43 protein-coding genes are annotated in these 47193 nt (G+C 64.8%); 20 read left to right on the top strand and 23 right to left on the bottom strand.

Annotated features, from left to right (window positions below; genetic code table 11):
* Positions 1-347: 347 nt before the first annotated feature.
* The gene (locus OZ411_RS35230; protein WP_130582590.1) at positions 348-596 is read left to right on the top strand and encodes an iron oxidase; all 249 of its coding nucleotides are present in this window, start codon (positions 348-350) and stop codon (positions 594-596) included.
* Between the two features lie 193 nt (positions 597-789).
* Here the strand turns inward: OZ411_RS35230 and OZ411_RS35235 are convergent, their stop codons facing one another.
* Complete coding sequence (locus OZ411_RS35235) at positions 790-2235, bottom strand: XRE family transcriptional regulator (RefSeq protein WP_282531614.1); 1446 nt, start codon at positions 2233-2235, stop codon at positions 790-792.
* A 224-nt stretch (positions 2236-2459) separates the two neighbouring features.
* Here OZ411_RS35235 and OZ411_RS35240 point away from each other — a divergent pair, with 224 nt between their 5' ends.
* The 3 genes from OZ411_RS35240 to OZ411_RS35250 all read left to right on the top strand — a co-directional run bounded on the left by OZ411_RS35240 (position 2460) and on the right by OZ411_RS35250 (position 5105).
* Positions 2460-4097: an isocitrate lyase gene (locus OZ411_RS35240; RefSeq protein WP_282531615.1), complete on the top strand. Its 1638-nt coding sequence runs from the start codon at positions 2460-2462 to the stop codon at positions 4095-4097.
* A gap of 25 nt (positions 4098-4122) precedes the next feature.
* Positions 4123-4332, top strand: coding sequence for a hypothetical protein (locus OZ411_RS35245; RefSeq protein ID WP_027581316.1), 210 nt, complete (start codon positions 4123-4125; stop codon positions 4330-4332).
* 212 nt (positions 4333-4544) lie between these two features.
* Positions 4545-5105, top strand: a complete 561-nt coding sequence (locus OZ411_RS35250) for a hypothetical protein (protein WP_282531616.1) — start codon at positions 4545-4547, stop codon at positions 5103-5105.
* Between the two features lie 5 nt (positions 5106-5110).
* On the opposite strand, the gene OZ411_RS35255 is transcribed toward OZ411_RS35250, so the two are convergent.
* Positions 5111-5998 carry a metallophosphoesterase gene (locus OZ411_RS35255; RefSeq protein ID WP_130582586.1) on the bottom strand — a complete coding sequence of 296 codons (888 nt, stop codon included), beginning with the start codon at positions 5996-5998 and terminating at the stop codon, positions 5111-5113.
* A 145-nt stretch (positions 5999-6143) separates the two neighbouring features.
* On the opposite strand from OZ411_RS35255, the gene OZ411_RS35260 reads away from it, so the two are divergent.
* Genes OZ411_RS35260 through OZ411_RS35275 form a run of 4 tightly spaced genes read left to right on the top strand, consistent with a single transcriptional unit; the run spans position 6144 to position 9360 of the window.
* Entirely contained in the window at positions 6144-6620 is a 477-nt protein-coding gene (locus tag OZ411_RS35260) for an NUDIX domain-containing protein (RefSeq protein WP_165421420.1), read from the top strand.
* Between the two features lie 56 nt (positions 6621-6676).
* Positions 6677-7822 carry a hypothetical protein gene (locus tag OZ411_RS35265; RefSeq protein ID WP_282531617.1) on the top strand — a complete coding sequence of 382 codons (1146 nt, stop codon included), beginning with the start codon at positions 6677-6679 and terminating at the stop codon, positions 7820-7822.
* Between the two features lie 41 nt (positions 7823-7863).
* Positions 7864-8799 (top strand): glycosyltransferase family 2 protein, encoded by a 936-nt coding sequence (locus OZ411_RS35270; protein ID WP_282531618.1) that lies wholly within the window; start codon positions 7864-7866, stop codon positions 8797-8799.
* Between the two features lie 48 nt (positions 8800-8847).
* Positions 8848-9360, top strand: a complete 513-nt coding sequence (locus tag OZ411_RS35275) for an N-acetyltransferase (protein WP_282531619.1) — start codon at positions 8848-8850, stop codon at positions 9358-9360.
* A 195-nt stretch (positions 9361-9555) separates the two neighbouring features.
* Here OZ411_RS35275 and OZ411_RS35280 read toward each other — a convergent pair whose 3' ends face one another.
* The 6 genes from OZ411_RS35280 to OZ411_RS35305 form a co-directional block, all read right to left on the bottom strand.
* Complete coding sequence (locus OZ411_RS35280) at positions 9556-11937, bottom strand: TonB-dependent receptor (RefSeq protein WP_282531620.1); 2382 nt, start codon at positions 11935-11937, stop codon at positions 9556-9558.
* A 102-nt stretch (positions 11938-12039) separates the two neighbouring features.
* Entirely contained in the window at positions 12040-12453 is a 414-nt protein-coding gene (locus tag OZ411_RS35285) for a DUF2946 family protein (RefSeq protein ID WP_130582710.1), read from the bottom strand.
* Between the two features lie 360 nt (positions 12454-12813).
* Positions 12814-14877 (bottom strand): hypothetical protein, encoded by a 2064-nt coding sequence (locus tag OZ411_RS35290; protein WP_282531621.1) that lies wholly within the window; start codon positions 14875-14877, stop codon positions 12814-12816.
* 181 nt (positions 14878-15058) lie between these two features.
* Positions 15059-17860, bottom strand: a complete 2802-nt coding sequence (locus OZ411_RS35295; protein WP_282531647.1) for a DUF4159 domain-containing protein — start codon at positions 17858-17860, stop codon at positions 15059-15061.
* The gene (locus tag OZ411_RS35300; RefSeq protein WP_282531622.1) at positions 17860-18801 is read right to left on the bottom strand and encodes a DUF58 domain-containing protein; all 942 of its coding nucleotides are present in this window, start codon (positions 18799-18801) and stop codon (positions 17860-17862) included. Before OZ411_RS35300 ends, OZ411_RS35295 begins: the two co-directional genes overlap by 1 nt.
* Entirely contained in the window at positions 18801-19796 is a 996-nt protein-coding gene (locus OZ411_RS35305) for a MoxR family ATPase (RefSeq protein ID WP_282531623.1), read from the bottom strand. Before OZ411_RS35305 ends, OZ411_RS35300 begins: the two co-directional genes overlap by 1 nt.
* 234 nt (positions 19797-20030) lie before the next feature.
* On the opposite strand from OZ411_RS35305, the gene OZ411_RS35310 reads away from it, so the two are divergent.
* Genes OZ411_RS35310 through OZ411_RS35325 form a run of 4 tightly spaced genes read left to right on the top strand, consistent with a single transcriptional unit; the run spans position 20031 to position 22826 of the window.
* Positions 20031-20645 (top strand): DUF1285 domain-containing protein, encoded by a 615-nt coding sequence (locus OZ411_RS35310; RefSeq protein WP_282531624.1) that lies wholly within the window; start codon positions 20031-20033, stop codon positions 20643-20645.
* Positions 20642-21313, top strand: coding sequence for a CoA pyrophosphatase (locus OZ411_RS35315; RefSeq protein WP_130582715.1), 672 nt, complete (start codon positions 20642-20644; stop codon positions 21311-21313). Before OZ411_RS35310 ends, OZ411_RS35315 begins: the two co-directional genes overlap by 4 nt.
* The gene (locus OZ411_RS35320) at positions 21310-21573 is read left to right on the top strand and encodes a DUF6111 family protein (protein ID WP_130582716.1); all 264 of its coding nucleotides are present in this window, start codon (positions 21310-21312) and stop codon (positions 21571-21573) included. The genes OZ411_RS35315 and OZ411_RS35320 overlap by 4 nt, the downstream gene beginning before the upstream one ends.
* Positions 21570-22826, top strand: a complete 1257-nt coding sequence (locus OZ411_RS35325; protein ID WP_282531625.1) for a CCA tRNA nucleotidyltransferase — start codon at positions 21570-21572, stop codon at positions 22824-22826. The genes OZ411_RS35320 and OZ411_RS35325 overlap by 4 nt, the downstream gene beginning before the upstream one ends.
* Before the next feature lie 181 nt (positions 22827-23007).
* Here OZ411_RS35325 and OZ411_RS35330 read toward each other — a convergent pair whose 3' ends face one another.
* From OZ411_RS35330 to OZ411_RS35355, 6 genes are all read right to left on the bottom strand, one after another.
* Positions 23008-23271: a DUF2158 domain-containing protein gene (locus OZ411_RS35330; RefSeq protein ID WP_282531626.1), complete on the bottom strand. Its 264-nt coding sequence runs from the start codon at positions 23269-23271 to the stop codon at positions 23008-23010.
* A gap of 118 nt (positions 23272-23389) precedes the next feature.
* The gene (locus OZ411_RS35335; protein ID WP_282531627.1) at positions 23390-24151 is read right to left on the bottom strand and encodes an HAD family hydrolase; all 762 of its coding nucleotides are present in this window, start codon (positions 24149-24151) and stop codon (positions 23390-23392) included.
* Positions 24135-25022 (bottom strand): oxygen-dependent coproporphyrinogen oxidase, encoded by an 888-nt coding sequence (gene hemF, locus OZ411_RS35340; RefSeq protein WP_282531628.1) that lies wholly within the window; start codon positions 25020-25022, stop codon positions 24135-24137. The genes OZ411_RS35335 and hemF overlap by 17 nt, the downstream gene beginning before the upstream one ends.
* 3 nt (positions 25023-25025) lie before the next feature.
* Positions 25026-25391, bottom strand: a complete 366-nt coding sequence (locus OZ411_RS35345) for a 6-carboxytetrahydropterin synthase (protein WP_282531629.1) — start codon at positions 25389-25391, stop codon at positions 25026-25028.
* 16 nt (positions 25392-25407) lie between these two features.
* Entirely contained in the window at positions 25408-26040 is a 633-nt protein-coding gene (gene queE, locus OZ411_RS35350) for a 7-carboxy-7-deazaguanine synthase (RefSeq protein WP_282531630.1), read from the bottom strand.
* A gap of 10 nt (positions 26041-26050) precedes the next feature.
* The gene (locus OZ411_RS35355) at positions 26051-26506 is read right to left on the bottom strand and encodes a tRNA (cytidine(34)-2'-O)-methyltransferase (protein ID WP_282531631.1); all 456 of its coding nucleotides are present in this window, start codon (positions 26504-26506) and stop codon (positions 26051-26053) included.
* A 275-nt stretch (positions 26507-26781) separates the two neighbouring features.
* Here OZ411_RS35355 and petA point away from each other — a divergent pair, with 275 nt between their 5' ends.
* The 3 genes from petA (at position 26782) to OZ411_RS35370 (ending at position 30245) form a co-directional block, all read left to right on the top strand.
* Complete coding sequence (gene petA / locus OZ411_RS35360) at positions 26782-27312, top strand: ubiquinol-cytochrome c reductase iron-sulfur subunit (RefSeq protein ID WP_130582639.1); 531 nt, start codon at positions 26782-26784, stop codon at positions 27310-27312.
* 61 nt (positions 27313-27373) lie between these two features.
* Entirely contained in the window at positions 27374-29446 is a 2073-nt protein-coding gene (locus OZ411_RS35365) for a cytochrome c1 (RefSeq protein ID WP_282531632.1), read from the top strand.
* Between the two features lie 124 nt (positions 29447-29570).
* Positions 29571-30245: a dienelactone hydrolase family protein gene (locus OZ411_RS35370; RefSeq protein WP_282531633.1), complete on the top strand. Its 675-nt coding sequence runs from the start codon at positions 29571-29573 to the stop codon at positions 30243-30245.
* Between the two features lie 162 nt (positions 30246-30407).
* On the opposite strand, the gene OZ411_RS35375 is transcribed toward OZ411_RS35370, so the two are convergent.
* Positions 30408-31409 (bottom strand): VOC family protein, encoded by a 1002-nt coding sequence (locus OZ411_RS35375; protein ID WP_282531634.1) that lies wholly within the window; start codon positions 31407-31409, stop codon positions 30408-30410.
* Between the two features lie 325 nt (positions 31410-31734).
* Between OZ411_RS35375 and OZ411_RS35380 the strand changes: the two genes are divergently transcribed.
* Complete coding sequence (locus OZ411_RS35380; RefSeq protein WP_282531635.1) at positions 31735-33900, top strand: anthranilate synthase component I; 2166 nt, start codon at positions 31735-31737, stop codon at positions 33898-33900.
* Positions 33901-34014: 114 nt separating this feature from the next.
* Complete coding sequence (locus tag OZ411_RS35385) at positions 34015-34554, top strand: adenine phosphoribosyltransferase (protein ID WP_282531636.1); 540 nt, start codon at positions 34015-34017, stop codon at positions 34552-34554.
* A gap of 145 nt (positions 34555-34699) precedes the next feature.
* Here OZ411_RS35385 and OZ411_RS35390 read toward each other — a convergent pair whose 3' ends face one another.
* From OZ411_RS35390 to OZ411_RS35425, 8 genes are all read right to left on the bottom strand, one after another.
* Positions 34700-35368 carry a hypothetical protein gene (locus OZ411_RS35390; protein ID WP_282531637.1) on the bottom strand — a complete coding sequence of 223 codons (669 nt, stop codon included), beginning with the start codon at positions 35366-35368 and terminating at the stop codon, positions 34700-34702.
* A gap of 60 nt (positions 35369-35428) precedes the next feature.
* Positions 35429-36178 carry a hypothetical protein gene (locus OZ411_RS35395; RefSeq protein WP_130583705.1) on the bottom strand — a complete coding sequence of 250 codons (750 nt, stop codon included), beginning with the start codon at positions 36176-36178 and terminating at the stop codon, positions 35429-35431.
* 168 nt (positions 36179-36346) lie between these two features.
* The gene (locus OZ411_RS35400) at positions 36347-37576 is read right to left on the bottom strand and encodes a M48 family metalloprotease (RefSeq protein WP_282531638.1); all 1230 of its coding nucleotides are present in this window, start codon (positions 37574-37576) and stop codon (positions 36347-36349) included.
* A 33-nt stretch (positions 37577-37609) separates the two neighbouring features.
* Positions 37610-38170 carry a LemA family protein gene (locus OZ411_RS35405; protein ID WP_282531639.1) on the bottom strand — a complete coding sequence of 187 codons (561 nt, stop codon included), beginning with the start codon at positions 38168-38170 and terminating at the stop codon, positions 37610-37612.
* A gap of 165 nt (positions 38171-38335) precedes the next feature.
* Positions 38336-39304: a small ribosomal subunit Rsm22 family protein gene (locus tag OZ411_RS35410; RefSeq protein WP_282531640.1), complete on the bottom strand. Its 969-nt coding sequence runs from the start codon at positions 39302-39304 to the stop codon at positions 38336-38338.
* Between the two features lie 154 nt (positions 39305-39458).
* Positions 39459-42920: a chromosome segregation protein SMC gene (gene smc, locus OZ411_RS35415; protein ID WP_282531641.1), complete on the bottom strand. Its 3462-nt coding sequence runs from the start codon at positions 42918-42920 to the stop codon at positions 39459-39461.
* Positions 42921-43125: 205 nt separating this feature from the next.
* On the bottom strand, positions 43126-43782 hold the full coding sequence (locus OZ411_RS35420; RefSeq protein WP_282531642.1) for a DsbA family protein: 657 nt from the start codon (positions 43780-43782) through the stop codon (positions 43126-43128).
* A 118-nt stretch (positions 43783-43900) separates the two neighbouring features.
* Entirely contained in the window at positions 43901-44380 is a 480-nt protein-coding gene (locus tag OZ411_RS35425) for a DciA family protein (protein ID WP_282531643.1), read from the bottom strand.
* Positions 44381-44488: 108 nt separating this feature from the next.
* Here OZ411_RS35425 and mutY point away from each other — a divergent pair, with 108 nt between their 5' ends.
* The 3 genes from mutY (at position 44489) to OZ411_RS35440 (ending at position 46822) form a co-directional block, all read left to right on the top strand.
* Positions 44489-45589 (top strand): A/G-specific adenine glycosylase, encoded by a 1101-nt coding sequence (mutY, locus tag OZ411_RS35430; protein WP_282531644.1) that lies wholly within the window; start codon positions 44489-44491, stop codon positions 45587-45589.
* A 118-nt stretch (positions 45590-45707) separates the two neighbouring features.
* The gene (locus OZ411_RS35435) at positions 45708-46127 is read left to right on the top strand and encodes a PaaI family thioesterase (RefSeq protein ID WP_282531645.1); all 420 of its coding nucleotides are present in this window, start codon (positions 45708-45710) and stop codon (positions 46125-46127) included.
* Positions 46128-46204: 77 nt separating this feature from the next.
* Positions 46205-46822 (top strand): glutathione S-transferase N-terminal domain-containing protein, encoded by a 618-nt coding sequence (locus tag OZ411_RS35440; RefSeq protein WP_282531646.1) that lies wholly within the window; start codon positions 46205-46207, stop codon positions 46820-46822.
* Positions 46823-47193: the final 371 nt, after the last annotated feature.

The following is a 47193-nucleotide window of genomic DNA, read 5'->3' on the forward strand; positions in this document are numbered from 1 at the left end:
TTTGTTGCACGGGACCCACGGGTGCAACCGGCACCCGGCTTTCCCTGCGCCCTCTGATATCGAGGAGGGTGAAACGAGACGCAAAGCTCGGGCAATGCATGCCGCGAGAACGCGAACTCACATCCTCTCCGCTGTTTGACAATTGAATCATAACTCGCGACAAGCCGTAGGCTGGGCAAAGCGAAGCGTGCCCACCATTACGAGTGGAGTGCTTGACGGTGGGCACGGCGCGATAGACGCGCCTTTGCCCACCCTACGCAGTCTCGCAACTGCTTGTTCGCCACGCAGGGGCCGTGATCTCTTCACTATGATCGTCGGTAATCACGGGACGATCGAAGGCGATCAGCATGGATCAGTTGCGGCGAAAACTCATCCGCACGCTCCTCGGCACCGCATCGGGCACGTTGCTGTTGCGCAGGTCGCGGGCGAACGCGGCGGAAAAGATGACGCTGCAGGAAGCCGGCTATCAGGACACGCCGAACGGGATCTATAGCTGCGGCATGTGCACATTCTTCGAAGCACCGAAATCGTGCAGGGTTGTCGCCGGCGACATCAGCCGCGACGGCTGGTGCAAGGTATTTGCCGCGGTGGATTGAGTGCGAGGAAATACAGGGTGGGCCCAGCGCACGCTTGCCTCTATCCCCTCACCCTGAGGGGCCTGCGAAGCAGGCGTCTCGAAGGGCGAGGCCACCGGCCGGGCCTCATCGTTCTCCCGGCGATGCGTAGCATCGTCCGGAGACGCGGCGAAGACGCCCGTCCTCAGGATGAGGAGCGAACACGGAGCACTCGTTACAACTCCCGCGCATTCGAAAACGCAAACGAACTCACCCGCCGCGTGTTCTCGTCCAGGATCAGCGTGCGCGTGATCGGCGGCTCGGCGCGCTGGGCGCAGTTCTCGCGTTCGCAGAGGCGGCAGTTGACGCCGATCGGCGTACCCTCGGCCTTCTCGAGGTCCATGCCCGCGGCGTAGATCAGGCGCGAGGCATGGCGGATCTCGCAGCCCAGGCTGATCGCAAAGCGCGGCTGCGGCAGCGGATGTGGCGCGATCGGTCGGCGCACCATCTGCGCGATCGAGAAATAACGCGTGCCGTCCGGCAGCTCGATCACCTGCTTGAGCAGGCGGTCCGGCGTGTCGAAGGTCGAATGCACATTCCACAGCGGGCAGGTGCCGCCGAATTTCGAGAACGGAAACGTCCCGGAGGAGAAGCGCTTGGACACGTTGCCGGCATTGTCGACCCGCAGCATGAAGAACGGCACGCCGCGCGCGTTCGGTCGCTGCAGCGTGGTCAGGCGGTGACAGATCTGCTCGAAGCCGGCGTTGAAGCGCTGCGCCAGCACATGCAGGTCGTAGCTCAGCGCCTCAGCGGCGCTGAGGAAGGGCTGGTAGGGCATCATCACGGCGGCGGCGAAATAGTTCGCGAGCGTGATGCGGTAGAGCCGCCGCGCCGCATCGTCGAGCGGGCCGCCGCGGCCGGCGATGGAATCGATGCTTCCGCCGCATTCGGCGAGCCCGATCTGCAGCGCGAGCTGGAAGGTCCGGCTCGGCGTATCGACCAGCTCGGAGATCAGGAGCTGGCGGCGATGGCGATCGAAGCGCCGCAGCGTCTCGCGCATCACGTCAACAGGCATGATCCGGGTCACGATCGAATGCTTTTCGCGGAGCCGCGCGGAGAGCGCCGCGAAAAGTCCATCGGCAGCCACGTTCAGCTCGTCGCGCAAATTCTCCGCTGCGGTCTCGAGTTCGGGGAAATAGTTGCGGTTGGCTTCGATCAGGTCGCGTACGCGCTCGATCGGATTGGCCTCGAAGCGGGCGCCTTCGTTGCGGTCCGCCATCTGGGCGGCGACCAGGGTCTCGCCGCGGCGCGCCTCGGCATAGGCGGCGTAGAGCCGTTGCAGCGCGTGCGTCACGCCGGGGCAGAGCTCGGCGAGGTCGCGCAGTTCCTGCTTGGGAACGTCGATCTGGCGGAACAAGGGATCGGAGAAGATCTCGTTGAGCTCTGCAAAGAAGCGATCCTCGTCGGCGGTCGCGAGGTCGCGCAGGTCGAGGTCGTAGGTCTCGGCCAGGCGGAGCAGGATCTGCGCCGTCACCGGGCGCTGGTTGCGCTCGATCAGGTTGATGTAGCTCGGGGAAATGCCGAGCCCCTCGGCGATCTGGGTCTGCGACAGCCCCAATTGCTGCCGGATCCGACGGAATCGGGGGCCGACAAACAGCTTCTTTCCGGACTCGGCAGGCATGGCAGCGTTCCTGACCTATTTATTTACAAAATTTACAAAATAACATTTCACACAGGAACGGATGTTACATGACATCACCATTCGAATGCAAGGCATCTGTACTAATTCTGGCGCTTGGCGTTTAGCTCCTGACACGCATTTCGCAATGCACTGTCACGAATGTCGATCGACGAGAGTAGCGGAGACAAACGCTGCGGTTGGTCGTCACCGAAAGGAGCACGCACATGAACTACCAGCCACGTGGGATCAGCGACCGGGCTATCCAGGGACCGGCTTCCTATCTGAGCGAGATTGAGGCCGCCGAAGCACTCCTCAAGACCAAGGACACGTGGAACGGTGTGACCGCCGAAGCCGTGGCGCGCATGCGGTTGCAGAACCGCTTCAAGACCGGCCTCGACGTCGCCCGCTACACTGCGGCGCTGATGCGCGCCGACATGGCCGCCTATGACGGCGACCCCACCAAGTACACCCAGTCGCTGGGTTGCTGGCACGGCTTCATCGCCCAGCAGAAGCTGATTTCGGTCAAGAAGCATTTCGGCACGACCGATCGCCGTTACCTGTACCTGTCCGGCTGGATGATCGCCGCGCTCCGCTCCGAGTTCGGACCGCTGCCGGACCAGTCGATGCACGAGAAGACCTCGGTGCCGGCCCTGATCGAGGAGCTCTACACCTTCCTGCGTCAGGCGGACTCCCGTGAACTGAACGACATCTTCCGCAGCCTCGACGCGGCGCGCAAGGAAGGCGACAAGGCGAAGGAAAAGGCGCTGATCGAGAAGATCGACAACTTCCAGACCCATGTCGTGCCCGTCATCGCTGACATCGATGCCGGCTTCGGCAACGCGGAAGCGACCTATCTGCTCGCCAAGAAGATGATCGAAGCGGGCGCCTGTGCTTTGCAGATCGAAAACCAGGTCTCGGACGAGAAGCAGTGCGGCCACCAGGACGGCAAGGTCACCGTGCCGCATGAGGTCTTCCTCGCGAAGATTCGTGCCTGCCGTCACGCGTTCCTTGAGTTGGGCGTCGAAGACGGCGTCGTCGTGACCCGCACCGACTCGCTCGGCGCCGGCCTCACGCAACAGATCGCCGTGAGCCACAAGCCCGGCGACCTCGGCGACCAGTACAACAGCTTCCTGGATTGCGAGGAAGTGACGGCCGCCAACGCTCGGAACGGCGACGTCATCATCAACCAGAACGGCAAGATGATGCGTCCGAAGCGGCTTCCCAGCAATCTCTATCAGTTCCGCCCCGGCACCGGCGAAGACCGCTGCGTGCTGGACTGCATCACCTCGTTGCAGAACGGCGCCGACTTGCTGTGGATCGAGACCGAGAAGCCGCATATCGAGCAGATCGCCAAGATGGTCGATCGGATCCGCAAGGTGGTTCCGAACGCGAAGCTGGCCTACAACAACTCGCCGTCCTTCAACTGGACGCTCAACTTCCGTTGGCAGGTCTACGACGCGATGAAGGAAGCCGGCAAGGACGTCAGCAAGTACAACCGCGCCGAGCTGATGAAGGCGGAATACGACAGCACGCCGCTGGCAATCGAAGCCGACGAGCGCATCCGCACCTTCCAGGCCGATTCAGCCAAGCGCGCCGGCATCTTCCATCATCTGATCACGTTGCCGACCTATCACACGGCAGCTCTGTCGACTGACAATCTCGCGAGGGAGTATTTCGGCGAGCAGGGCATGCTGGGCTATGTGAAGAATGTTCAGCGCCAGGAGATCCGCCAGGGTATCGCCTGCGTCAAGCATCAGAACATGGCCGGCTCCGATATCGGCGACGATCACAAGGAATATTTCGCCGGTGAAGCCGCGCTGAAGGCGGGCGGCGCCCACAACACGATGAACCAGTTCGGCTAACGGTGGAATCGATCAGGAGACTATCATGACCAAAGGCAGCAATTTCTGGGTGATCGGCGGTGAGTTCGGTTCGATGAACTTCCACAAGCTCGTCGAAGGCTCGGCCCAGGTCAAAGGTCCGTTCAAGACCCGCAAGGAGGCGGAGGACTGCTGGCGCGAAGTGTCGGAAGAGAACCGCCACAAGGCCGGCGTACGCTTCTCCATCGTGGAAGAGCCCTCCCGCGTCCCGGCCTGACAGGCTGCCGACGGTCAGCGTTGAAGAAGACGTCCAAGGACGGACGGCCCCATCCGGATTTCCGGGTGGGGCTGTCTGATTTCGGGACAGCCCTTGACGCCCCCTTGGGGATAAGTCGCCCGATAACCCCTTGGGAACCAACGGCCTTTGCGGACGTAACGGTTACTGATAGGTTAACAGGCGAAGAACCCGTCAGGACGAGGCCGCAAGGGATGTCGGACGCCCAGAATACCGGCAATGCCGCGAGCGAGATGCGGCCGACGCTGCGCGAAGCTTTGCGCAAGGCCCGGATCGAGGCCGCGGACCGCACCGGTGTCGTCGTCGAACTGCGCGATGCCGAGGTTGCCCGGCTGGAGATCCTGAACGAGGCGCTCGATCCCTTGTTCGCGCAGGTGCCGGAAAAGGTCGACCTGTTCGATCGCGGCATCAGCCAGGGCGAGACGCCGCGGCTGTGGATCGACGTCGTCGCCCATGTCGTGATGGGGCGCGACAAGCGGATCTACCGCTTCGTGCAGGACACCCGCTTCGGCCGCATCGTGCTCGCCGAATCGCACGACGTGCCGGTCATCGTGGATGCCGTCACCGACTATGTCGCCCGCCGCATGATCGAGCGCGAGCATGCGATGGTGGCGAGCCCGAAGGCGGCGGAGCCCGTGCCCGCCGAGAAGCCGCGGCGCCGTCGTGGCAGATTCGGGATGTTCCTGCTCGGCTTCATCCTCGGCGCACTCGCGCTGTTCGCGCTGGCGCTGTTTGCGAGCCTGGACAATCTCTAGCGGCCTCACGCCAGCCGCGTGTCGCTCAAACGCCCGACGCGCAAATCGTCGCCGATCCCGCGCACCACTTGCTCGCAGCGCCAGGCATTGCCGTCGCGCTCGATCGAAAACAGATTGTACGCCGCCGCCGGATAATGATGGCGGGGCAGCGCCGAAGCCGAGGGCACGCCGATCGCCGGGATCTTGCCGCTCGGCCCGTCGAACCACATCGTGGAATGGATGTGGTCGTGGCCGTGCAGGATCAATTCCACGCCGTATCGCTTGATGAGATCGAGCAGCTTGTGCGAGTCGGTGAGCCGCTTGACGCGCGCATCCGAATGCAGGGGATGATGGACCAGCAGCACGCGGAAGGCGCCCTCGGTCGACAATTCCGCCAGCATGCGCTCGAGGCTTGCGAGCTGCGCGTGGCCGAGCCATCCGGTCGCCATCAAGGGCGGCGTCGGCACCGCGGAGGATGTCCCGATCAGGGCCACCGGGCCGCGCCGGCGCAGGAACGGAAACAGCGCGGCGCCATCTGCGCCATCGCCGCGCAGATAGTCGGCGAAGGTCGTGGCGAAGCGATGCCGCGTCGCGCGCACATAGGCGTCGTGATTGCCGGGAACGACGGTCACGCGATCCGGCGGGCCGACGCTCTCGAGCCAGGCACGCGCCGGCTTGAACTCCGTCTCCAGCGCCAGGTTGACGAGATCGCCGGTAATCGCAATGTGATCCGGGTGTTGCCCCTGCAAATCCGCCACCAGCGCATCCAGCACCTCGCGCCGATGGTATTTGTGACGGTTGCGGGTCCAGTTCAGATAGCCGAAGGCGCGCTTGCCCGCGAGGTCGCGCAGCCGCGCCACCGGCAACGGCGGCAGATGCGGATCGGACAGATGCGCCAACCGAAACGCCGCCATCATTCCGTCCCTGTTGGCCTGTCCGTGATATACAGCCGCGGCATGGTCATTCCCTGATGGTCCGCATTCTATTGGCAAGCGGGCGCCTTCCGCGCAAGGATCAAACGTCGTTGTCGTTCCAGTCGAGGTTTTCGTGACGATCCTGATGGATTTGCGCAAGCGCTACGAGCCGCAGCTCAGGCGGGTGTTCCATCTCTATTTTCGGTTGGCCCGCGGCATGACGCTCGGCGTGCGCGCGGTCGTGCTCAATCACGAGAACAAGGTGTTCCTGGTCAAGCACAGCTATGTCAGCGGCTGGTACCTGCCGGGCGGGGGCGTCGAGGTCGGCGAGACGCTGATGGAAGCGCTGCGGCGCGAGCTCGAGGAGGAGGGGCGCATCGAGCTTGTGGGCACCCCGGTGCTGCACGGTGTCTTCCTCAACAGCCATGTCTCCCGCCGCGATCATGTCGCGGTCTATGTCATCAGGCAGTACCGCCAGGACCGCCTGCCGGAGCCGAACCATGAGATCGTGGACACCGGTTTCTTCGATCCGGCGGCATTGCCCGCCGACACCACGCCCGGCACCCGCCTGCGGATCGCCGAAGTGCTCGGCGGCGGGGCGCCGATCGCCACATGGCGCTAGCGACGGCTTGTGCTAGAAGACGCGTCCTAAAGATCGAACGCCGCGACAGGGGCTGGATGAAACAATTGAAAACCGCCTTCGGCGTCGTGTTGCTGCTGATCCTGATCAGCAACATCTGGACAATCTCGAAATGGAACGAAAGCCGCGGCGTCTATGATGACATCTGCTACCTCCGCCAGGCGCATCTGTTCCAGCGCTTCGGCATAAGCGGCCTGGACACGAACATCGCCAGGGATGATGACCGCTACATGCTGCGCAAGCTCCAGGAGATCAACTTCCCGGATCCCGGCGATCCCGCGCTTTTGCCGTGCCATACCTTCACGGCGGCGTTGAACAAGGTCGTGCTGCAATATCCGCCGGGCACCGGCTTCGTGCTCGCGTTGTTTCCGTCGGGCTTTCAGGTGATCCCGCTCTATGCCGCCGCCTCGATCGCGATTTTTGGATTGGCTCTGCTTGCCCTGGCCCGCGCTGCCACGCGTTCCGCCACAGTGCTTGCTGGCGTGTTCGGCATCGTGGCGCTTTACCTGATGATCAATCCGACCAAGGCAAGCTATTCCGTGGCACCGACCATGGTCGTCTGCGCGCTGACCGGCTTCCTGACCGCGCGGCTGTTCGCTAGCGCGGGCGCGCGTCGCATCCTGATTGCTGCGGCGGTCGGCTTGTTGATCGGCCTCTCCGTCAATTTCCGCCTGCCGAACCTGCTTCTCGCGGCAGGTTATGCGGTGTTCTTCCTCATCGCCTTCCTGCGTGCACGGAACATGAACACCTTCTGGCAGGGTCTCTCGTTCGGCATCGCGTTCCTGATTGGCATGGCGCCAACACTGATCGCGAATGCGATCAATGCGGGAAGCCCGTTCTCGACCACCTATGGCGGTGTCGACGCGGTGCCGCCGGAATTGAATGCGTCCGTCCTGCTGCAATATGTGCGCGATGCACAATTCCCGCTGCTGCTGATTGCGATCGCCTGGGTAGTGGCGCTATGGCGGTCCGGGGGGCGCGTGGCGACACGACAGATTGTCGCCGTGGTCGCGCTCAACCTCGTCATCAACCTGATCTTCTTCATGAGCCATCCCGTCTTCACGCCCTATTACGTGATCCCGATCGTCATGCTGTCATTGTGGACGCTGTTGTTCGCGACCCTGGATCGTTGGGCTCCGAAGCTCGCGGAGGATTTTGGCGCGCCGCAAAAAGCGAGTGTCTGATGGGGAGCGAGGATGTCACGGCCCGGCCAGCGAAAGTGGCGATGACGGCTTCCGCATTCCGCGTCGCGGTGCTGGTGCCGTGCTTCAACGAGGAAGCGGCGATCGGCACTGTGGTTGCCGATTTTCGCAAGGCGCTGCCGCAGGCGCGGATCTTCGTCTATGACAACAACTCGCGCGACCGTACCGCCGAGATCGCGCGTGCCGCCGGTGCAGAGGTCCGCAGCGAGCGGCGCCAGGGCAAGGGACATGTGGTGCGGCGGATGTTCGCCGACGTCGACGCGGACATCTATGTCCTGGTCGACGGCGACGCGACCTACGACGCGCCGAGTGCCCCGCGCATGATCGAAGCCCTGGTGAACGATAATCTCGACATGGTGGTCGGCGTTCGGATCGATCAATCCGCCGCTGCCTATAGAAGGGGCCACCGCACCGGCAACCGGATGCTGACCGGCTTCCTCTCCGCCGTGTTCGGCCACGCTTTTCGCGACATCCTGTCCGGTTATCGCGTGTTCTCGCGCCGCTTCGTCAAGTCCTTTCCAGTGCTGTCGGACGGTTTCGAGATCGAGACCGAACTCAGCGTCCACGCGCTGGAATTGGCGTTGCCGGTCGGCGAGATCGAGTCGCCCTACTATGCCCGGCCGGAGGGATCGGTCAGCAAGCTGAACACCTGGCGCGACGGGTTTCGGATTCTCGGAACCATCCTGAGGCTCTACCGCTCGGAAAAGCCGCTGCGGTTCTTCACCGGCATCGGGGTGGTCCTCGCGCTGATCTCGATCGTGCTGGCGATCCCGATCATCATCACCTTCATCGAGGAGGGTATCGTGCCGCGGCTGCCGACGGCGGTGCTGTCGACCGGCCTGATGATCGTGGCGATGCTGTCGGTCTCGTCAGGGCTGGTGCTTGACACGGTGACGCGCGGCCGCCGCGAGATGAAGCTGCTCGCCTACCTGTCCCAGCCGGCCATTGACAAGAAATGACGCAGGCGATGGACCGCGCCCGATCCAGGTGCTATCCCGCGCCTCACCATGAGTGATTTGTCGCTGACCATTCTGCCGGAAACGCCGAACGACGCCCAGGCGATCGAGCGCCTGCACGAACGTACGTTCGGGCCCGGCCGCTTCGTGCTTAGCGCCTATCGGCTGCGCGAGCATGTCGACCATCTGCTCGATCTATCCTTCACCGCGCGCATCGGCACGCTTTTGGTCGGTTCGGTCAGGCAACTGCCCGTCATGATTGGAGACACACCGGCTTTGATGCTGGGCCCATTGACGGTGGAGCCGCCGTTCCGCGACCGCGGCGTCGGCCGCGCGTTGCTCGACCGCGCGCTCTCCGATGCCAAGGCCAAAGGGCACCGCCTCGTGATTCTGGTCGGCGACGAGCCTTATTACAGCCGCGTCGGCTTCAAGGTGATCCCGAAGGGCAGGGCGACAATGCCCGGCCCGGTCGACTACAACCGCCTGCTGGTGGCCGAGCTGGTGGAGGGCGCTTTCACCGACGTCTCCGGACCGATCGGCCCCGATTGGAGCAAGGCGCGGTAGGTTAGAGCGTTTTCGAGCGAAGTGGGCACCGGTTCGCATAGCAATCAAGTTTACGCAGATTGCGTAGACTTATCTGCGTAGAAAACGCGTCAAAACAAGAATCTAGAGCTTCGGTTCTGATTCAATCAGAACCGAAAATGCTCTAGGTACGTTCCTCCCTCTCCCACGAGCCGTGGAAGAGGGAAGGGAGCCCGCTCAGAACTTCAGGTTCGCAAAGGCCCGGACGCCGATGCCGGGCAGCAGCACCTGGTCCTTGGTGTAGGAGACGGAGTTGCGGATGTTCTCGTTGAGCAGGTTGTTGCCGACGAGGCCGACCGTCATCTCGCGTGCGCCGAACCAGGACGGATCGAGCGTGGTCTTGTAGCTGACCTCTGCCTTCAGCAGGTTGTAGCCCGCCGTCGGCGTCTCCGCGATCGGAGCAACGTCGTTCTGTGCAAACGCGTGCAGCAGGTTGACGCGCATGAACCAGTTGTCGTCGCGCCAGTAGACGCCGCCGCCGACGCGCATCGGAGGAATGCGTGGCACGTTGGTGCCGTCGCTGAAGGTGGCGCGGACGATGTCGAACTGGTTCTCGATGCCCCAGATGCCGCTATAGAGCGGCCCGATATCGAGCTGGCTCTGGAATTCGCCGCCGCGGAAGGTGGCGTTGCGCTGAGAATAGACCGCCTGGTTCAATTCGCCGTCGGGCGCGCCGCAGGAATTGAAGTCCTCGTCACACATCACGCCGGTGAGCCGGCGAAAGATGAAGTTGTCGAAATGGGTGTAGTAGGCGGTCGCCTCGAAGCGGAACGGTCCGGTCGCCTTGCGCAGGCCGATCTCGACCGATTTCGCGGTCTCGATCGTCAGGTTGGGATTTCCGATATCGAAGGTGGCGGTGGCGTCATGCGGCCCGCGCGAAAACAGTTCGGCAGGTTTCGGCGCGCGCTCGACATATTGCGCGGTGATGCTGCCGACGAGATCGTAGGGCAGGTTCTGGATCAACCCGATGCTGCCGCTCTTCGGCGTAAAGGACGGATTGCGGGCGATGTTGAACTGCGGATTGCCGTCCGGCAGAAAATCGGCCGGAAAATTCGGCGTCGAGCCGTGCAGTTCGACATGCTCAATACGGCCGGCGATCTGCGCCTTGGTCGTCTCGGAGAATTTGAACTCGTTGAAGACGTAGCCGGCGATACGGTTGTTGTTGTTCGGATTCCACAGGCCGTTGAACAGCGAGCCGGGGTCGTCCGGGCTCGGAGCGGTCAATTCCTGGTGGCCGCCCTGCAGGCCGAACGCGGTGGTGACGTCGGCAAAGCGCGCGTTGAACGGCATCAACTGCACCTCGACCCGGGCTTCCTGCTCCTTGTTGGTGAAGGTCTGGCGTACACCGTCGCTGAATGGATCGGCTGGATCGGCGAGCCCAATCTCGTTGTGCCTGTAGTCGGTCGCGCCGGCCCACAGACGGATTGCATCGATGGCCGCTGCATCCGGCCGGTATTCGCCCTTCACGGTGATCTTGGTCTGATGTGCGTCGATCCGGGTCTGATGGTCGGCGCCGTCGATGCCAGGGATGTGATAAAGTGAATCGTTTTGGGTAATTGCAGCGCCGATAAAGCCGCCATTGAAGATATACGAGCCGCCGATCGAGGCACCGTCCGCCTGCATGGCCGAATTCGGCTGCCGCCCGTTGACCGGTCTGGTTTGGTCGAACAGGTAAGGATAACTGGGGATGTTGTAGTCGCCGGCCTTGCGACCAAAGGCGTCGGCGTGAAACGCGAAATTGCCTGCGCCGGTATCGAGCAGGATGCCGCCGTCGACGCCGCGATCGACGGAGCTCACTGCCGTTCGCGTCTCGACGTTCACGCAAGGTGACGAAGGTGCGCCAGCCAGCGGCGCTTTCGCCGGTAGGCCGTAGGTTTGGAACGGCGGGGCCGCGCATGAGGGAAGGGCGTCCGGAATGCGGTTGTTGGTCGCGCTGACGATGCCACCGATCGAAGTCGAACCGTAACGCATCGCCGCCGGACCACGAATGACCTCGACCTGGTTGGTGGCAAGCGGATCAACCGGCACGTAATGATCCTCACCGAGATCCGAGGCGCCGCCGGCGTTATTGCCGTTCTCGATGATTCCAACGCGATTGACGTCGAGGCCTCGGATAACCGGCCGGCTCGAAGCGCCCGGTGCAAAGGTTGAGCCGGTGATGCCCGGTTTGGAAAACAGGAGGTCACCGAGCTGGGCGGTGCCCTCACGGCGGATTTCCTCATTCGGCACCACGGTGACCGTTGCGAACTGATCGGTCACGACCTGCAGCACCCCTTGCTGTGGCGCTGGCGGCGCGGCCGGCGCGGGCTGCGGCTGTTGGGCCACGCGCTCGCGATTGCGGCCGGGCGTGGTGCGCGCGGCGCGAACGGGGGCGCGCGCCGGAGCAACGGCCCGGTGGCGCCGCACGATCGGACTTGGTGCCGTCACGTTGATCTCAGGCAGTTGCGTTGCCGGTGCCGATGCAGGTGCGTCTTGAGCGATCGCGCCGCTGCCGAACGCGCATAGTGCTAGCCAGCTTGCTCCACCGACGTGGAATGCTCGTTTTCTCTTGAATCCCATTTTTCCTGATCCTGATGCCGTCGGCCAAGCCGACGCACCGATTGCGATGGCCTTCGCATCCCGCTTGCGCGGCGGGCGCGCGAAGGCAGTTCGGTCAATCGATCAGGAGAGGGGTGGCGCGCGCGACTGGAACGCCCGATGGGGAGTGCCGAGATGTGTGAAGCCGGCTTCGGTGGTGAGCTGGAGAAGTTCGATCGCCTGCGGCAGCAACAGCACCGGCGGCGTGGCGAACAGCATGCCGTGCGCCATCGTGATGACGGCGCAGATGGCGCAGCCGTCGGCGGGCTGCTGATGGTTATCCTGGTGCGGAGATTGCTGCTGGGGCGCGGACAGGCTCGCCGCATCCGTGACCACGAGGTCCGCAGCACGAAGGACGTCGGTCTGCGATGTCGCGGTTTGGAGAGCGGGAGCGGCCTGCGCCGGATGGAAATGGCCGAACGACAGCGCAAACTGAACGGCGAGCGCGAATAGCGCCAGTCGCGCGCCAAGTTTGACGTGTCTTCGAATCCACTTCACGAGTTTACGCCCACCCCCGGGGGACGGTTATCCCAACCGTCCCGACGTTATATTATAACATCGGAAGGAGATGGCGGTGTCAACCGCGGCTCAGGCGAGCGCCGCGCGATCGGTTGAGGCTGTGTGATTGTTGCAACGGCGGCGAGGTGACAGACCCTCATGGTGAGGAGCGCGTCTTCGCGCGTCTCGAACCATGAGGCCCATCCCTCGAGACGCCGCTTCGCGGCTCCTCGGGATGAGCGAGGAGCCCCTAGCCCGGGTGAAGCGGAAGCGTAACCCGGGAATCTGCATCCACGGTGCGAGCGGCCCCGGGTTACGCTTCCGCTTCACCCGGGCTACGGGACTACGGATCGGGCGATCTCATCGTCCCTCGCGCAGCCACGTCGCGGCGAAGGCACCGAGCAGCAGCAACAGGCCGATCAGGCCTGCGAACATCGGCAGCACGCCGACGCCCTTGACGACGCTGGCGTCGCGCATCCTGACGCCCATCCAGCCCTCGCCGCGGAACACGCTCGACGCGCGGACTGGCACGATGCGGGGCATATCGAGGCTGGTGCCGTCGACCACGCGGCGGGCGTCGCCGCCGGTCGTCTGCGCCAGCGGCTTCAGCATCTCGGTCGTGGAGGTCACTTCCGAGAATTCCTTTGGGTTGGTCGGGCCGACATTGACCAGCGCCTTCAGCGTGCCGTCGGTTGCCTGCCACAGGCCGAGCTCGTTGGCGGGCAGCGTCGCCTTCCATTCGCCAGGCTCACCCTGAGTCAGGGTCAATTCGTGCGTAGCGCCGCTCGGCGAGGTCACGGTAACCGGCGGGACGCTGTCGCCCATGGTCTGGCGCACCACGGAAAGATCGTGGCCCTGGATCTGCAGCCGCAGCGCCTCCTCGTCCAGATCAGGCTGCTTCATCAGCCAGTGCGACATCCGCCTGAGCAGGTCGAGATGCGGACCGCCGCCCTCATAGCCGCGCGCCCACAGCCAGATGTGGTCGGAGAGCAGCAGCGCCACACGACCCTCGCCGAAGCGCGACAGCAGCAGCAACGGCTTGCCATCGGCGCCGGTCATCACGGGTTGGCCGATCGCGTTGCGGGTGTCGACGGTGCGGAAGAAGCGGCTCCAATGCGGTGGCTCGCTGCTGGAACCTTCCAGCCCGCGCGTCACCGGATGGCGCTTTCCGGCGTCGGAAAGATGCGCATAGAACGGTTTCTCGGTGACGCCGACGGGTTCGGCCGGGAGCACCGAGTCGAGCGGCGTACGCCAGATGCTGGTGGTGGACGCATAGTCCGGACCGGCGGAGACCAGCACCGCGCCTCCGGCACGGACATAGCGCGCGATATTGTCGAAATAGGCGATCGGCAGCACGCCCTGGCGGGCGTAGCGGTCGAAGATGATGAGCTGGAATTCGTTGATCTTCTGCTGGAACAGTTCGCGGGTCGGAAACGCGATCAGCGACAATTCATTGATCGGCGTGCCGTCCTGCTTCTCCGGCGGACGCAGGATGGTGAAATGCACGAGGTCGACGCTGGCGTCGGACTTGAGCAGGTTGCGCCAGGTGCGCTCGCCGGAATGCGGCTCGCCGGAGACGAGCAGCACGCGCAGCTTGTCGCGCACGCCGTCAATCGCGACGACCGCGCGGTTGTTGACCAGCGTCAGTTCATTGTCGAGCGGAGATGCCTCGATCTCGACGATATTGGGTCCGGCATGCTTGATATCGATGTCGACATTGGCGGTCTGGCCGCTCTGCAGCGTGCGCTCGTTGATCACCTCGCCGTCGCGACGCACGGTGATCCTCGCGCTCTGGCCGGTCACGCCCTGGTCGTCGAGCCGGTAGGTGATGGTCTGGGTCTGGCCGACGATGCCAAAGCGCGGCGCGGCCGAAATTGCAATCCGTCGGTCGCGCTCGTCCTTGCGTCCGGTAATCAGCGCGTGCACCGGCGCCTGGAAGCCGAGGGCGGCGGCGTTGGCCGGGATGTCATGCACACGGCCATCGGTGATCAGGAAGGCGCCGGCGACACGGTCGACCGGAACGTCCGACAAGGCGGAGGACAATGCGCCGAACAGCTTGGTGCCGTCGGTCTCGCCATCGGCCTGGCCGGCGTCGACGACGCGCACTTCTAGGCCCTTGATCTTCTTCAGGCTGTCGACCAGCGCCTCCTGGGCCTTCGCGGTCTCCTGGTTGCGCGTGCCGAAATTCTGGCTCGGGCTCTTGTCGATCACGACGGCGGCGACCGAGGACAGGGGCTCACGGTCCTCGCGGGTGAAGGAGGGGTTGGCAAGCGCGAGCAGAACCAGCGCCAGCGCCGCGACGCGTATCCATGCGCCGCGCGTGCGTGACAGCAGGAGTAGCGCCGCTATGACGACGATCGCCGCAAGCCCGATCCACAGCACGAGCGAGGGAACGAGGGGTGTAAATGCGATGCCGTAGTTCATAGCGAGAACCGATCCGCATCGTCATGCCCGGGCATAGCAGGCTGCCTTGCGCAGACTGCGTACACTTGTCTGCGCTCCCGGGCATCCACGTTCTTCCTGCAGCGTGGCAAGGCGTGGATGGCCGGGACAAGCCCGGGCATGACGGCGTGTGCGTGGTGAGTGTTCCGGCTTATCATGCGCATCACTGTCCCAGCCGCTCGATCAGGGCCGGCGCGTGCACCTGGTCGGCCTTGTAGTTGCCGGTCAGCGTGTACATCACGATGTTGACACCGGCGCGGAAGGCGAATTCGCGCTGGCGCGGCTCGCCGGGGGTGAGCGGCAGCATCGCCTGGCCGTCGGGCCGGATCGCCCAGGCGCCGGCAAGATCGTTGGAAGTGATGATGATCGGCGAGACGCCGTCGCCGCCGCGCGCGGGCCGCTGCGCGGCTTCGTCATCGTCCTCGCGCGGCAGCGTCTCGACCCAAGTCTGGCCCGAAGTGAAGCGGCCGGGGAAGTCGCGCAACAGGTAGAACGTCTTGGTCAGCACGTGCTCGCGCGGCACCGGCTCGAGTTCGGGCACGTCGAGCGAGGACAGGATTTCGCGTAGCGCCTGCATGCCCGGCGTCTGCGAGCCGCTGTTATCGCCGGGCGGCGCCTCGACGGCGTCGCGGGTGTCGAACAGCACGGTGCCGCCCTGCTTCATATAGGCGTCGATCTTGTTGATCGCGTCCTGCGGTGGCTTTGGCGCGCCGGGGACGATCGGCCAGTAGATCAGCGGGAAGAAGGCGAGTTCGTCGCGCGCGGGATCGACGCCGACGGGATCGCCGGCCTCCAGCGCGGTACGTTGCGCCAGGAACAGTGTCAGCCCGGACATGCCGGCTTTCACGATGGAGTCGACGTCAGCATTGCCCGTGACGACATAAGCGAGCCGTGTCTGCGAAACCGCCTTCATGGCGAAGTCGTCGCTGTTCTCGGCGCGCGTGGTGGACGGCGCCATCGATGCCAGCAGGAAGGCGAGCGCCAGCGCCGCAGGTGCCGCGCGCCGCCGCCACAGCGCGGCAAGGCCGGCGCCGAGCATGGCGACCACGATCGCATCGAGCAGGAACAGACCGAGCGCCGACGACAGCAGGATGCCGCGGAGATCACGTGGCTCGGCATTGGTGTAGTTCGCCCGCCGCGCACGCAGGGCAGACGTATCGAGCGGGGCGATGCGGTCGGCGGTCGCCAGCGTGTTGACGGCGATCGGGGCGTCGGCCGGACCGTAGAGGCCGGGCGGGTGATCCAGCGTCGCGCGGTCGCGGTAATCGGCAGGCATCGGCTTGGCGGTCGACGGCGGCGGGCCGAACGCGCCAAAGCCATCCAGCGTGCGGAGCGGCGCCACGGTCTCGGCCTTGGCTTCGCCGGCGACCCCAGCACCAGGCTTCGAAGTGTAGCCGGACATGTCGACCAGCCGGCGCAGCATCTCGACGAAGGTGCCGGACATCGGCAGATCCGACCAGCGCGAATCCGCGCCGACATGGAACAGGCTGACCACGCCCTTGCCGCGATGCTCGCCGGTGACGAGCGGCGTGCCGTCTTCCAGCGACGCCCAGCTCTTGGTGGCGAGCACGGCATCCGGCTCGGCCAGCACCTGCCGGCTCACGGTGATATCCTTTGGCACCGCGAGACCGGCGAACGGGCCGTCGGCGGTGAACGAGGCCAGATGCTGCGGCTTCTCCCAGGTCAGGCTGCCGCCGAGGACGCGCCCGCCGCGGCGCAGCTTCACCGGCACCAGATCGTCATCGGCTTGCGCCAGCCGCGGGCCGGCGAAACGCACCAGCACGCCGCCCTGGTCGATCCAGGCGTTGAGCCGCTCGCGGATTTCCGGCGACAGCGTGCCAACATCAGCCATCACGATCATCGGCAGCCGCTGGTCGAGGAACTGGGCGATCGCCTGCTGTGGCGCGCCGCGGTCGCCGAGACGCACATCGGCGAATGGCGACAGCGCACGGGAAAGGTAGAAGGTCGAGGCGAGCAGCGGCTGCGCGGTGTCGTTGGTCGCGCCGGAGACGACGCCGACCGCACGGCGCCGCCACCTCTTGTCGAGGAGCTGCACCGCGCCGGCGGAGCGCTCGCCGGCGATCTCCAACCGCGCGATATCGTTGCGCAGTTCGACCGGGAGATCGAACGATGCCTCGGTCTCGCGATCCTGCGGAGCGAAGCTGTAGCGCGCCTCGCCGATCGGAGAGCCCTTGGCATCCAGCGCCCGCACCGTGCCGGAGGTGATGCCGGTCTCGGTGCGCAGGACTTTTACCGTCATCTTGGCCGCGGCATTCTCGGCGGCAACGAGGGCCTGCGCGGACGGCGCTCCGCCCTCGTAGATCGTCAGCGTGCGGTTCTCGACCAGCTTGCCGAGGCCTTCGGTGAATTCCGCGCCGCGCCCGGTGTCGACGCCGTCGGACAGCCAGGCGATCTCGGCATCGCCGGTGGCTTTCAGGAACCGATCGATGGCGGGCAGCGTGTCGACGCGGTCGATCGAATAGGGTTTTGGCGCGAACTGCCGCAGCGCGACGCGCGCGGTACCGGCCGGCATCAGCGTGATGTCACGCGCGGACTCCGATAGCGGCACCAGTGCCACGCCGCGGCGGTCGTTCTCCGCATTGGCGATCAGTTCGTCGGCGGCCCTGATCCGCGCGTCCCAGCTCGAGGCCGAGCTCCAGCCGTCGTCGAGCAGGATCACGAGCGGCGCCTTGGAGGACGCAAGGCCGGTCTGCGGATTCCAGATCGGCCCGGCCGCGGCGAAGATGACGAGCGCGGCGGCGAGGAGGCGCAGCAGCGTCAGCCACCATGGCGTGCGCGATGGCGTCTCTTCCCTGGGCTGGATATCGAACAGCAATCTGGTCGGCGGAAATTCGATGCGCCTCGGCCGTGGCGGCATCACGCGGAGCAGCCACCACAGTGCCGGCAGGCTCAGAAGGCCCAACAGCAGCATCGGTTCGGCAAACGACAGCGGCAAGCCTGCGATCATGCGCCGAGCCCCACTTTGACGGTGGACCGTACGCTGGCCTTGCTGACCGTCATGCCGTTGTGCAGGAACAATAGCAGCTCCGCTGCGGAGCGGCTCGTGGTGTGGGTCGAGAACAACCAGTCGAGCCGGTTGGTCTCGGCGCGGATCTCGTCACGATGCAGCGCGACGCGCGCGACATAGTCGCTGGCCCAGCTCTCGGCGCGGCCCGCGGTGATCGCAGTGCCCGCTTCCGGTTCGACGAATTCAACGCGGCCGGAATAGGGGAAGGTTTCCTCGGCGGGATCGACGACCTGGATCACCGTGCCGTGCGCGCCCGAGGCCGACAGCCCGGCGAGCGTGGTTCGGATTTCCGAAATTGGCGACCAGAAGTCCGACAGCACCACGATCTCGGAAAGCGCCGACGGCACGAAGGACGGCGGCAGGCTGGCGCGGGTCGCATCGTCATGCAGTATCGCCTGCGCCATCTTGTCGATGACGGTGCGGCTCGCGGTCGGGTTCATCAAGCCGGGAATGCCGACGCGTTCGCCGCCGGCGACCAGCAATTCGGCCAGCGCAAAGGCGACGATCAGGCCGCGCTCGAGCTTTGAATCGCGCGCCTGCTTGGACGCGAACGCCATCGACGGCGAGCGGTCGGGCCAGATCCAGACGGTGTGCGCCGCCTCCCATTCCTGCTCGCGGACGTAGAGATGGTCGTCACGCGCCGAGCGCCGCCAGTCGACGTTCTGCGACGGCTCGCCGGAGACGAAGCGGCGATATTGCCAGAAGCTTTCGCCGGCGCCGGCGCGGCGGCGGCCGTGCAAGCCATGGATGACGTTGTTGGCGATGCGGCGGGCCTCGAGCACCAGGCGCGGCAGCGACGCGGCGAGCGATCGGCTTTCGCCATCGGCACGTCGGACCGCAACGATCTCCTCGTTCAGGTGCTTGTTCTCTGCGGCCATCAAGCGATCCGCGTCTTCAATTGCTTGATCACGTCAGGAATGGTGCGGCCTTCGGCGCGCGCAGTGAAAGTGAGCGCCATGCGGTGCTTGAGCACGGGTTCGGCGAGATCGAGCACGTCGTCGATCGAGGGCGCGAGCCGCCCGTCGAGTAGGGCGCGGGCGCGGACGGCGAGCATCAAGGCCTGGCTGGCGCGCGGGCCCGGTCCCCAGGCGATCAGCTTCTCGCCTTCCGGATTGGGCCGCGCGGCGCGCACCAGCGATAGGATGGCGTCGACGACGGAGTCGCCGACCGGCAGCCTTCGTACCAGCCGCTGCGCGCTGAGCAGCAGTTCCGCGTTCATCGCAGCCTTCGCCAGCGTCTCTTCCGCGCCGGTGGTCTCGAACAGGATGCGACGTTCGGCCTCACGGTCGGGATAGTCGACGTCGATCTCCATCAGGAAGCGGTCGAGCTGCGCTTCGGGCAGCGGATAGGTGCCTTCCTGTTCCAGCGGATTCTGCGTCGCCAGCACATGGAATGGCTTGGGAAGGTCATGGCGTGCACCCGCAACCGTGATGTGCTGCTCCTGCATGGCTTGCAGCAGTGCTGATTGGGTGCGCGGGCTGGCGCGGTTGATCTCGTCCGCCATCAGAAGCTGCGCGAATACCGGACCTGCGATAAAGCGGAACGAGCGCTTGCCGGTGCTGCTCTCATCCAGCACCTCGGCGCCGAGGATGTCCGACGGCATCAGGTCCGGGGTGAACTGGATGCGCTTGGTGTCGAGGCCGAGCGTGATGCCGAGCGTCTCCACGAGCTTGGTCTTGGCAAGGCCGGGAACCCCGATCAGCAGCGCATGTCCGCCGGAAAGGATCGTCACCAGTGTATTCTCGATCACCCGGTCCTGGCCGAAAATAACCGTGGAAATCGCCTCTTTCGCCGTACGGATCTGGCCGGCAATCTGCTCGGCCGAGCGGACGATCACGTCTTCCAGTTTTTCGACACTGTCTGCACCAGCCATTCCGTGCTCCTTATCGACGGCGCAACCTCGCGTCGTCACGCCATTGGCCCCATGCTAAGCATACGCGAAGGCCATGTATTCGTTGAATTAAACTATCCCCACCTTAACGGGTTTTCAGGGTATGAACGCCATCACGATGTGGCGAGAACACCATCCCCGCGCACATCTGAAGGATGTACGTAAGCGACGTGCACCAATCGTGCCAGATTGAAGCTCTCAACCTTAAGGCAAACCATGGCGAACGAAGGGCAAACAAGCCGTCAGGGCCTCGAAGGATTGACCGCCGCGGCCACTAATGCCGCGAAAACAAATCCTGCCGGCGGCAAGGGCCTTCCACCCGTGCATTTATGGAATCCGCCGTTCTGTGGCGATCTCGATATACGAATCGGCAGCGACGGCACATGGTACTATATGGGAACACCGATCGGCCGGCCGGCGCTGGTGCGGCTATTCTCCACCATCCTGAAACGCGAAGACGGCAAGCATTTCCTGGTGACGCCGGTGGAGAAGGTCGGCATCCGCGTCGACGATGCGCCGTTCCTTGCGGTCGAGATGCAAAAGGATGGGGACGGACGCGGACGGCTGCTCAGGTTCCGCACCAATGTCGACGACTGGGTCGATTGCGACGCCGCGCACGCCCTCCGTTTCGAGCCGGGCAATGACGGCGGGCTCACGCCCTATCTGCACGTCCGCGCCGATCTCTGGGCCAAGGTCACCCGTCCGCTCTACTACGATCTGGTTGACATGGGGGAAGAGCGGATGGTCGATGGTCATCCGATGTTCGGAATCGAGTCCGGCGGCGCATTCTTCGCGATGGCGGATGCGAAAGAGGTGAGGGACGCGCTTTGAACGAGCCGATGCTGAAGACGGAGCCGGCGGCGATCAGCTCGGCGGAATTTTTCGCGCGCAGCCACGCGCGGCTGAATTTCGACGTCCCGCCCGGCCTGGTCGATCCCAACATCATTCCGAGGACCGGCGACTCCGGCAATGACCGCATGCTCGAGATCATCGCGCACGAACAGCCGGTGCGGCCGGCCGCGGTGCTGATCCCGGTGGTCGACCGCGATGAGCCGACGGTGCTGCTGACGCAGCGCTCGGAGCATTTGAGCAGCCATGCCGGCCAGATCTCATTCCCCGGCGGCAAGATCGACGCGACGGATGCCTCTCCGCTCGACGCCGCGCTGCGCGAGGCCGACGAGGAAGTCGGGCTCGCGCGCGACTTCATCGAGCCGATCGGCTATCTCGATCTTTACGGCACCGCGTTTGGTTTTCGCATCCTGCCGACGGTGGCGCGCGTGAAGCCCGGCTTCAAGCTCAGGATCAACGAGGGCGAAGTCGTCGACGCATTCGAAGTGCCGCTTTCGTTCCTGATGAACCCCGCGAACCATCAGCGCCACAGCAAGGAATTTCGCGGCATCGAGCGCTCCTATTATGCGATGCCCTTTGCCGAGCGTTACATCTGGGGCGCGACCGCCGGGATCCTGCGCGTATTGTACGAACGGATCTACCTGCCATGATCCGTCCGGTATTGACCGAGATCGGAATTTTCCTGATCCCTTTCGCGGTCTATGCCTTGTTCCTCATTGCAACGCGCTCCGGCGTCTTCGCGAAATCTTCCTGGCCCATGCCTTTGATTGCGAAGCTGGTGCTGGGAGCGCTGCTTCTGGTCGTGGTCAGTTTCGTGCTGCTCGCGCATTTCTCCGGCGCGCCGCCGAATTCGACCTATATCCCCGCTCATATCGAGAATGGCAAGCTCGTGCCCGGAGTTGAGAAATGACGCACGCACGTGCGCTGGAGCAGGCGCCTTGGCTGAGATCGGGATCCACGGCACGCGTGCTCGCGCTGCTCAACGCCAACGGCGAGGAAGCGCGCGTGGTCGGCGGCGCGGTGCGTAACGCGCTGCTGCACCGGCCGATCGGCGACATCGATCTCGCGACCACGGCGGTTCCTGAGGAGGTGATGCGCCGCGCCAAGGCGGCAGGAATCAAGAGCGTGCCGACCGGCATCGAGCATGGCACGGTGACGCTGGTCGTCGACAAGCATCCGTTCGAGGTCACGACGCTGCGCGAGGATACCGAAACCTATGGCCGCAAGGCCAAGGTCGCATTCGGCCGCGACTGGGCGCGCGATGCCGAGCGGCGCGACTTCACCATCAACGGCCTTTCGGTCGATGCCAAAGGCGTGGTGCACGACCATGTCGGCGGGCTCGACGATATCGCCGCTCGCCGCGTGCGCTTCATCGGCGATCCCAGTCAGCGCATCGCCGAGGATTACTTGCGCATCCTGCGCTTCTTCCGCATGCATGCGGCTTACGGCGCCGGCGATCCCGATCGCGCCGGCTATATCGCCTGCATCGCCGGCCGTGCCGGCCTGGCGCAGCTTTCGGCGGAGCGCCTGCGCATGGAAATGCTCAAGCTCGTGGTGGCTGACGGAGCGGTGGCCGCGGTCACCGCGATGGCCGAGGGCGGCCTGCTGCAGATGATTCTGGGCGGCGTCGGCTATACCGGGCCGTTCGCAGTCATGATCGCAGCCGAGCGCGAGCTCGGGCTCGAGGCGAGCGCGGTGCGCCGGCTCGGTGCGCTCGCACTCGCCATCACCGAGGACGCAAAGCGCGTTGCGGTCAAGCTGCGGCTCACCAATGCAGAGGCGAAGGCGCTGGAAGCGATGGCGGATCGTTGGTGGCAACTCGCTGGTATCGACGAGGCGGCGGCGCGCCGCTGGCTCTATCGTCTCGGCGAGGCGGCCTATCTCGACCGGATGATGCTGGCCTGGGCGCGGATGAGCGATGGCCACGACATCGCTCATTGGCGCGAACTGGCGCGCCTGCCGCAGCGTTGGCAGGCGCCGAAATTTCCGCTGAAGGCGGCCGATTTCATCGCGCGCGGAATTGCCGAGGGACCGGCGCTCGGCCATGTGCTGGCCCAGGCCGAACAGGCGTGGCTCGCTGCGGAGTTTCCGCTCGACCAGGGCGCGCTCTCGACGATCGCCGATGAGATGGTCGCCCGCTTCGCCCACGACCACCGATTGTGAACTCCTCGCCAGCCTGTCCGGTAGCCCGGGTGAAGCGCAGCGTAACCCGGGGTGCTGGTCGACATGGAGCGGAGTTGTCCCGGGTTGCGCTGCGCTCCACCCGGGCTACGAGGTTGCTCATTGTCACTGAGCGCCAGGCGCCGCCGGGCTTTGTGAACCAGGCCGCATCGCAGGCAGGGACTTAAGCGACCTTGCCCTTGCGGCGATCGTCTTCATCCTCGTCTTCGTCGTCGTCTTCTTCGTCTTCTTCGTCTTCCTCGTCGTCGTCCTCTTCCTCGTCATCGGGAATGGCGGCTTCGAGGACGGCAACGGGAAGCGTTTCCCGAAACAGATCGCCGTCGATACCCATCCATACGCACTCGACGGAATCCTCGTTGACTTCCGCAACCGTAATCGGGTGCCCGCCCGATTTCAGCATCACCACATCGCCTGGTTTTAGTTCCATGGTCCACCCTTCGCCTTGATTGACGCGCGGGCACGTTACAGAGCTGTCATGACAGTCCGATCACGAGGGATCGCCGCTACAGGATTTTGATGGGGATTACGGCGAAGCGCAGGGTTCGCTACCGATTCGCGCCGGGAAGCAGTTCGGTCAGGGATCGTATGATGCGATTCGGCCTGACCGCCGATCCCGCGGGAAGACCATCCCCGTGCACGTCGATCCAGATCGAGTAGATGCCGAGCCGCTGCGGCGCGACGACTTCCCATTCCAGATTGTCGCCGACCATCCAGGTGTCCGCTGCGCTGACGCCGAGCGCATCCATGGCGTGCAGATAGGCGCGCTCTTCGGGCTTGCCGAAGCCATGCTCGCCTTCGATCTGGATGTGATCGAAGCGGTGCGTCAGTGCGAAGCGCTCGATCTTGGCGCGTTGCATCAGCGCGGCGCCGTTGGTGACAAGCGCGAGCTTGATGCCAAGCGACCGCAGCCCATCTATGGCGTCGTGCGCGCCCGGAAAGACGAAGATGCTTTCCTCGCGAAACGTCGTGAACCGATCGGCGATCCGGACTGCGAGGTCGTCTGAAACGGACGGGTGGCCGCTCGCACGAAGCGCGGCAAAGCCGCCCCTGACCGTTTCTCGGCGCGCTTCCTCGAGCTTCAACCGCCAGATCGGCTCCGCCGTGGACCAGAATTTCCGGGCGAAAGCCAGGATCGCGGCGGCAGCCACCGGCGGATCCATCGGCGTCAATTCATCGGCGAATTCGGCCGCGATCGTGTTCCAGGCGATCTCGGGCCGGGCATAGGCCGACAGGATGGTATCGTCCATGTCGATCAGCATGGCGCGGGGGAGTTTGGTCACGACGGCGATCTCACGGCCATTTCGCATGCGGCGGCATCGACGACAGGATCGAATCGACATTGCCGCCGGTCTTCAGGCCGAAAATCGTGCCGCGGTCGTAGAGCAGATTGAACTCGACATAGCGCCCGCGCCGGACCAGTTGCTCCTCGCGGTCCTCAGCGGTCCATGCCGTCGCAAAATTGCGCCTGACCAGCTCGGGATAGATCTTCACGAACGCGCGGCCGACATCCTGGGTGAAGGCGAGGTCGGCGTCCCAGTCGCCGCTGTCGTGCCAATCGTAGAAGACGCCGCCGATGCCGCGCGCTTCCTTGCGGTGCGGCAGGTAGAAATAGTCGTCGCACCATTTCTTGTATTTCTCATACGGCGCGATCCGCGCATGGGCATCGCAGGCCGATTGCATCGCGGCATGGAAGGCGAGCGTATCAGGATCGTCCTGCGTGCGCCGCCGGTCCAGGACCGGCGTGAGGTCGGCACCGCCGCCGAACCACGCCTTGGTGGTGACGACGAAGCGGGTGTTCATATGCACCGCCGGCACGTTCGGATTGTGCAGATGCGCGATCAGCGAGATGCCCGAGGCCCAGAAGCGCGGATCGTCCGCCGCGCCCGGGATCTGGGCGCGGAATTCGGGGGCGAACTCGCCATGCACGGTCGAGCAGTGCACGCCGACCTTTTCGAACAGGCGCCCGCGCATCAGCGACATCACGCCACCGCCGCCGGGCTTGCCGGTATGGTCGGTGCGGTCCCACGGCGTGCGCACGAAGCGCCCGGCTTCGCCTGGATAGAGCCAAGCAGGCGCGTCATCCTCCAGCCGCTCAAAAGCCGCGCAGATATCGTCGCGCAGCGTTTCGAACCAGGTTTTTGCGCGCGCCTTGCGCTGTTCGATCGCGGATTTTTCCATGACTTAGGCTTCCGGTCCGAAGTAGGTGCAGCTCTCGTTGCAACTGTCGCGATGCACGCTGACGCGGCTGACCTTGCCCGCATGCTGCACCCGTTCGAAGATGAATCGCGACAGGTTTTCAAGGGTAGGCAGTCCAAGCGCCCCGATCTTGTTGAGGAACTTGTGGTCTAGCGTCTTCTGCACCTCGGCGATGCGGCGTTCGAGCAGGCCTAGGTCAAGCACCATGCCGGTCGCTGGGTCCGGCGTTCCGCGCACCGTCACTTCCGCACGAAACGAATGGCCATGGATCTCCTGGCTGCTCGCGCCAAGGGTCGTTCCGGAGAGCGCATGCGCCGCCTCGAAGCGGAACGATTTCGTCAATTCCCACATCCTGAAAGTCCAACTCCTATCTGATGCCCAGCGTCTTGTGCGTCTGCACGCTCAGCCGCCATTGGGGGTGTTGCAAGCAATACTCGACCGCGCGCGCGGTGTTTTGAATTGCATCAGGCCCATCCATCGGCTGCAGCGAGAAGCGCTCGAAATCGAGATCGACGAAGCGCTCCGGCGCGGCGTCCTGTTGCGGATAGACCAGCTTCAACTCGTTCCCCTTCTTCACCACGAGTTCCGCGCCGGCCTTCGGGCTGACGCAGACCCAGTCCAGCCCGTCTGGAGGTGTGATCGTGCCATTGGTCTCGACGCCGATGGCAAAGCCGCGCGCATGCAGCGCGTCGATCAGCTCGGTGTCGACCTGCAGCAGCGGCTCACCACCGGTCAGCACGACATAGCGGCCGACACTATCGCCCGTCCATTGTGCGCCGATGATGTCGGCAAGTGCTGCGGCACTCGCATAGCGCCCGCCGAGCGTGCCGTCGGTGCCGACGAAATCGGTGTCGCAGAATTGGCAGGTTGCGCTGGCGCGGTCCTGCTCGCGGCCGCTCCAGAGGTTGCAGCCGGCAAAGCGGCAGAACACCGAGGCACGGCCGGCCTGCGCGCCTTCGCCCTGCAGGGTGAGAAAAATCTCCTTGACCGCGTAGCTCACGGAATCTCCTTCAGCTCAGGCTGCGGGTCTGCCGCAAGGCCTCGCCGATCGCCAGCGCCGCCGACATCGCGATATTGAGCGAGCGCATGGGCGGCTTGATCGGGATCACCAGCCGCGCATCGGCGGCCGCCACCACCGCATCGGTGACCCCAGCGGATTCGCGCCCGAAGAGCAGTATATCGGAAGCGGCATAGCGAAAATCGAGGTAGGAACCGGCGACCTTGGTTGTGAACAGTATCAGCCGATAGCCCGCCTCGCGGCGCCATTCCTCGAATTTCGTCCAGGAGTCATGGCGCATCAAATGGACGTGGTCGAGATAGTCCATTCCCGCCCGGCGGAAATGCCGGTCGGAGGTCGGGAAGCCTGCCGGCTCGATGATATGAGCGGCCACATCCAGGCAGGCGCACAGCCGCAGGATGGTGCCGGTGTTCTGTGGGATATCGGGCTGGAAGAGCGCGATCTGCATGGCCGTGGCGCTGGGTTAAGTACCGACGAAATGTCTCAAGAAAACAACGTTCGTCGCTCATTTCGTGCATTGCACGCCTGCGAGCCGATAGCGGGCTTGCGCTCGTCCGGCAAGGGTGCCAATAGAACGATTCTGGACTGCTGTTCCGCCAGTAGGGAGGAGGGACAGTGGTTTTCTGCCGCCGCGGGGGCCGCGGGCGCCGGCAGGCCTCCCGGTTGCAATGGGCGCCGCCGGGGCGGTTCCACCGGCTGCAGACAAGGAAAGGGCTTGGAATCGTGACGACAGCGTCTTCGGCGGACCATCCGACACGCCGTGATTTCCTTTTTGTTGCAACGGGTGCTGCTGCTGCGGTGGGTGCAGCTGCGACGGTCTGGCCATTCATCGACCAGATGAACCCGGACGCGGCGACCATCGCCGCCGGTGCGCCTATCGAGGTCGATCTGGCGCCGGTCGCTGAGGGGCAGGACATCAAGGTGTTCTGGCGCGGCAAGCCGATCTATATCAGCCACCGCACCAAGAAGCAGATCGACGAGGCGCGCAGCGTTCCGCTCTCGAGCCTGCCCGACCCGCAGACCGACGAGGCCCGGGTCAAGTCCGGCCATGAGCAATGGCTGGTCGTCATCGGCATCTGCACCCATCTCGGATGTATCCCGATCGCCCATGAGGGCAATTACGACGGATTTTTCTGCCCCTGCCATGGCTCGCAATACGACTCCTCCGGTCGTATCCGCCAGGGGCCCGCGCCCGCCAATTTGGCCGTGCCGCCTTATCAGTTCGTTTCCGACACCAAAATCCAGATCGGCTAAGTTTCGGCCCAGCCCGAGGCTTCGACCGATCGCGTCGTCTTTACTTCTCAGGATCGCATCAATGAGCGGACCATCCGATTTTCAGCCGACCAATCCCGTCTTGAGGTGGATCGAGCGGCGACTGCCGATCTTCGGCCTCATGCACTCCTCCTTCGTGGCCTATCCCACGCCGCGCAACCTGAACTACTGGTGGACCTTCGGCGCCATCCTCTCGATGATGCTGGCGGTGCAGATCCTGACCGGCGTGATCCTGGCGATGCACTATACCCCGCATGCTGATCTCGCCTTCAGGTCGGTTGAACTCATCATGCGCGACGTCAATTACGGCTGGATGTTGCGCTATATGCACGCCAGCGGCGCCTCGATGTTCTTCATCGCCGTCTACATCCACATGTTCCGCGGCCTGTATTACGGGTCGTACAAGGAGCCGCGTGAGGTACTCTGGATTCTCGGGGTCATCATCTACCTGCTCATGATGGCAACTGGTTTCCTGGGCTATGCGTTGCCTTGGGGTCAGATGAGTTTCTGGGGCGCCACCGTCATCACCAACCTGTTCTCCGCCGTGCCCTATTTCGGCGAGAGCATCGTGACGCTGTTGTGGGGCGGTTACGCCGTCGGCAACCCGACGCTGAACCGCTTCTTCTCGCTACACTATCTGTTACCCTTCGTGATCGCCGGCGTGGTCGTGCTGCATGTCTGGGCGCTGCATGTGGCGGGCCAGAACAATCCGGCCGGCGTCGAGGCCAAGACCGAGAAGGACACGGTCGCCTTCACGCCCTACGCGACGATCAAGGATCTGTTCGGCGTCTCCTGCTTCCTGATCTTCTTCGCTTGGTTCCTCTTTTACATGCCGAACTATCTGATGGAGGCGGACAACTATATTCCCGCCAATCCGGGCGTGACGCCGGCGCATATCGTGCCGGAATGGTACTACTTGCCGTTCTACGCGATCCTGCGCTCGATCCCGAACAAGCTTGCGGGCGTGGTCGCGATGTTCTCGGCGATCCTAGTGCTGGCGTTCCTGCCGTGGCTCGACAGCGCCAAGACCAGGTCGTCGAAGTATCGCCCGCTGGCCAAGCAGTTCTTCTGGATGTTCGTCGTCGTCTGCGTCCTGCTCGGCTATCTCGGGGCGCAGCCGCCGGAGGGCATCTATGTGATCGCCGGCCGTATCCTGACGGTCTGCTACTTCGCGTACTTCCTGATCGTGCTGCCGCTGCTCTCCCGGATCGAGACGCCGAGGCCGGTGCCGAACTCGATCGCCGACGATGTGCTGGCGAAGACGGGCCGCAAGGCCGCGCCGATGGTCTCGGCCGTGATCGCGATCATGGTTGCGGGCGGGCTCTTGGTCGGCGGCGCGCAAAGCGCCAAGGCCGAGGGGGGCGAGGTGGCACCGCCGGCGCAGAAGTGGTCGTTCTCCGGCCCTTTTGGCAAGTTTGACCGCGGCGCGGTGCAGCGCGGGTTGCAGGTCTACAAGGAGGTCTGCGCGACCTGCCACAGCCTGTCCTTTGTCGCGTTCCGCAACCTCGCGGATCCCGGCGGGCCCGGCTATTCGACGGCCCAGGCCGCCGCATTCGCCTCCGACTACAAGATCAAGGATGGCCCGAACGACCAGGGCGAGATGTTCGAGCGTCCGGGCCGGCCCGCTGACTACTTCCCGTCGCCGTTCCCCAACGAGCAGGCGGCCCGTGCGGCCAATGGTGGCGCGGCTCCGCCGGATCTGTCGCTGATCACCAAGGCCCGTTCCTACAAGCGCGGCTTCCCCTGGTTCGTGATCGACTTCTTTACCCAGTACCAGGAGCAGGGCCCGGATTACGTCACCGCGATCCTGGAAGGCTTCGAGGAGAACCCGCCGGCCGGCGTGACCATTCCCGAGGGCTCCTACTACAACAAGTACTTCCCGGGCCACGCCATCAAGATGCCGAAGCCGCTGAGCGACGGTCAGGTCGCCTATAGCGATGGTTCGCCGACCACGGTCGCGCAATATGCCCACGACGTCACGACCTTCCTGATGTGGACCGCGGAACCGCATATGGAAGCGCGCAAGCGGCTCGGGCTTCAGGTGTTCGTGTTCCTGATCCTGTTCTCGGTCCTGATGTACTTCACCAAGAAGAAGGTCTGGGCCAACGCGCACTGATCGCGCTTTCGGCAACGTGATTTGAAAAAGCCCCCGCGGGGGCTTTTTTGCTGGCGCGATTGCGTCTCGCGCGCTGAGTAGTCAAGATACTCGCAACCCCCTCAGAAACATTCCGGAGGAATTCATGGGCACCACCATCACCTTCAAGCGTCCGGACGGAAAGGACGCAGGCGGTTATCTCGCCAACGCGGCGCGCGGCGATGCACCGGGCGTGGTCGTGATCCAGGAGTGGTGGGGCCTGCAGGACCAGATCAAGGGTATGTGCGACCGCTTCGCGCAGGCTGGCTTCGACGCGCTGGCGCCCGATCTCTACAAGGGTACGGTGGTGCCGTATCACGACACCGATGCCGCGGGTCGCGAGATGAACTCGCTCGACTTCATGGACGCCACCACGCAGACCGTACGTGGCGCCGCGCAATATCTGGCGCGGAACGGCGCCAAGGTCGGCCTCACCGGCTTCTGCCTTGGCGGCGCGGTGACCGTCATCGGCGCTACCAAGATTCCGGAACTGACCGCCGGTGTCGTGTTCTACGGCATCCCGCCGGAGCAGGCGGCAAAGCCGGCCGACGTCAAGATCCCGCTGCAGGCGCATTTCGCCAACAAGGATGATTGGTGCACACCGCAACTGGTCGACACCTTCGAGAAGGCCATGAAGGCCGCCGGCAAGTCGCTCGAGCTCTTCCGCTATGACGCCGAGCACGCCTTCGTCAACGAGCAGCGCATGTCGGTGCACGACCGCCAGGCCGCCGAGCTCGCCTGGGACAGGGCGACGGAGTTCTTCAAGAAGCATCTGGGCTGATGGGTGCATCCCCTCATCCTGAGGAGCGGCGTCTTCGCCGCGTCTCGAAGGATGAGGCCGACGGCGGGCCTCATGGTTCTCCGAGCGATGCGCAGCATCGTCTCGAGACGGCGCAAGCGCCTCCTCACCATGAGGGATTTGCGCTGACGGCTCGTGGCAGCCTTAGGGTTTTCCGGTCACCCCGTCCCACCATGGACAGGTGCCTGACATCAGCTTGAAATTGCCTTGCATCACCTGCACCGGCGCGCGGCGGCCTTGGGCGGCGGCGTGCATTCGCATCTCGCGAGCGAGTTCGCGGTCCTTGGCCGGCAGCCAGACGCGCTCGTGACCCCACAGGCTCGGGCCGTCCTGCATCTCGTATGGCTGCCACGTCGCCGGATCGATCTCGCGGCCGCCCCAGCCGCATTCGATCATGAAGGATGACGGCGTCCTGGCGTAGAACGAGGTCATGAAGTCATTGGTGTGGCGGCCGAGCGAGGTGCCGATGCGGTCGGGCTGGCTGAGCGCGACATCGTAAGCCTGCCCGACATCGTCGAGCGAGAACATCTCGACCATCAGATGATGCATGCCGCTCTTCCCGGTCTCGATCAGCGCGAGGCTATGATGGCGCGGATTGACGTGGAAGAAATAGGCGCGAAACGGCTGCAGGATGTAGTCCGAAAGCCCGAAGCCGAGCACGTCGACATAGAACGCCATCATCGGATCGATGCGTTCCACCGTCAGCACGGCATGCCCGAGCCCGAGCGGGCCGGTGCGGAAGCCAGAGATCGCGCGGCCCGGCTTGAACGGCGTGGCATCGATCTCCGCGCCGCAAAACGCTTCCAGCCGGTTGCCTTCGGGATCGTGGAAGGAGATCAGCCCGCGCACATGCCTGGCATCGGCGAGCGCTTGCGGCTCCGCGGTCACCGCGACGCCGGCTTGCTCGAGCTGGGCGGCGAGCTCATCCAGTGCCGCCGCATCCGCCACCTCCCAGCCGAAGAAGCGCGATCCTTCCGGAGCGGCGCGATCGATCACGATGCGTTGTTTGCGGTCGTCCATCCGGAAGGTGAGCAGGGAATTGCCGCGCTCGACCGCCTGCAGGCCGACGAGGGTGGTGCCGAATTCCCGCCAGTCATCGAGTTCGGCCGCGCCAAACCCGGCATATCCGAGACCTGATAGCCCCATATGCGCCTCCACCGTTGTCCATTGGGGCGGTTGGTCCGCCACTCCTTGGGATCAAACTTACGCGAATTCGCCGGCCTTCAAACCCCAAAGATGGATTTTTGGGCAGGCCAGCGGCCGTGCCCGTCCCTTGACATCGCCCCCGCCGGGTGGTGATTAGCGCGGTATGAGCACCGTTGCCCGCCCATCCTGTCTTTGGTGGCCCACCTTCTCATAGGTGGCCGGTGCGATTTCATTTAAAATATCGTCGAAGGTCGCCATCGCAGTGCGACGGTCCCTTCGGTTGTCCTGTGTGGCGCTCCCTCGTTAAGTCTCGTAAGAGGAACACATGAACAGGACAGTCTTCTCCCTGCCGGCGAAAAGCGAGTACCGCACCAGTGGCGGGCTTGCGGTCGCCCGTGTGGTCGAACAGTTCACCGGCAATGCCGGCCGGCTCGACGACCTGATCGATCTGCTCGACCGCCGCCGCGGCGTCGTGCTGTCCTCGGGCACGAGCGTGCCCGGGCGCTACGAGAGCTTCGATCTCGGCTTCTCCGATCCGCCGCTGGCGTTGGAGACATCAGGCACGAACTTCTCGCTATCAGCGCTGAACAAGCGCGGCGAAGTGCTGATCGCTTTCCTCGGCGATGTCCTGCGCGAGCCCTGCGTCGTCATCACCGAGAAGAGTGCGGCGCGGCTGGCGGGCCATATCATCCGAGGCGAAGCACCGGTCGAGGAAGACCAGCGCACCCGGCGCGCCAGCGTGATGTCGCTGGTGCGCGATCTCGTGGCGGCCTTGTCGTCCGGCGCCGATCCGCTGCTCGGCCTGTTCGGCGCCTTCGCCTACGACCTCGTGTTCCAGATCGAGGACCTCGTGCAGAAGCGGCAGCGCGAGGCCGACCAGCGCGACATCGTGCTTTATGTGCCCGACCGGCTGCTCGCCTATGACCGCGCCACCGGCCGCGGCGTGGTGCTGACTTACGACTTCGCCTGGAACGGCAAGTCGACTGAAGGCCTGCCGCGCGAGACCGCCGAAAGCCGCTATCTCAAGGCGGGTCGGCAGGGTTTCGCCGATCACGCGCCCGGCGAATACCAGGCGACCGTGGAAGTCGCGCGTGCGGCGTTCGCCCGCGGCGATCTGTTCGAGGCGGTGCCCGGCCAGCTCTTCGCCGAGCCCTGCGAGCGTTCCCCGGCCGAAGTGTTTCAGCGGCTGTGCCGCATCAACCCGTCGCCCTATGGCGCGCTGATGAATCTAGGCGAAGGCGAATTCCTGGTGTCGGCTTCGCCGGAAATGTTCGTCCGCTCCGATGGCCGGCGCGTGGAGACCTGTCCGATCTCGGGCACGATCGCGCGCGGCAGCGATGCGATCGGCGATGCCGAGCAGATCCGCCAGCTCCTGAACTCGGAGAAGGACGAGTTCGAGCTCAACATGTGCACCGATGTCGACCGCAACGACAAGGCGCGCATCTGCGTGCCCGGCACCATCAAGGTGCTGGCGCGGCGCCAGATCGAAACCTACTCAAAACTGTTCCATACCGTCGATCACGTCGAGGGCATGTTGCGTCCGGGCTTCGATGCGCTCGATGCCTTCCTCACCCATGCCTGGGCGGTGACCGTGACGGGCGCGCCGAAATTGTGGGCGATGCAGTTCGTGGAAGACCACGAGCGTTCGCCGCGGCGCTGGTATGCCGGCGCCATCGGCTGCGTGAATTTCGACGGCAGCATCAATACCGGGCTCACCATCCGCACCATCCGCATGAAGGATGGGCTCGCCGAGGTTCGCGTCGGCGCCACCTGTCTCTTCGACTCGGATCCGGCGGCCGAGGACCGCGAGTGCCAGGTGAAGGCCGCAGCCCTGTTCCAGGCGTTGCGCGGCGACCCGCCGAAGCGGCTCTCCACCATTGCCCCCGATGCGACCGGCTCCGGCAAGAAGGTGCTCCTGATCGACCACGACGACAGCTTCGTGCATATGCTGGCGGATTACTTCCGCCAGGTCGGCGCTGCCGTCACCGTGGTCCGGCACATCCACGCCCAGGAGATGCTGAAGCAGAAAAGCTGGGATCTCCTGGTGCTGTCACCCGGTCCGGGGCGGCCGGAGGATTTCGGGATCTCGAAGACCATCGGCACCGCGATCGAGAAGAAGCTGCCGATCTTCGGCGTGTGCCTGGGCGTGCAGGCGATCGGCGAATATTTCGGCGGCCAGCTCGGCCAGCTCGGCCAGCCCGCCCATGGCCGTCCCTCGCGCATCCAGGTGCGCGGCGGCCGGTTAATGCAAAATTTGCCGAATGAGATCGTGATCGGCCGCTACCATTCGCTTTATGTCGAGCGCCAGAGCGTGCCTGATGTATTGTCGGTGACGGCGACCACGGAGGACGGCATCGCGATGGCGATCGAGCACAAGACCTTGCCGGTCGGCGGCGTGCAGTTCCACCCGGAATCGCTGATGTCGCTCGGCGGCGAAGTCGGCCTGCGTATCGTGGAAAACGCATTCCGGCTGGATGCGGAGGCGAATTGAGGGCCGTCATTGCGAGCGAAGCGAAGCAATCCATATCGCCACTTGCGGAGACATGGATTGCTTCGTCGCTTTCGCTCCTCGCAATGACGGTGGAGACACGAAAGCGAGACAGCAATGACATTTGACCTCGACCTGAAGGCCGCCATTCGCACCATTCCGGACTACCCGAAGCCCGGCGTCCTGTTCCGCGACATCACCACGCTGCTCGCGGACGCCCGCGCCTTCCGCCGCGCGGTGGATGAATTGGTGCATCCCTGGGCCGGCTCGAAGATCGACAAGGTTGCCGGCATCGAGGCCCGCGGCTTCATCCTCGGCGGCGCGGTCGCGCACCAGGTCTCCGCTGGTTTCGTGCCGATCCGCAAGAAGGGCAAGCTGCCGCATACCACGGTGCGGATCGCCTATTCGCTGGAATACGGCCTCGACGAGATGGAGATGCATGCCGATGCCGTGCATCCCGGCGAGCGCGTGATCCTGGTCGATGATCTGATCGCCACCGGCGGCACCGCGGAGGGCGCGGTCAAGCTCTTGCGACAGATCGGTGCCAACGTCGTCGCCGCCTGCTTCATCGTCGACCTGCCCGAACTCGGCGGCGCCGCCAAGCTGCGCGCAATGGACGTCCCTGTGCGGACGCTGATGGCCTTCGAGGGACACTAAAAGTCACCTCGCCCCGCTCTTGCGGGGAGAGGTCGGCGCGCAGCGCCGGGTGAGGGGACTAGCCGCATACTCTCGTCCATCGAATTCGTGGAAGCAGCCCCTCACCCCAACCCTCTCCCCGCAAGAGCGGGGCGAGGGAGCACACCTAGGACCGCTGCAGCATCACGCTCAATTCGAGGTCGCGGAAGATCGTATAGTTGCGCCGGATCCACTGATGCAACTCGGTGGACGAGTCCTTCTCGTGCCGGAGATAGCCGGTGAAGGAGAAGTTCAGCCGGTCGATATAGGTCTTCAGGAACACCGGCAGCGCGCTGAGGCGGAGCACCCGGCCTTGGCCCATGGCCGCGGGCAGTTCGCCGCGCACCACGAATTCGTTGTCGATGGTCATCAGCGCCCGCGGCGGAACCTGCCGGCGCAGCATCTCGTAGCTGCGCGCGGAGACGCGGTCGATATCGGCAACGAACAGGATGACCGGCGCGACGTGGCGGCGCAGCGCTTCCTTCATGAAGCCGATTTCGTCGATCATCTTGAAGAATTCGTCGAAGGCGTGGAAGCCGAGGTCGATCACCTTCGCCACGCCGTCATTGACGATCAGCCGGTCCATCAACTGCATCTTGCCGTAGGTGTCGATGACATCTGCCGTCTCGGTGGTTTTGGGCAGGTAGTCGAGCAGCGACGGCTCCTTCAGGTTGATGTCGAAGGAAATCACGTCGCCGTTCTTCAGCAGCAGAAATTCGCTCAGCAGCCGCGCGGCCAGGGTCTTGCCGACCTGGGGGCGGGGCGAGCAAATGATGTAGATGGGCGTAGCTGACATCGCCTGCTATATCAGGCGATTTTCCTGCCTAATCCAGCCCCGCATCCTCCGGGGGGGCGACTATTTTTCGCTGCCGCGCGTCACCGACTTGGCGCCGACCAGGTCGGTCAGCTTGATGCGGTCGAACTCGCTCCAGACGTTGGCGAGCCAGTGCCGGACATAGCCGCGGAGCACGAAAGAATAGTTCGCCGCCTCGTCGTGCGGGCCCTTGTTGGCGACGAATTTGAGGAACGGGACGGAAGCGACCTCGACCTGCTCATAGGCCATCTCGTTCAGCTTCGGGATGGTCAGGTCGGTGGCATCCTTGATGCGATGGAAATAGGAATTGTAGGTCGACTGGTCCCACTGGAAGAACTGCGTGTCGTTGATGAAGTTCTTCACCAGGAAGTATTTCGCGCCGCTCATGAAATTGGCGGTCTCCGCGATCTCGTCCAGCGAGGCGATCGAGGGGCCGAGGATATGGAACACCGCGAAGGTAATCTGGCCGGACCGGGCCGCATCCAGGAAGCCGATGTCGCGGAGCGAGGCGAGCGCGGGCGACAACAGGCCGGCGCGGACGTCGATCACGGTAACCATGGAGCCGGCGTTCAGGGTGTCGAAGATCTTCATCTGGTCCGCGGTCGTCGTCATATCGACGATCTCGGTGATCTCAGGATGGAAGCGCTTCAGCGTTCCCCGCGGCGATTCGGTGTCGAAGGCCCGCGTCCCGACGTTGTTCGCGTTGAAATAGTCCAGAAGCGTCCGCGACACGGTCGTCTTGCCGACCCCGCCCTTGTCCGCGCCCACTACAATCACGACTGGCTTTGCCATGGAAATCCCTTACGACCGCGCCCCCGACCGCGAGGGCGCGATCGGAAAGTCCCCATTCCTGCTTTGGGCGCGAACATGGCAGAAACAAGGGAGAATTCAATTCCTTGAATGCCAAGCAGCGCGTTTAGTAGGGATTTTCTTAATGAGTTGAAGGGCGTGAGGCCACAATCAAAAATGTCGGCCCCAGGGACCCTGAATCGGACCCTGAAGCGGCGGTTGCTGCGACGGGCCGGCCGGCTCGGCTGCGTCGCCCCAAGGGCCGGGCAATGGGCCGCGTGAAGGGCCGCGCGGAGCGGGAGGCGGAAGTTCGCCTTGTGCCGACGGTTCCTGTGCACCTTCTTCGGGACTAGCCGCGGGATCGTCCGGCAGGGCGATCGGTCCAGGATCATGGCCGCCGGCGAACTTCACCAAGGCATCCACCCTCGATTGCACCGACGGATGGGTCGCAAACAGGTCGGCGAAGCCCTCGCGTGGGTTGTCGACGCATAGTTCCATCACCGCCGAAGTCGCGCCCGGCAGTTCGCCGCGATTTTCGATCTTGCGGAGGGCCGAGATCATCGCATCGGGATTCTTGGTCAGCTCGACCGACCCGGCGTCGGCCAGATATTCGCGCGATCGCGACAGCGCCAGCTTGACGACCTGCGACAACAGCCACGCCGCCACGATCAGGACGATGGCGATGATGATCACGATGATCGCGCCGCCACCGGAGCCCTTGCGATCGGACGAAGACGAGGAGGAGGATGACGATGACGACGAAGAGGAGGACGGCCAGCCGCCGGTTGAATTCCAGGACAGGTTGGTGAACATCCGGAAGAACAGTTCGCCGAAGAAGCCGACCGCGCCGGCGATGATGACCGCGATCACCATCAACTGCACGTCGCCGTTGCGGATATGGGTGAGCTCGTGGCCGAGCACGGCCTCGATCTCCTGGTCGTTCAGCGCCCGCAACAGGCCCGTGGTGACCGTGACCGCATATTGGCGCTGGTTCAGTCCGCTCGCGAAGGCGTTCAGCGCGGGGCTGTCCATGATCTTCAGCTTCGGCATCGGGATGCCGCGCGAGATGCAGAGGTTTTCCAGGAGATTATAGAGCCGCGGCTCTTGCTGCCGCGTCACGCTTTCGCCGCCGGTGACGGCGTCGATCATGTTCTGGTGGAAGAAATAGGCGATCACGATCCAGAGCGCCGCGCCGATCGTCGCATAAGGGGAAGCCGAGATCAGGTCGTGCAGCGCCCGCATCAGGTAATCGTCGACCGAGCGGCCGCTGTCGATCATGACTTCAGCGACCAGCGCGCCGGCATAGACCAGCACGTAGATCAGGACGAACAGCCCTCCGAGCAGGAGCATCGAACGGAACCTGTTCGAAGCGATATGGGTGTAGAGACCGTAGGCGGCCATGATGCGCTGCTGCTCGCCGGAGGCGTGAGGCCTTTAGAACTTCACGCTCGGCGCGGTCTCGACTTCGGCGCGGCTGGCGCCGAGGTCGAAGAAGTCCTTGCGGGTGAAGCCGAACATGCCGGCGAACAAAGCGGCCGGCATCTGCTGGATGCCGGTGTTGTATTCCTGGACCACGTTGTTGAAGAAGCGGCGGCTGGCGGCGATCTTGTTCTCGAGATCGGAGAGCTCGCTGGCGAGCTGCTGGAAATTGGCGTTGGCCTTCAGGTCCGGATAGGCTTCCGACAGCGCGATCAACCGGCCGAGGGCGCCGCTTAGCTGGTTCTCGGCGGCGGAGACCTGCGCCGGTCCCTGCGCTGATATCGCGGAGTTGCGTGCCTTGATCACGTCGTCGAGCGTGCCGCGCTCATGGGCGGCGTAGCCCTTCACGGTCTCGACCAGGTTCGGGACCAGATCGTGGCGCTGCTTGAGCTGGACGTCGATGTCGGCAAAGGCCTGGTTGACGCGCTGGCTCAGCGCCACCAGCCGGTTGTAGGCGGCAAACGCAAACAGCACGAGGACGACGATGACGCCGAGAACGATCCAGCCGGTCGACATGGAAAAACTCCTGATGGGATTGCGCGCGAAGCCTAGAGCATGATCCGGAAAAGTGGAAACCGGTTTTCCGAAAAGATCATGCTCAAACAAAGAGATAAACGGCTGCGCGCGTCAGCCCGCCCCCAGCGGCAGGCATGCGTTGGTCGGACCGGGCAGGGAATTAGTTCAAGCGTTCGGCACGGCATCGCCCCATCGCCAGCGCCGGGCGCGAGCATAGTCGGCCTTGGCGCGGCGGGGGATTTTTGCGATCGAAAGGCCATCCGGAGTGCAGAGCTTTGCTGTCACCTCCGCCTTGCCGACCACCGGCTGCGCCAGCACGCGGGAGGGGCGGATTGTGACCGGCGTTCGCGTCAGCGCGACATAGGCGAACCGCTCGTCCTCGAACGGCACCTCCGCGCCCTTCACCTGCATGTGCGCGCGCGAGCGGGAGAGCCGCTGGCTGAAATGGCACCAGTCCGGCGCTTCGAGCGGACATCCTTTATCATGCGGGCAGGGGGCCGCGACATGTGCGCCGGTCGCGATCAGTTGCGCCCGTAGCGCGATGATCCGCGCATAGCCCGCGGGCGTGCCGGGTTCGACGATCACAAGCACCTCGCCCGCCTTCTCCCACATCAGGCGTGCGAGCGCGGCTCGCTCGGCCTCATCGATTTCGCCGATCATGTAGCTCGCGACGACGAGGTCCGCCCGCTCGGCATCGGCGAGCAGCTTCCGGGCCGGTCCAAGCTCATAGTGCGCCTCGCGCAGCCGCGTGCCGGCGAGCTCAAGCGCCAGCGCGCGCAAGCTGGCGTTGGCATCGAGCAAGACGAATCGTTGCAGCGACGAGAAGGCTTGCGCCACCGCCCAGCTCGCCGTGCCCGGTCCGGCGCCGATATCGAGCAGCGAAGTCGGCGCGAAATCCGGCCTGATCTCGACGAGCACATTGAGGCTGGCGGCGACGGCGGCATAGGTCGCCGGCATTCGGGCCAGCGCGTAGGCGAGGGCATCGGTTTCGGATTTGATCGTGCCCGAGCCGCCGCCGTCGCGGTAGGTCCGCGAGATCGCGGCAGCGCGGCTTGCCGCCTCATTGCGCGAGAACCCCTGCAGCCGTGCGTCGAGTGCCGCTTTCAATTCGGCGGGAAGGTCGGGCGAGATCATTTCTGGCGCACCATCCCCCCGTCATTGCGAACCAACGGGTCGCGCGAACGCGCGCCCGATGACAGGCTCCGCGAAGCAATCCATGGCGCCGCTTGCGGAGAGATGGATTGCTTCGTCGCTGTCGCTCCTCGCAATGACGAAGCTGACGCTCCGCTCACGCCACGTGCTGATCCAGGATACCAACCGCGCCTTCGAGGTCGACCGAGACCAGTTGCGACACGCCGCGCTCGGCCATGGTCACGCCGAACAGCCGGTTCATCCGCGCCATGGTGATCGGGTTGTGGGTGATGGTGATGAAGCGCGTTTCGGTCGAAGACGTCATCTCGTCCAACAGGTTGCAGAAGCGCTCCACGTTGTGGTCGTCCAGGGGCGCGTCGACCTCGTCCAGCACGCAGATCGGCGAGGGGTTGGTCAGGAACACCGCGAAGATCAGCGCGAGCGCCGTCAGCGCCTGCTCGCCGCCCGAAAGCAGCGACAGCGTCTGCGGCTTCTTGCCCGGCGGCTTTGCAATGATCTCGAGGCCGGCCTCGAGCGGATCATCGCTTTCGATCAGGTGCAGCGCGGCTTCTCCGCCGCCGAACAGCTCGACGAACAACCGCTTGAAGTGGTTGTTGACGGTCTCGAACGAGGTGAGAAGGCGCTCGCGCGCCTCGCGGTTGAGGCTCTGGATGCCCTGGCGCAGGCGCTTGATCGCCTCCACCAGATCGTCGCGCTCGGTGGTGAGCCCGGTGTGCTGGGTCTCCACCTCGCGCAGCTCTTCCTCGGCGCGCAGATTGACGGCGCCGAGGCGCTCACGATCGCGGCGCATCTTTTCCAGCTCTTCCTCGATCTGGCCGACCGGCGGCAGGTCGGCGCCCGGCTCGATCTCGGCGAGGCCGGCCAACGCCTGTGGCTCGACCTCGAGCATGTCATGAACCTCGCGCTCGATATCGGCGAGCCGACGCCGGGTTCCTTCCATCCGCTCCTCGGCGCGGGCGGTCGCTTCGCGCGCGCTGGAGAGCGCTTCCAGCGAGGCCTTGGCGGTGCGGTCGGTTTCCGCCATCGCGGACTCGGCAGCGGCAAGCGCGTCCGCGGCGCCGCGGCGATCATTCTCGGCGTACTCGATCTCGCTGATCAGCGCGCTGCGCTTCTCCGCAAACGCCTCCGGCGCATTGACGAGCTCCTCGCGCTCTGCCGTCAGCTCGGTGATACGGGCCTCGATCGTTCCGATCTGCGAGGCGCCGCTTGCTTTGCGGTTCTGCCACTCGCTGCGCTCAGCGAGGATCGCCTGCACGCGGCGGTCGGCGAGCTCGGCTTCACGAGCCAGCGCCTGCGCTTCGGCGCGCACCTGGGCGGCCACGCGACGCCGGTTCTCGATCTCGCTGCGGACCGCGCCGAGTTGGGTTTCAGCCTCGACGCTCGGCGGCAATTCGGCGAGCCCCGCATTGGCGTTCTCGTGCGCTGCCTCGGCTTCGGCACGGTCGGCGGCGAGGCGGTTGTGCGCTTCCGTCAGCGCAGATTTGCGCGCGGCGTGGCGGTTGATCTCGCGCTCGGCTGCGGCATGGCGCTCGCGCGCGGCATCGGCCTCGCGACGCGCGGCACGCACCGCCTCGCGCGAGGCGGTCTCGGCGGCGGAGGCGGCGCGCAATTCGGCTTCCGCATTCTCCAGCGCCTGCCGCTTGGCGATCACCTCGGCGCGGGCTTGTTCGAGTTCATGCTCGATGTCGACCAGGCGGGCACCCTCGGCCAGGCGCCGCGCCGCGCCGGTCGGCGCGTGGGCGGCGGTGACAAAACCGTCCCAGCGCCAGACGTCGCCCTCGAGCGACACCAGCCGCTGGCCGGTCTTCAGTTGCGATACCAGCTCCGCGCCGCGCTCCTTTGCCACGACGCCGATCTGGGCGAGGCGGCGCGCCAATTCCGGCGGCGCCTGCACATGGTTGGCGAGGCAATCGACGCCTTCGGGCAGCGCCGGATCTTCGCCGGCGGGGACGTTGGTCCAGCGCATCGGCGCCGAGGGATCGACGGGAGCATCGAGATCGTCGCCGAGGGCGGCGCCGATCGCCTTCTCATAGCCCTTGGCGACTGTGATGCCGTCGATGATCGGCGGCCACAGATTCTTGGTCTCGCCATTGAGGATCTTGGAGATGGTGCGCGCCTCGGTCTCGAGCCGCTGCACGCGCTTTTCTGCTTCGGTCAGCGGACTGCGGGACGCTTCCAGCGTCTGCCGCGCGACCAGGTGACCGGTTTCGCTCGCCTGCACGGTGGCTTCGGCCTCGGCCAGCGTCTGCTGCGCGGTCTCGACCGCGGCCGCGAGCAAATCGATGTCGCCCAGCGAACCGGTGTCCTGCGCGAGCCGCTCCTCCTCGGCCTGGACGCTCGCGATCTCATGGTCGAGTCGGGCGAGCCGGTCGCGATGGGTGCGCACGCCGGCTTCGAGCTGATTGCGCTTGGCGGTGAGGTCGGCGAGCTCTGTGGTCAGCTCGGCAAACCGGCGCTCGGTTTCGGCAAGCATGGCTTCCGCTTCCGCGACGCGCTCGTCGACGCCGGAGCGCTGCTCGACCCGAGACTTGATCTCTTCCTTCAGCTCGGCGTCCTCAGTGTCGAGCCGCTGCAGCGCGACGTCGGCGTCCGCCGTCTGCTGCTGCTCGCGCGCGATGTCGGCGACGAACTGCGCCAGGCGCCGGTCGAGTTCGGAAACGCGTTCCTTGGCACGCTCCTCTTCGCGGTCGAGCAGCTCGCGCGCATTGTTGAGCCGCTGCAGGCCCGCTGCGGCGCGGGCTTCCGCCTCGCGCAGCGCCGGCAGTTCGGCCGCGCGGATTGCCTGGATGCGCGCGGATTCCGCCTGCTCGCGGGTGCGCTCGGCCGCCTCGCGAACGGCGAGATCATGCGTCTGCGCGGCATCGTTGACGTCAGCGTGAGCCTCGATCCAGCGCAGGTGGAACAGCATCGCCTCGGACTTGCGGACCTTCGCGGCGACCTCGCGGTAGCGGATCGCCTGCCGCGCCTGCTTCTTCAGCCCGTCCATCTGGCCGGTGAGCTGGCCGATCACGTCCTCGACGCGGGTGAGGTTGGTCTCGGCTGCCTTCAACCGCAGTTCCGCTTCATGGCGGCGGGCATGCAGGCCGGCGACGCCGGCGGCATCTTCGAGGATGCGGCGGCGCTGTTCCGGCTTGGCCTGGATGATCTCGCCGACCTTGCCTTGGTGCACCAGTGCCGGCGACCGCGCGCCAGTCGCGGCATCGGCGAACAGGAGCTGCACGTCGCGCGCGCGCACGTCACGTCCGTTGATGCGATAGGCGGAACCCGCATCGCGCTCGATGCGGCGGGAGATTTCCAGGAGCTGGCTGTCATTGACCGCGGCCGGCGCCGTGCGATCGGAATTGTCGATCGTCATCACGACTTCGGCGTGGTTGCGCGCCGGGCGATTGCCGGAACCGGCGAAGATCACCGCGTCCATGTCGGCGGCGCGCAGCGACTTGTGCGAGGTTTCGCCCATCGCCCAGCGCAGCGCTTCCACCAGGTTGGACTTGCCGCAGCCGTTCGGCCCGACCACGCCGGTGAGGCCCGGCTCGATCATGAAGTCGGTGGGTTCAACGAACGACTTGAAACCGTGGAGGCGTAGGCGCGTGAGCTTCATGAACACAAATCTCTGTTGGCCGGGCGCGAATCTCCCTGCCGTGACAATACCATGGAAGGCAATGTCGGTATGTAGGTGGTCCGCTCGCTGCGGCCCTCATGGCCGCGACAATGGCGAGGCCGGGGCGTACCGGCAACCGCCGCCTCGGGCTTTTCCCAAGGCTTTTGCTTGGTTTATCGCGCGCTAACGAATAGCTGTGGACGAATCAGCTTTTCAACAATGAATTGATGCGCTTGCTGAATTCGTCGAACGAGGTTTCGCCCTTCAGCATCTCGCCATTGATGAAGAAAGTCGGCGTCGAATTCACCTTCAATACGTCATTGGCGTATTTCTGGTCGGCTGCGATCTTGTCGAGCAGCGCCTGGTCCTTCAGGCAGTCCTCGACCTGCTGCTGGCTGAGGCCCGCCTGCTTGCCGATTCGCGTCAGCGTCTCCGTGGTGTTCTTCATCACCCAGTCGTTCTGCTGGCGGAACAACAGGTCGATCACCGCGAAATATTTCGGCGCATCGTCCTTGGCAATGCAGCGCGCCAGCATCGAGCCGGCGGCGGCCTTGATGTCGAGCGGGAATTCGCGGAACACGTAGCGGATCTTGCCGGTGTCGATGTATTCCGACTTGATCTTCGGGAACACCGTTTCGTTGAAGTTCGCGCAGTGCGGGCATGTCATCGAGGCGTATTCGGTGATGGTCACCGGGGCATTCTGCGGGCCGAGCGCCATGTCCGGCAGCGATTGCGGCTTGGCGACATCGGCGGCGGTCTGCGCCATCGCCTCCGAAATCAGGCGCAGTGGCGAGAGACCGATCAGGGCGGCAAGACCAGTCAGTGACAGAGCGGCGGTAAAGGCGCGGCGCGTGATGATCAAGGTCGGCTCCCGAATTGGCGCGTTCACGCCCAAAGAGGTCTAAAAAAGCGAGCTTTCGCTAGCTTGAAATGGTGATTGTGGCAATGCTGCGCTCCAAGGCCGGCCACGCAAAAAAGTCTCAATTTCGCTTGATCGAGGCCCCCAATCGCGCGAGCGCGGCGCGTAGCGCCTCGTCCTCCACGGCGGACAGGGTCTTTTCGACCGCCGCCACCGCCTTGGCGTCCGGCGGCCGCGGCCGCACCACGCGCTCCCGCCGCGACAGGGGGGCCTGCCGCAGCGCCAGCCGGCCGACCGCGTGCCAGCCGAAGAAGCGGTTGACCCGCTCCAGGATGCGGTCGGAGGAATGCTGGATCTCCAGCGCCATCGGCCCCTCGACCCGGAGCACCAGCGTTGCCGGCTCCTGCGGCTGCCCCTCCACCGGCCGCGGCCATTGCATCTTCATCGGCTCCGAATACCGCGCGATCTCGACCCCCGCGATCTCCGCCCACCGCGTTACCAGTTCGCGCGCGGCGAACCCCTGCTTGGCGTAGGCGTCCGAGAAGACGTCGTTGAGCAGGATGGAGAGCGGCTTTGCGCTGATCGGGCCGGGCTTTGACATAGTTTGTCATATCACCTCGCAACGATCCCAGGAATAAAGACGTGGATGCCCCGGCACAGGCACGGGCATGACGTGGAGAGATTCGTGCTCCGACATTAAGATAGGCTCATGAGCTCTCGCGCCGCCGCCAGGACCAAGCCACGAGAAGCGCCTGACGCGCTCGCCGCTCGTCCCGCCCTTCTGCTCGCCTGGTATGACCGGCATCGCCGCCGGTTGCCGTGGCGGGCGGGGGCTGGCGAGGCGGCTGATCCGTACCGGGTGTGGCTGTCGGAGATCATGCTGCAGCAGACGACGGTCAAGGCAGTCGGGCCCTACTTCGAGAAATTCGTGTCGCGCTGGCCGGATGTCGCCGCGCTGGCACGCGCCTCGCTGGACGATGTGCTGCGGATGTGGGCCGGGCTCGGCTACTATTCCCGCGCGCGCAACCTGCATGCCTGCGCGGTGGCGGTACTGCGCGATCATGGCGGCATCTTTCCTGATCACGAGGAGGGGCTTCGCACGCTGCCGGGGATCGGGCCGTATACGGCCGCCGCGATCGCTGCGATCGCCTTCGACCGCCGCACCATGCCGGTCGACGGCAATATCGAGCGCGTGGTGTCGCGGCTGTTCGCGGTCGAGGAGGCGTTGCCGCAGGCCAAGCCGCTGATCCAGCAATTGGCGAGCACCTTGCTCGGTCCTTCTCGCGCCGGCGACAGTGCTCAAGCGCTGATGGATCTGGGTGCCTCGATCTGCACGCCGAAGAAGCCGGCCTGCGCGCTGTGTCCGCTCAACGACGACTGTGCGGCACGCGCCCGCGGCGACCAGGAGAGCTTTCCGCGCAAGGCGCCGAAGAAGACCGGCGCGCTGCGCTCGGGCGCCGCCTTTGTCGTGACCCGCGGCGATGAGCTCCTGGTCCGCACCCGCCCCGAGAAGGGTCTGCTCGGCGGCATGACGGAAGTGCCGACCTCCGATTGGCTGGCCGGGCAGGACGATGTGGCCGCGCTCGAGCAGGCGCCGTCACTGAAGAGCGTTGCGCGCTGGCACCGCAAGGCCGGCGTCGTCACCCACGTCTTCACCCATTTTCCGCTCGAGCTTGCAGTCTACACCGCAACCGTTCCACCGCGCACGCGTGCCCCAGAGGGGATGCGCTGGGTGCCGGTCGCCACCCTCGCGGATGAAGCGTTTCCGAACGTGATGCGGAAGGTGGTCGCCCACGGGCTCGGCATCTGAGGCTTAATTTGGACGCGTTTTCTTCACGCGAACCGGGGGCCACTTCGCTCGAAAACGCTATGCTGACAGCACGCTGGCAGCAGGCCTGCGTTAGCCAGGAGCACCAACGGAGGCTACCATGATCGCGACCGCGCTTGACCGTCTTGCCACGCCGCCCTGCTCGAAGCTGCTTGGCTGGCACCTGCTCGATGCGCGCCCGGATGAAGGCTGGATCCGGATGGGCTTCGAGGGCAAGCCGGAGTTCTGCAACCCGGCCGGCTTTATCCAGGGCGGCATGCTGTCGGCGATGCTCGACGACACCATGGGCCCGGCGGTGTTCGTCATGACCGACGGCAAGCTCTACACCGCGACCATCACGATGACGGTGAATTTCCTGGCGCCGGCGAAGCCGGGACCGATCATTGGCGAGGCCAGGGTCACCCAGCTCGGCAAGACCGTCGCCTTCGTCGAGGGCAGGCTGTTGGCGGAAGACGGCGCCGTGCTCGCGACGGCATCGACCAGCGCGCGCCTGGTGGAGACGGCAAAGGCGGTTCGCTGAGCGCGTCAGTCAGAGCGGGGATGGACGGAGTAAGAGCGCGCCGCTAACTTCCCGTCCCTCTGAATGAGGGATGGAACATGCTCAAGCTCTATTACGCCCCCGGCACCTGCGCGCTCGCCTCGCACATCGCGCTCGAAGAGGCCGGCGCGCCCTATACGATCGAACGGCTCGACTTCAAGACCAACCAGCAGAACAGCCCGGAATATCTCAAGGTCAACCCGAAGGGACGGGTGCCGGCGCTGGTCACCGATCATGGCGTCCTCACCGAGACGCCCGCAGTGCTCGCCTTCATCGCGCAGAGTTTTCCGCAGGCGAAACTGGCGCCGCTCGATGACGCCTTTGCCTTCGCGCAAGTGCAGGCGTTCAACAGCTATCTCTGCTCCACGCTGCATGTCGCGCATGCCCACAAGATGCGCGGCTATCGCTGGGCTGCGGAGGAATCCTCCTTTGCCGACATGAAACGCATGATCCCGAAAACGGTCGGCGCCAGTTTCGCGTTGGTCGAACGCGACATGCTGAAAGGCCCGTGGGTGATGGGCGAGGCCTTCACGATCTGCGACATCTATCTCTTCACGATGGCACAGTGGCTGGAGGGCGACGGCGTCGATCTCGCGACGCTGCCGAAAGTAGTCGATCACCGGAGCCGCATGGCCGCGCGGCCCGCCGTGAAGAAGGTGCTGGACGCGGAGGCGTGACCGGTTTGTGGTGCTCTCGCAATCGCCGCACCGCTGTCGTCCCCGCGAAAGCGGGGACCCATAACCACAGGGAGTTGTTGTGGCGCGAGCCAGGGGTTGCGGAGCCGTAGGGTGGGCAAAGGCGCATCAGCGCCGTGCCCACCATTAACACTCCGCTCGTGATGGTGGGCACGCTTCGCTTTGCCCACCCTACGGCATCGCCGCGAGGTCTGATTCAAATTTCAAACAGCGGAGGGGATGTGAGTTCGCGTTCTCGCGGCAGGTCGTGCCCGAGTCTTGCATCTTCACCCTCCTCGAAAACAGAGGGCGCAGGGAAAGCCGGGTGCTGGTTGCACCCATGGGTCCCGTGCAACAAAAAGCACGGGGGTAGG

Origin of the sequence: Bradyrhizobium sp. Arg237L (assembly GCF_029990105.1) — a bacterium.
Lineage (GTDB): Bacteria > Pseudomonadota > Alphaproteobacteria > Rhizobiales > Xanthobacteraceae > Bradyrhizobium.

Bases quoted from the DNA above. Each gene is read 5' to 3' on its own strand.
- OZ411_RS35425 (WP_282531643.1), bottom strand. From the start codon at position 44,380: ATGTCAAAGCCCGGCCCGATCAGCGCAAAGCCGCTCTCCATCCTGCTC.
- OZ411_RS35275 (WP_282531619.1), top strand. From the start codon at position 8,848: ATGAGTGATTTGTCGCTGACCATTCTGCCGGAAACGCCGAACGACGCC.
- OZ411_RS35370 (WP_282531633.1), top strand. From the start codon at position 29,571: ATGGGCACCACCATCACCTTCAAGCGTCCGGACGGAAAGGACGCAGGC.
- OZ411_RS35250 (WP_282531616.1), top strand. From the start codon at position 4,545: ATGTCGGACGCCCAGAATACCGGCAATGCCGCGAGCGAGATGCGGCCG.
- OZ411_RS35375 (WP_282531634.1), bottom strand. From the start codon at position 31,409: ATGGGGCTATCAGGTCTCGGATATGCCGGGTTTGGCGCGGCCGAACTC.
- smc (WP_282531641.1), bottom strand. From the start codon at position 42,920: ATGAAGCTCACGCGCCTACGCCTCCACGGTTTCAAGTCGTTCGTTGAA.
- OZ411_RS35410 (WP_282531640.1), bottom strand. From the start codon at position 39,304: ATGATCTCGCCCGACCTTCCCGCCGAATTGAAAGCGGCACTCGACGCA.
- OZ411_RS35395 (WP_130583705.1), bottom strand. From the start codon at position 36,178: ATGGCAAAGCCAGTCGTGATTGTAGTGGGCGCGGACAAGGGCGGGGTC.
- OZ411_RS35265 (WP_282531617.1), top strand. From the start codon at position 6,677: ATGAAACAATTGAAAACCGCCTTCGGCGTCGTGTTGCTGCTGATCCTG.
- OZ411_RS35305 (WP_282531623.1), bottom strand. From the start codon at position 19,796: ATGGCTGGTGCAGACAGTGTCGAAAAACTGGAAGACGTGATCGTCCGC.
- OZ411_RS35440 (WP_282531646.1), top strand. From the start codon at position 46,205: ATGCTCAAGCTCTATTACGCCCCCGGCACCTGCGCGCTCGCCTCGCAC.
- OZ411_RS35345 (WP_282531629.1), bottom strand. From the start codon at position 25,391: ATGTGGGAATTGACGAAATCGTTCCGCTTCGAGGCGGCGCATGCGCTC.
- OZ411_RS35405 (WP_282531639.1), bottom strand. From the start codon at position 38,170: ATGTCGACCGGCTGGATCGTTCTCGGCGTCATCGTCGTCCTCGTGCTG.
- OZ411_RS35280 (WP_282531620.1), bottom strand. From the start codon at position 11,937: ATGGGATTCAAGAGAAAACGAGCATTCCACGTCGGTGGAGCAAGCTGG.
- hemF (WP_282531628.1), bottom strand. From the start codon at position 25,022: ATGGAAAAATCCGCGATCGAACAGCGCAAGGCGCGCGCAAAAACCTGG.
- OZ411_RS35310 (WP_282531624.1), top strand. From the start codon at position 20,031: ATGGCGAACGAAGGGCAAACAAGCCGTCAGGGCCTCGAAGGATTGACC.
- OZ411_RS35325 (WP_282531625.1), top strand. From the start codon at position 21,570: ATGACGCACGCACGTGCGCTGGAGCAGGCGCCTTGGCTGAGATCGGGA.
- mutY (WP_282531644.1), top strand. From the start codon at position 44,489: ATGAGCTCTCGCGCCGCCGCCAGGACCAAGCCACGAGAAGCGCCTGAC.
- OZ411_RS35240 (WP_282531615.1), top strand. From the start codon at position 2,460: ATGAACTACCAGCCACGTGGGATCAGCGACCGGGCTATCCAGGGACCG.
- OZ411_RS35390 (WP_282531637.1), bottom strand. From the start codon at position 35,368: ATGTCAGCTACGCCCATCTACATCATTTGCTCGCCCCGCCCCCAGGTC.
- OZ411_RS35270 (WP_282531618.1), top strand. From the start codon at position 7,864: ATGACGGCTTCCGCATTCCGCGTCGCGGTGCTGGTGCCGTGCTTCAAC.
- OZ411_RS35230 (WP_130582590.1), top strand. From the start codon at position 348: ATGGATCAGTTGCGGCGAAAACTCATCCGCACGCTCCTCGGCACCGCA.
- OZ411_RS35385 (WP_282531636.1), top strand. From the start codon at position 34,015: ATGACATTTGACCTCGACCTGAAGGCCGCCATTCGCACCATTCCGGAC.
- OZ411_RS35400 (WP_282531638.1), bottom strand. From the start codon at position 37,576: ATGGCCGCCTACGGTCTCTACACCCATATCGCTTCGAACAGGTTCCGT.
- OZ411_RS35300 (WP_282531622.1), bottom strand. From the start codon at position 18,801: ATGGCCGCAGAGAACAAGCACCTGAACGAGGAGATCGTTGCGGTCCGA.
- OZ411_RS35365 (WP_282531632.1), top strand. From the start codon at position 27,374: ATGAGCGGACCATCCGATTTTCAGCCGACCAATCCCGTCTTGAGGTGG.
- OZ411_RS35260 (WP_165421420.1), top strand. From the start codon at position 6,144: ATGGATTTGCGCAAGCGCTACGAGCCGCAGCTCAGGCGGGTGTTCCAT.
- OZ411_RS35290 (WP_282531621.1), bottom strand. From the start codon at position 14,877: ATGAACTACGGCATCGCATTTACACCCCTCGTTCCCTCGCTCGTGCTG.
- OZ411_RS35320 (WP_130582716.1), top strand. From the start codon at position 21,310: ATGATCCGTCCGGTATTGACCGAGATCGGAATTTTCCTGATCCCTTTC.
- OZ411_RS35245 (WP_027581316.1), top strand. From the start codon at position 4,123: ATGACCAAAGGCAGCAATTTCTGGGTGATCGGCGGTGAGTTCGGTTCG.
- OZ411_RS35335 (WP_282531627.1), bottom strand. From the start codon at position 24,151: ATGCGAAATGGCCGTGAGATCGCCGTCGTGACCAAACTCCCCCGCGCC.
- OZ411_RS35435 (WP_282531645.1), top strand. From the start codon at position 45,708: ATGATCGCGACCGCGCTTGACCGTCTTGCCACGCCGCCCTGCTCGAAG.
- OZ411_RS35330 (WP_282531626.1), bottom strand. From the start codon at position 23,271: ATGGAACTAAAACCAGGCGATGTGGTGATGCTGAAATCGGGCGGGCAC.
- OZ411_RS35255 (WP_130582586.1), bottom strand. From the start codon at position 5,998: ATGGCGGCGTTTCGGTTGGCGCATCTGTCCGATCCGCATCTGCCGCCG.
- OZ411_RS35235 (WP_282531614.1), bottom strand. From the start codon at position 2,235: ATGCCTGCCGAGTCCGGAAAGAAGCTGTTTGTCGGCCCCCGATTCCGT.
- OZ411_RS35355 (WP_282531631.1), bottom strand. From the start codon at position 26,506: ATGCAGATCGCGCTCTTCCAGCCCGATATCCCACAGAACACCGGCACC.
- OZ411_RS35380 (WP_282531635.1), top strand. From the start codon at position 31,735: ATGAACAGGACAGTCTTCTCCCTGCCGGCGAAAAGCGAGTACCGCACC.